45 protein-coding genes (1 of these 45 only partly in view) are annotated in these 57,671 nt (G+C 40.0%); 30 read left to right on the top strand and 15 right to left on the bottom strand.

Annotated elements, in window-relative coordinates; all coding sequences use genetic code 11:
- Nucleotides 1–359 precede the first annotated feature (359 nt).
- Nucleotides 360–1,625 (bottom strand): glutamate-5-semialdehyde dehydrogenase, encoded by a 1,266-nt coding sequence (locus tag B9T33_RS12755; protein WP_086179284.1) that lies wholly within the window; start codon nucleotides 1,623–1,625, stop codon nucleotides 360–362.
- 304 nt (nucleotides 1,626–1,929) lie between these two features.
- On the opposite strand from B9T33_RS12755, the gene B9T33_RS12750 reads away from it, so the two are divergent.
- Nucleotides 1,930–3,258, top strand: a complete 1,329-nt coding sequence (locus B9T33_RS12750; RefSeq protein ID WP_086179283.1) for an alpha/beta fold hydrolase — start codon at nucleotides 1,930–1,932, stop codon at nucleotides 3,256–3,258.
- Nucleotides 3,259–3,288: 30 nt separating this feature from the next.
- Here the strand turns inward: B9T33_RS12750 and B9T33_RS12745 are convergent, their stop codons facing one another.
- Nucleotides 3,289–4,158, bottom strand: coding sequence for a class I SAM-dependent methyltransferase (locus B9T33_RS12745; RefSeq protein ID WP_086179282.1), 870 nt, complete (start codon nucleotides 4,156–4,158; stop codon nucleotides 3,289–3,291).
- Between the two features lie 131 nt (nucleotides 4,159–4,289).
- Nucleotides 4,290–5,315, bottom strand: a complete 1,026-nt coding sequence (nagZ, locus tag B9T33_RS12740; RefSeq protein WP_086179281.1) for a beta-N-acetylhexosaminidase — start codon at nucleotides 5,313–5,315, stop codon at nucleotides 4,290–4,292.
- 201 nt (nucleotides 5,316–5,516) lie between these two features.
- Here nagZ and B9T33_RS12735 point away from each other — a divergent pair, with 201 nt between their 5' ends.
- The 7 genes from B9T33_RS12735 to B9T33_RS12705 all read left to right on the top strand — a co-directional run bounded on the left by B9T33_RS12735 (nucleotide 5,517) and on the right by B9T33_RS12705 (nucleotide 15,848).
- Nucleotides 5,517–7,724 carry a carboxy terminal-processing peptidase gene (locus B9T33_RS12735; protein ID WP_086179280.1) on the top strand — a complete coding sequence of 736 codons (2,208 nt, stop codon included), beginning with the start codon at nucleotides 5,517–5,519 and terminating at the stop codon, nucleotides 7,722–7,724.
- A 401-nt stretch (nucleotides 7,725–8,125) separates the two neighbouring features.
- The gene (locus tag B9T33_RS12730) at nucleotides 8,126–10,192 is read left to right on the top strand and encodes an EAL domain-containing protein (protein WP_086179279.1); all 2,067 of its coding nucleotides are present in this window, start codon (nucleotides 8,126–8,128) and stop codon (nucleotides 10,190–10,192) included.
- Between the two features lie 297 nt (nucleotides 10,193–10,489).
- Complete coding sequence (locus B9T33_RS12725) at nucleotides 10,490–12,082, top strand: peptide chain release factor 3 (RefSeq protein ID WP_086179278.1); 1,593 nt, start codon at nucleotides 10,490–10,492, stop codon at nucleotides 12,080–12,082.
- A 106-nt stretch (nucleotides 12,083–12,188) separates the two neighbouring features.
- Nucleotides 12,189–13,016 carry a hypothetical protein gene (locus B9T33_RS12720; protein WP_086179277.1) on the top strand — a complete coding sequence of 276 codons (828 nt, stop codon included), beginning with the start codon at nucleotides 12,189–12,191 and terminating at the stop codon, nucleotides 13,014–13,016.
- Between the two features lie 75 nt (nucleotides 13,017–13,091).
- A complete protein-coding gene (locus B9T33_RS12715; protein WP_086179276.1) occupies nucleotides 13,092–14,072 on the top strand; it encodes an RsiV family protein in 981 nt (326 codons plus the stop codon).
- 5 nt (nucleotides 14,073–14,077) lie between these two features.
- Complete coding sequence (locus tag B9T33_RS12710; protein ID WP_086179275.1) at nucleotides 14,078–14,902, top strand: TatD family hydrolase; 825 nt, start codon at nucleotides 14,078–14,080, stop codon at nucleotides 14,900–14,902.
- 139 nt (nucleotides 14,903–15,041) lie between these two features.
- Complete coding sequence (locus B9T33_RS12705; protein WP_086179274.1) at nucleotides 15,042–15,848, top strand: enoyl-ACP reductase FabI; 807 nt, start codon at nucleotides 15,042–15,044, stop codon at nucleotides 15,846–15,848.
- 161 nt (nucleotides 15,849–16,009) lie between these two features.
- Here B9T33_RS12705 and secB read toward each other — a convergent pair whose 3' ends face one another.
- The 4 genes from secB to rsgA all read right to left on the bottom strand — a co-directional run bounded on the left by secB (nucleotide 16,010) and on the right by rsgA (nucleotide 18,338).
- On the bottom strand, nucleotides 16,010–16,465 hold the full coding sequence (gene secB, locus B9T33_RS12700) for a protein-export chaperone SecB (protein WP_078189641.1): 456 nt from the start codon (nucleotides 16,463–16,465) through the stop codon (nucleotides 16,010–16,012).
- A gap of 36 nt (nucleotides 16,466–16,501) precedes the next feature.
- The gene (grxC, locus tag B9T33_RS12695; RefSeq protein ID WP_086179273.1) at nucleotides 16,502–16,756 is read right to left on the bottom strand and encodes a glutaredoxin 3; all 255 of its coding nucleotides are present in this window, start codon (nucleotides 16,754–16,756) and stop codon (nucleotides 16,502–16,504) included.
- A 22-nt stretch (nucleotides 16,757–16,778) separates the two neighbouring features.
- Complete coding sequence (locus B9T33_RS12690; protein ID WP_086179272.1) at nucleotides 16,779–17,186, bottom strand: rhodanese-like domain-containing protein; 408 nt, start codon at nucleotides 17,184–17,186, stop codon at nucleotides 16,779–16,781.
- A gap of 93 nt (nucleotides 17,187–17,279) precedes the next feature.
- Nucleotides 17,280–18,338 (bottom strand): ribosome small subunit-dependent GTPase A, encoded by a 1,059-nt coding sequence (gene rsgA / locus B9T33_RS12685; protein ID WP_086179271.1) that lies wholly within the window; start codon nucleotides 18,336–18,338, stop codon nucleotides 17,280–17,282.
- A 125-nt stretch (nucleotides 18,339–18,463) separates the two neighbouring features.
- Here rsgA and orn point away from each other — a divergent pair, with 125 nt between their 5' ends.
- From orn to B9T33_RS12660, 5 genes are all read left to right on the top strand, one after another.
- The gene (orn, locus tag B9T33_RS12680) at nucleotides 18,464–19,021 is read left to right on the top strand and encodes an oligoribonuclease (RefSeq protein ID WP_086179270.1); all 558 of its coding nucleotides are present in this window, start codon (nucleotides 18,464–18,466) and stop codon (nucleotides 19,019–19,021) included.
- A 132-nt stretch (nucleotides 19,022–19,153) separates the two neighbouring features.
- A complete protein-coding gene (locus tag B9T33_RS12675) occupies nucleotides 19,154–19,924 on the top strand; it encodes a ThiF family adenylyltransferase (protein WP_086179269.1) in 771 nt (256 codons plus the stop codon).
- A 115-nt stretch (nucleotides 19,925–20,039) separates the two neighbouring features.
- On the top strand, nucleotides 20,040–21,857 hold the full coding sequence (locus B9T33_RS12670; protein ID WP_086179268.1) for a tetratricopeptide repeat protein: 1,818 nt from the start codon (nucleotides 20,040–20,042) through the stop codon (nucleotides 21,855–21,857).
- Nucleotides 21,858–22,049: 192 nt separating this feature from the next.
- Nucleotides 22,050–24,824: a type VI secretion system Vgr family protein gene (locus tag B9T33_RS12665; RefSeq protein ID WP_086179267.1), complete on the top strand. Its 2,775-nt coding sequence runs from the start codon at nucleotides 22,050–22,052 to the stop codon at nucleotides 24,822–24,824.
- Between the two features lie 13 nt (nucleotides 24,825–24,837).
- Nucleotides 24,838–27,930 (top strand): hypothetical protein, encoded by a 3,093-nt coding sequence (locus B9T33_RS12660; protein ID WP_143224015.1) that lies wholly within the window; start codon nucleotides 24,838–24,840, stop codon nucleotides 27,928–27,930.
- A 20-nt stretch (nucleotides 27,931–27,950) separates the two neighbouring features.
- Here the strand turns inward: B9T33_RS12660 and B9T33_RS12655 are convergent, their stop codons facing one another.
- The 8 genes from B9T33_RS12655 to B9T33_RS12620 form a co-directional block, all read right to left on the bottom strand.
- Nucleotides 27,951–28,910, bottom strand: coding sequence for a formylglycine-generating enzyme family protein (locus tag B9T33_RS12655; protein ID WP_086179265.1), 960 nt, complete (start codon nucleotides 28,908–28,910; stop codon nucleotides 27,951–27,953).
- 383 nt (nucleotides 28,911–29,293) lie between these two features.
- Nucleotides 29,294–30,685: an efflux transporter outer membrane subunit gene (locus B9T33_RS12650; protein ID WP_171263641.1), complete on the bottom strand. Its 1,392-nt coding sequence runs from the start codon at nucleotides 30,683–30,685 to the stop codon at nucleotides 29,294–29,296.
- A 22-nt stretch (nucleotides 30,686–30,707) separates the two neighbouring features.
- The gene (locus B9T33_RS12645) at nucleotides 30,708–32,687 is read right to left on the bottom strand and encodes a MacB family efflux pump subunit (protein WP_086179263.1); all 1,980 of its coding nucleotides are present in this window, start codon (nucleotides 32,685–32,687) and stop codon (nucleotides 30,708–30,710) included.
- 2 nt (nucleotides 32,688–32,689) lie between these two features.
- Nucleotides 32,690–34,048, bottom strand: a complete 1,359-nt coding sequence (locus B9T33_RS12640; RefSeq protein ID WP_086179262.1) for a MacA family efflux pump subunit — start codon at nucleotides 34,046–34,048, stop codon at nucleotides 32,690–32,692.
- Between the two features lie 137 nt (nucleotides 34,049–34,185).
- Nucleotides 34,186–35,169 carry a DNA polymerase III subunit delta gene (holA, locus tag B9T33_RS12635; protein WP_086179261.1) on the bottom strand — a complete coding sequence of 328 codons (984 nt, stop codon included), beginning with the start codon at nucleotides 35,167–35,169 and terminating at the stop codon, nucleotides 34,186–34,188.
- 3 nt (nucleotides 35,170–35,172) lie between these two features.
- The gene (gene lptE / locus B9T33_RS12630) at nucleotides 35,173–35,712 is read right to left on the bottom strand and encodes an LPS assembly lipoprotein LptE (RefSeq protein ID WP_086179260.1); all 540 of its coding nucleotides are present in this window, start codon (nucleotides 35,710–35,712) and stop codon (nucleotides 35,173–35,175) included.
- Between the two features lie 251 nt (nucleotides 35,713–35,963).
- Complete coding sequence (gene leuS, locus B9T33_RS12625; RefSeq protein ID WP_086179259.1) at nucleotides 35,964–38,585, bottom strand: leucine--tRNA ligase; 2,622 nt, start codon at nucleotides 38,583–38,585, stop codon at nucleotides 35,964–35,966.
- A 126-nt stretch (nucleotides 38,586–38,711) separates the two neighbouring features.
- The gene (locus B9T33_RS12620; protein ID WP_228145825.1) at nucleotides 38,712–39,047 is read right to left on the bottom strand and encodes a DUF4124 domain-containing protein; all 336 of its coding nucleotides are present in this window, start codon (nucleotides 39,045–39,047) and stop codon (nucleotides 38,712–38,714) included.
- A gap of 702 nt (nucleotides 39,048–39,749) precedes the next feature.
- Between B9T33_RS12620 and B9T33_RS12615 the strand changes: the two genes are divergently transcribed.
- The 17 genes from B9T33_RS12615 to hisS form a co-directional block, all read left to right on the top strand.
- A complete protein-coding gene (locus B9T33_RS12615) occupies nucleotides 39,750–41,477 on the top strand; it encodes an acetolactate synthase 3 large subunit (RefSeq protein ID WP_086179258.1) in 1,728 nt (575 codons plus the stop codon).
- On the top strand, nucleotides 41,474–41,965 hold the full coding sequence (ilvN, locus tag B9T33_RS12610) for an acetolactate synthase small subunit (protein ID WP_086179257.1): 492 nt from the start codon (nucleotides 41,474–41,476) through the stop codon (nucleotides 41,963–41,965). The genes B9T33_RS12615 and ilvN overlap by 4 nt, the downstream gene beginning before the upstream one ends.
- Before the next feature lie 108 nt (nucleotides 41,966–42,073).
- Nucleotides 42,074–43,090 carry a ketol-acid reductoisomerase gene (gene ilvC, locus B9T33_RS12605; protein ID WP_086179256.1) on the top strand — a complete coding sequence of 339 codons (1,017 nt, stop codon included), beginning with the start codon at nucleotides 42,074–42,076 and terminating at the stop codon, nucleotides 43,088–43,090.
- A gap of 624 nt (nucleotides 43,091–43,714) precedes the next feature.
- Nucleotides 43,715–44,536, top strand: coding sequence for an XAC2610-related protein (locus B9T33_RS12600; RefSeq protein ID WP_086179255.1), 822 nt, complete (start codon nucleotides 43,715–43,717; stop codon nucleotides 44,534–44,536).
- A gap of 849 nt (nucleotides 44,537–45,385) precedes the next feature.
- Complete coding sequence (locus B9T33_RS12595) at nucleotides 45,386–45,913, top strand: hypothetical protein (protein ID WP_086179254.1); 528 nt, start codon at nucleotides 45,386–45,388, stop codon at nucleotides 45,911–45,913.
- Between the two features lie 68 nt (nucleotides 45,914–45,981).
- Nucleotides 45,982–46,680, top strand: a complete 699-nt coding sequence (locus B9T33_RS12590; RefSeq protein WP_171263640.1) for a molecular chaperone — start codon at nucleotides 45,982–45,984, stop codon at nucleotides 46,678–46,680.
- A gap of 26 nt (nucleotides 46,681–46,706) precedes the next feature.
- Complete coding sequence (locus B9T33_RS12585; RefSeq protein ID WP_086179252.1) at nucleotides 46,707–49,013, top strand: fimbria/pilus outer membrane usher protein; 2,307 nt, start codon at nucleotides 46,707–46,709, stop codon at nucleotides 49,011–49,013.
- Nucleotides 49,014–49,027: 14 nt separating this feature from the next.
- Complete coding sequence (locus B9T33_RS12580; RefSeq protein WP_086179251.1) at nucleotides 49,028–49,441, top strand: hypothetical protein; 414 nt, start codon at nucleotides 49,028–49,030, stop codon at nucleotides 49,439–49,441.
- 138 nt (nucleotides 49,442–49,579) lie between these two features.
- Nucleotides 49,580–50,863 (top strand): glycosyltransferase family 4 protein, encoded by a 1,284-nt coding sequence (locus tag B9T33_RS12575; protein ID WP_416202600.1) that lies wholly within the window; start codon nucleotides 49,580–49,582, stop codon nucleotides 50,861–50,863.
- Nucleotides 50,864–51,040: 177 nt separating this feature from the next.
- Nucleotides 51,041–51,592, top strand: a complete 552-nt coding sequence (locus tag B9T33_RS12570) for a phosphatase PAP2 family protein (protein WP_086179249.1) — start codon at nucleotides 51,041–51,043, stop codon at nucleotides 51,590–51,592.
- A 134-nt stretch (nucleotides 51,593–51,726) separates the two neighbouring features.
- A complete protein-coding gene (gene iscX, locus B9T33_RS12565) occupies nucleotides 51,727–51,927 on the top strand; it encodes a Fe-S cluster assembly protein IscX (RefSeq protein WP_086179248.1) in 201 nt (66 codons plus the stop codon).
- Nucleotides 51,928–52,036: 109 nt separating this feature from the next.
- On the top strand, nucleotides 52,037–52,468 hold the full coding sequence (gene ndk / locus B9T33_RS12560; RefSeq protein ID WP_086179247.1) for a nucleoside-diphosphate kinase: 432 nt from the start codon (nucleotides 52,037–52,039) through the stop codon (nucleotides 52,466–52,468).
- A gap of 123 nt (nucleotides 52,469–52,591) precedes the next feature.
- Entirely contained in the window at nucleotides 52,592–53,827 is a 1,236-nt protein-coding gene (gene rlmN, locus B9T33_RS12555) for a 23S rRNA (adenine(2503)-C(2))-methyltransferase RlmN (protein ID WP_086179246.1), read from the top strand.
- Nucleotides 53,828–53,842: 15 nt separating this feature from the next.
- Nucleotides 53,843–54,646, top strand: a complete 804-nt coding sequence (gene pilW / locus B9T33_RS12550; RefSeq protein WP_086179245.1) for a type IV pilus biogenesis/stability protein PilW — start codon at nucleotides 53,843–53,845, stop codon at nucleotides 54,644–54,646.
- Entirely contained in the window at nucleotides 54,637–55,434 is a 798-nt protein-coding gene (locus B9T33_RS12545; protein ID WP_086179244.1) for a helix-turn-helix domain-containing protein, read from the top strand. The genes pilW and B9T33_RS12545 overlap by 10 nt, the downstream gene beginning before the upstream one ends.
- Before the next feature lie 23 nt (nucleotides 55,435–55,457).
- Complete coding sequence (gene ispG / locus B9T33_RS12540; protein ID WP_086179243.1) at nucleotides 55,458–56,576, top strand: flavodoxin-dependent (E)-4-hydroxy-3-methylbut-2-enyl-diphosphate synthase; 1,119 nt, start codon at nucleotides 55,458–55,460, stop codon at nucleotides 56,574–56,576.
- 10 nt (nucleotides 56,577–56,586) lie between these two features.
- On the top strand, nucleotides 56,587–57,671 hold the 5' portion of the coding sequence (hisS, locus tag B9T33_RS12535; protein WP_086179242.1) for a histidine--tRNA ligase. It continues 211 nt past the right edge of the window; 1,085 of the gene's 1,296 nt are visible here — the first part of the coding sequence; it begins with the start codon at nucleotides 56,587–56,589; its stop codon lies beyond the right edge, outside the window.

The raw sequence follows: 57,671 nt of genomic DNA, 5'->3' as shown, positions 1-57,671 counted from the left end.
GACCATACAATCAATAATAATTAAAATTTATCAGTTCATAGTTTTCATTTATTAATGAAATAGTGCTCAATCTGAAATTATTTAAGACATTGGATAAGAACATAACATGGACGCGTTATGCTGTAGCATTTAAATTGTTTCAAAATTAAGCTTATTACGTATTTGTTTCACACATTTTTAAAGTTTATCGATGGTCTTCACAACCAAGCATTTAAAATTGGCAGTACAACTAAAAAAGTGAACTGAAGGTTTCAATTTTATTATTTTTATTCTATTTAGTTTTTTCTTAAGACCATTTTAGACGTTAAAAAAAAGCTGTGCCTTTATAGAAAAGAGCACAGCTTTTTTATTAGAACTGATTATTGGCGAATTTGACCATCACCAAATACAATCCATTTTTGTGACGTTAAACCTTCAAGACCAACAGGGCCACGCGCATGAATCTTATCGGTTGAGATGCCAATTTCTGCACCTAGACCATATTCAAAACCATCCGCAAAACGAGTAGATGCATTGATCATCACTGAGCTTGAATCTACACGTGCCAAGAATTGGCGTGCAAGACTGAAGTTTTCCGTAATGATTGAATCAGTATGATGTGAGCCATATTGATTGATATGTTCAATCGCTTCATCCAGACCCGTCACGACTTTCACAGCTAAAATTGGACCTAAATATTCGGTATACCAATCTTCTTCAGTTGCAGGAACAATCGATTCTCCCAAAATGCGTTGAGTTTCAGGGCAGCCACGAAGTTCAACTTTTTTCTCAGCGTACAGTTCTGCAATACGTGGTAAAAACTCTTCAGCTACATTTTCGTCGACCAATAAAGTTTCCATGGCATTACATACGCCATAGCGATGCGTCTTGGCATTTAAAGCAATCGGCAGTGCCTTTTGTAGGTCAGCCTGCGCCTCAACAAATACATGGCAATTACCATCTAAGTGTTTAATCACTGGCACACGTGCTTCATTACTAATACGCTCAATCAGACCTTTACCACCACGCGGAACAATCACATCGACAAATTCTGACATAGTGATGAGTTTACCAACCGCAGCACGGTCAGAAGTATTAATCACTTGAACAGCATGTTCAGGAACGCCCGCTGCTTTTAAACCATGTTGAATGGCGGCAGCAATGGCTTGGTTTGACTCAAGTGCTTCTGAACCACCACGCAAAATAATGGCATTGCCTGATTTGAGTGCAAGAGATGCTGCTTCTAAAGTCACGTTTGGACGCGACTCATAAATCATGCCGACCACACCGAGGGGCACTCGCATTTTCCCAAGTTGAATACCTGAGGGGCGATAAGCCATATCGGTAATTTCGCCAATGGGGTCCGTTAATCCGATAACATCTTTTAAGCCTTGTAACATGCCTTTAAAGCGTGCGGGAGTAAGTTCTAAGCGATCAAGCAGAGCACTGTCCAAGTTGTTATTATGCGCTTTCGTCATATCCACTTGGTTGGCAGCCAAAATAGCGGCCTCACTGTTTTGTAATGCAGTGTAAATCGCCGATAAGGCATTGTTTTTAGTCTGGGTAGAAGCACCTGCAAGCACACGTGATGCTGTGCGTGCCTGTTGTCCTACCGTTTGCATATATTGTTCCATCGACTCTTGCATAGCGGTTTGATCACTTAGAAATTTCAACTTGATATTAACAGCCTGACGCTGAACAATGAAGCACCTATATTCAGATTTAAGTCTTTGATCGAGACCAGAATTAACATTTTGAAATTGTTTTCTACTTAAAAGTAGACAAGCGGTGGGGATATAGGTTGCTTGTAAAATCAACCTCTGTATAGAATGAAACAATAGCGACATTGAAGTCGTACAAATAACGATTAAACAGCAGGATGCTGCTTCGAGCTTAGTCTCTCAATAAGTTCCTGACAATAAAAATAAGGCAGGAATGGAGGAAAGGAACATGAATTCCATTATCCAAATGGATCCAGAAGTACAGGAAAGTACCCACTACAGTTTTTTTGATCTCTACGACAAGCAAAGCTTTAAGCAGCCTGCACGAACGACGTGGATTGATGGCTGGAAAATTGAGTACATGGCAATTGCCCAACCCGAAACGATTCACCTCACGCCTATCGTGATCATTGGTGGCGCATTTCAAAATTTTAACTCTTATAAATATTGTGTTGAGCAGCTTTTTGCAGCAGGGCCCATCATTCTGATTGATATGCCATCCATGGGCTCAAACCAACAGATCACCAATGTAGATAGCGGCATATCGGCAGGGACATTAGAGCTCGATGATTTAGCCAAAATGCTCGGTGTGTGGATGGATATTGTTGGCTTAGAAAAAGTATCGGTGATGGGGATGTCACTGGGTTCGGTGGTCGCTGCCGGTTTGGCGGATCTACGTCCCGAACTGATTGACCGTATGATATTAATGGGTGTGATGCAAAAAACCCGTAAAAGTTGGCGCATGTTGCTGGAAGAGTCTTTACATTTGATGAAAGAACAGCGCATGGATGAGTTTGGTCAGGCGGTCATTTTGTATTTGGTGAATCATGCCAAATTAGATGTGACCCGTATGTCACCAACAGCCAAGCGTTTGTTCTTTAGGCAAATGGCGGAGTTCACCAATACCGAACAAGAACGCTATGACATTAACTGTAATCGCTTGTTGCGTCTGCAAAATGTCCCAATTCCCGAGTGCGATGTACTGGTGTCGTGTGGGCAATATGATAGCTTCACCTTGCCGCATGAAAATGCAGGCTTTGCTTTGCAATGTCCCAATATGCAATTTGCCATGATCGCCAATGCAGATCATTTGCCGCAATTGCAGCGCCGTAAAGAAACCATGAATTTATTTGCGACCTATTTACGTGGTGAGTCGATTCAAAATTTAGACGGCATCATTCCAATGAATCGTGAGCAAATACAGAAAATCGAACGACGTGGTGAGGAGCGTATTACGGTACAACAACCGTTTAGCCATTTATCGCACCGCCATTCTGCTTTGCAAATTGATGCTGAAATTATCGATCTGAATTATTTTGGCGTACTGATGAATGTGCCAGAAGGAATGACGGAAATTGCAGCTCAATATCCTCGTGATTTGGCTTTGCACTTGGAAGACGATGAGGGTGAATTTAAAATTGAATGTCTGATTTTTGAGACTTCAGATCAACAGCTACGCGCCTTGTTTAAACATGGCAGCTTTGAGGTTGCAGAACGCTTATTACGTTTTGTTGCACGTCAAAAAGAACAATTTATGTTTTTAGAGGCAGTTGGTTAGATAGACTCTAAAAATTAAAAAAACAGCGTATTAGCGCTGTTTTTTTATTTGTGCATGAATCATCCAGACCAGATCACCGTTATGTTCTTCGGTATTGTGGAAGGGAATCACGCTTTCGTCGCTATTTAAAGGAAAATACAGTGCAGGTTGAACGACATCAACTTCTTGAAAACCCGTATTTAACAGGAAGCTTTGTAGTTCGGTAGGTGTCTGAAAATGGAAAGTGAATGCGCTACGTGACATCACTTTGAGGAGTTTGCTGCTGGTCCAAATAAATTGGGCTAGTCGATTTTTCACAGGCTCTGGATATATGTCACTGAGGTAGTGTAATTCTTTAAATACAGCACCATATTCAGTGATGCCTTGTAATAGCTTATTGAGCAGGGTTTTATCAAAGTAATTGATCAATCCTTCACTAATCACCACCAAAGGACGTTCAGGGTCAAAGCCATGAAATATTCGTTCAAAATCGTGTGTGAAAATATCTGCGGTGAGTACTTCAGGTGATTGTTGATCAATTTGTTGTAAGGCTTGAGTTTTGATTTTCGCCATATCGGGCAAATCGAGTTCACGATAATCAATTTCAGGATGTTTTTTGCGAAAGTTCCAACCGCGCGGTGATAGTCCGCAGGCAATCTCTAAGACTTGTAAATCTGGATATTGTGCAATGAGTTGATCGAGATGCTGATCAATCATGATATGGCGTTGTTTTAGGGTCGATCGCATGCTACCGCCGACGTTTTTTTCTGCCCAACTTTCCAGTGGATGGACCAGTCGCGCTAAAAATTTGCCTTTGCGGGTTGCAAATACAGAATGAGAAATCCCCATGCTATACCAAATATAGCCCGTGTAATGGGCGGTAAATGAAATATGTCGATGTTCAGATAAAGCTTGTGTCATGTCGTCCTGACCTAATATTTTTTTAATTGTTGAGTTATTTTTTCAGTATGCGCAGCGCATTGATTTTGTTTTTATCATAATAAAAAAGGAGCACCTTGTCGTGCTCCTTTTTGGTTATTTTTAGACGTACTTTATGCGCAATATTGATTTTTAAAATCGACAATACGATTGCGAACTTGCAGCCAATCTGCACCAAGGTCTAAGCTTTGACCAATCGTAATTTGAGGGATTTTACCGCGCATGCGTTCAAGGCGTTCTTGGTTCGGTAAAGCCAAATTTTGAATACCATCGAGTGCAATACACGCGGATTCACGATTATTACATACCAGTCCCATATCACAACCTGCACTTAAAGCAGCTTGAATTCGGGCATCGGCGCCACCCGCTACACAGGCAGCCTGCATACTTAAATCATCTGAGAACAAGACGCCATCAAATTTGAGTTCTTGACGTAAGATTTTTTGAATCCAATACGGTGAAAAGCCTGCTGGGTTTGGATCGACATTTTCATAAATCACATGTGCAGGCATTAGGGCATCAAGCTGTGGTTGCAGTTGAATAAAGCTTTGCATGTCTTTTTGGTAAATTTCGTCATAGCTGCGTGAATCCACAGCAGCCGCAACATGTGAATCCGCTTTCACTGAACCATGGCCTGGAAAATGTTTACCTGTTGACGCCATACCCGCACGCTTCATGCCTTTTAGGAAAGCACTGGCAAGTGGAATGATGTCTTGCATATTTTTGGCAAAGCCACGATCGCCAATCACATCGCTCACATCATTTAAATCTAAGACTGGTGCAAAGCTAAAATCGATCCCCACTGCAAGCACTTCGGCTGCCATAAGCCAACCACATTGCTCTGCAAGTTCAACTGCTTTTTCAGGCTCGCTTAAGTAAAGTTCGCCAAACTTGCCCATAGCAGGCAGTAGGGTAAACCCTTGTTTTAAACGCTGAACACGACCACCTTCCTGATCGACTGCAATTAAAATATCTGGACGGATCTGACGCATGTGGTCGGTGAGCGCACGAACTTGTTCAGGTGATTCAATGTTTCGACCAAATAAAATCATGCCACCGACTTGCGGAGCCTTTAATAGTTCAATATCTTCTTGAGTAAGTTCTGTGCCAGCAATGTCGAGCATTAATGCGCCAATCATATTCGGGGGTCCGTGTTGGAATTTTTAAGGAAAAACAATACCTGAATTCTGCAATGATTTGCTACACTTTGTCAGCACAGAATATGATAAAACTACACGACATAAACATATTAAGTTGTTTAAGATTTTGAATACATTCAATTCAAGTCGAAAACCAACACGGTAATATTGGTCTATATACCAAGGAAGTACGAATTATTTATGAAACTTCAAACATTAGCTTGTGCCGTTGCAATTGCGACGGGTGGATTCTTTTTTACACATGTCGTGAACGATGCGATTGCAGCGAGTAATACAACTGAAGCTGTTCCAGCTGGAACCATTCAACCGACTCAAGAGCAAGCCTTGGTCTCACGTCAGCTCGCAACTTTGGTAGACCGTCAACATTATTTAAATCAGCGTTTAGATGCCAATACATCAAATCGTATTTTAGATTTTTATATTGATAGCCTTGATCCTGAGCATACCTTGTTTTTGGCATCAGACATTGAAAACTATAAAAAGCGTTATGGCGCGACTTTTGGTGCGAATTTAAAAGCTGGGAATTTAGCGGGTCCTTACGAGATTCATGCGCAATATCGTGACCGCTTAAAACAGTTCTATAGCTATATGTTGCAAGAACTGAAAAAACAGCAGAATTTGAATCAAGCAAATACTTACATCGAAACCGATCGTGAAAAAGCACCGTTCTTTAAAACGGAAGCGGAGCAACGTGCGCATTGGAACAAAATGTTGGTATCACAGTTAATTAACTTAAATATCAGCAAAGAAGAAGAAAAAGCCAAGCAAAAAGCCTTAAAAGATAATCCTGAGTTGGCCAATGGACAGGATTTGACCGGGCCTGAAGATTTGACGCCAGAGCAGACATTAAGTAAGCGCTATAACCGCCAGCTTGAACGCGTAAGTCGTTTGAAGAGCGATGATGTGTTGGATAAAACGCTGAATGCCATGATGTTGACTTATGATCCGCACAGTAATTATTTCCCACCAGTCGATGCGATGGAATTGAATCGTCAAACCACTTTGCAGTTGGAGGGAATTGGGGTATCAATTCGTCCTGAACGCGGCAATGAAGATTACACTAAAATCGAAACCATCGTTGAAGGTGGACCTGCGAGTAAGTCAGGACAAGTCAAATCTGGTGATCGCATTATTGGTGTAGCACAAGACGGCGACAAAATGGTTGACGTGATTGGCTGGCCGAGTAATGAAATCGTCGGTTTAATTCGGGGTAAACGCGGAACTAAAGTCACTTTACGTTTATTGGGTGCAGGCGCTGCCATGACTCAAGCACGTAATGTCACGATTGTCCGTGATGTCATTCAAGAAGAAGATGCTGGGGTACGCTCGCGTACTGTAGAAATTGAACGTGATGGCAAAAAGCATAAATTTGGTGTTATTGAAATTCCATCGTTTTACTTAAACTATCGCGCGCGTCGAGCTGGCACTGACTACCGTTCAGTATCAGAAGATACCAATAAAGCATTAAAAGCCCTCGATAGCCAAAACGTAGAAGGTATTATCATCGATTTACGTAACAACCCAGGTGGTTCGCTTGAGGAAGTTGCACGTATGCTGGGTCAAGTGATTAAGTCTGGACCTGTGGTACAAATTCGTGATGGTAATGGCAATGTCAGCGTATTTGAGGATGACGATGGTGGCGCGCAAACCTATGCAGGTCCTTTGGCGATTCTAATCAACTTGGCTTCCGCTTCAGCAAGTGAAATTTATTCTGCAGCCATTCAAGATTATGAACGTGGCGTAGTAATTGGCAGTACCACGACAGGTAAAGGGACTGCCCAAGTTCAATTGGATAGTCTGGCATATGGTCAAGCGACACTGACTCAACGTAAGTTCTATCGCGTAACGGGTGGAAGTACTCAAAATAAAGGTGTTGTACCAGACATTAAATTGGTCGATATTTACAACGAAGAATTTGGTGAGCGTAAAGCGAAAAATGCACTTCAGTGGGATACCATTCCGACGGCACCATTTAAGCGTGAAGGATCAATTCAAGGCTATGTACCAGACTTGATTAAATCATCACAGCAACGTGTGAGTATTGATCCACAATTTAAATATTTAGAACAACGTACTGCAATCGCGAAAAAAACTGATGAGCAAAAACGTCTCGTGCTTGATCTCGATAAGCGTAAAGCAGAATTGTTGGCGATTGAGCAAAAGTCATTAGATGCTGAAAACCAACGCCGTAAAGTGATGGGGCAAAAACCATATGCTAACTGGGAAAGCTATCAAGCTTCAATGGATGCATTGGTTGAGTCACGTGCAAAAATGAAAGCAAATCAACGACCAGCATTGCCTGAAGAAGAAGTTTTTGTTTCAGAAGCCGCCAATGTCTTGCTTGATTATGCAAAATTACAAGGTACATCAAAACTAGCAACTAAATAATGGTTTTAAAACATTGAAAAAAGCGAACTTCGGTTCGCTTTTTTTATAAGTTGAGAATAGCCATATGTGGTTGTCAAAAGTAAATATAAGCTCAGCTGACAGCAATAATTTCTAAGCAATGTGCTTTTCCAATTCGTTGCGTGAGAGCATTAACGATTCATTGATCTGAGAAAAATTTACATATTTTTAAATTTTAGTGAAATAAGTCTAATAATTTTTTTTTAATTTTTTCAGCTGTTTAAAAACTATCAATAAACACTTGACCAATATCGTAGAGTATTAGATTCTTAGAGAATAACACCAGAAAAACCAAGTTATTAAAACTTAAGATGTTGTAAGGGAAGATAATTTTTTGTACAGAATGGTTAAAAAGTAACGGGAACCTGAGCGGAACGCTTTCTATGACCCATATACACTATGATTACAGTCTGGTCGCTGGTTCAATCGTAATTGCATTACTGAGTTGTTACTTAGTTGTTTCATTGGAACAAATGTTGTTTCGCGGAACACGACCTCGATTTGAGAACATCATATTATTTGTCAGCGGTGCAATTTTAGGCGCTGCGATTTGGTGCATGCATTTTGTTGGCATGATGGCGAGTCATTTGCCTTCAAACCATCATTTTGACTCAGGTTTAACGTTTATTTCCTTTCTCATTGCATTTGTTTCTTCCACGTTTGCAGTATGGCTCACCACACGACCAACGTTACCTTTACCACGTTTGATACTCGGTTCAGTCCTTATGGGATTGGGCATTTCAGGCATGCATTATACGGGGATGTTAAGCCTCGTTGTGGACGGCTATGTCCAGCAATATGATCCACTTATCGTGATCTGTTCGATCTTGGTTTCAATGTGTGGTTCTGGACTCGCATTTTGGCTGCTACTTAAAAGCAAATATGCTGGCCGCAGACGATCTTTAATGAATTTCTTTGTGGCGGTGATGCTGACCTTTAGCATTGTTGGTATGCATTATATGGGTATGGCTGCAGCAGACTTTCATCCCTTAAATGCAGTGAATCCTATTCATTCTGCCGACATGAGTCAAAATCTACTCATTTTCACCGTCTTGTTTGTGACCTGTCTCATTTTATTTGCCGCTTTTAGTATAGCGGTATTGGAACAGCGCTTAGAACATCGTAGTTTACAGTTAATGCGTGCCAATCGTGAATTGGCGAATCAAGCAGTTCAGGATAATTTAACGCGTTTACCGAACCGATTATTTCTCGCCGAATATGCGCATTTTCTATTTACCGAACATCGTCTACGTCAAGATCATATCGCGTTCTTATTCATCGATATTGATCGTTTTAAAGCTGTAAATGATGTCTTTGGTCATCATGTCGGGGATCAGCTACTCATTCAAATGGCAACGCGGCTGCATCGTTTGCTTGATGATAAATCCAAGCTCTTACGCATTGGTGGCGATGAATTTTTAATGGTACTGGAATCTGCAAGTACGGAAACCGCAACGGCGATGTCAGAACAGATTTTGGAGCTATTGCAGGAAAGTTTCCTGATTGCAGGCAAAGAAATAAATATCTCAGCCAGTATTGGAATAGCGATGTATCCTGAGCATGGTTCAAATTTACAAGATTTACTGATCAATGCTGATGCTGCAATGTTGACCTCTAAATATCAGGGGCGAAATACACATTCTATTTTTAATTACACAGTCAATCAGTACGAAGAAAAAAGCCAGACTAAACTTATTAACGACTTGTACAAAGCTGTCGAAGAACAACAATTTATTTTGTTTTACCAACCTAAATTTAATGCTATCGATAGAGAGATCTGTGGGGTTGAGGCATTGATTCGTTGGAAGCACCCAACCTTAGGTTTACTTACGCCAAATCGTTTTATTAGTGGTGCAGAAAAAACAGGTCTGATAATCGCAATGGGCTATTGGGCACTCGAAGAAGCGTGTAAGCAAATTCAGCGTTGGGAAAAATTAGGCTTAACTTTATATCCAATTGCTGTGAATTTATCCGCGATTCAATTTGAGCATAAGCATTTATTTAGTACCTTGGAAATGCTATTCGATCGCTATGATATGAATCCTGCGAATTTGATCATTGAAATTACTGAATCGACAGCGATGCATCATATTGATGCCAGCATTATGACCTTTGAGCGTTTGCGTCACATGGGGATTAAAGTAGCGATTGATGACTTTGGTACAGGACACTCAAGTTTCTTATATTTAAAGAATTTACCTGTTGATGAACTTAAGATTGATCGTGAATTTATCAGTGATTTAACACCAGATTCAAAAGAAGAAATGATCCTCGAAAGTATCATTCAATTGGCGACTAAATTAGGACTCATCGTCACAGCCGAAGGGATTGAGACTCCGTTGCAAGCGGATATTTTGACACGCCTAGGTTGTCAGCAATTACAAGGCTATTTGCTTGGTTTACCAATGGAAGTTGAGCGTTTAGAAGAAATTATGCAATTAAAAACCTAATATTCAAATATTTAGTTTTTATGATGTTTAAATTTTTTAGCGCATTTACATTAGCTTTTAATGTTGAATTTTTGCTTTGACGGTTCACTAATTGATAAGCTATTTTCAACGTATATGCTTTCAAGGAACGTTTGGTTCCAATGTGAAATTTTAAAAATAAGAAGAGGTCTTTTTACAGGCGTGAATCAGCACGATGTGATTGATTATTTTTAATAGTCAATCTGCTACAATATCGCCAATTTTTCATATTGATCAAATTTGATCGTTTTGCTGCGCATCTGCAGTAGGTATCCCTTGATGAGTTTTAAAGAAGATTTAGCGGCTCAGGTCGCTCAGCGACGCACGTTTGCGATTATTTCGCATCCAGATGCGGGTAAAACCACCATGACAGAAAAACTGTTATTGTGGGGGCAAGCTATTCAGGTTGCAGGTATGGTGAAAAGCCGTAAATCTGATCGTGCAGCGACTTCCGACTGGATGGAAATGGAAAAAGAACGTGGTATTTCTATTACCACTTCGGTAATGCAATTTCCGTTTAAAGACAAGATGATTAACCTTCTTGACACCCCAGGGCATGAAGATTTCTCTGAGGATACCTACCGTACATTAACTGCTGTTGACTCTGCGCTCATGGTGATTGATGGTGCAAAAGGTGTCGAAGACCGAACCATTAAATTGATGGAAGTGTGTCGTATGCGTGACACACCAATTATCTCATTCGTCAACAAAATGGACCGTGAGATTCGTGAGCCACTCGAGTTGTTAGACGAAATTGAAAATGTCCTCAAAATTAAATGTGTGCCAATTACATGGCCATTGGGTACAGGTCGTGATTTTGCGGGTGTATTTAACCTAATCGAAGAAAAATTTTACGTCTATAAAGCTGGTTTTGGTTCGACGATTACCGATATTGAAGTCCGTGATGGTTATGACCATGCTGACTTACGTGAAAAAGTGGGTGATTTGGCATGGGCAGCATTTGAAGAATCTCTAGAATTGGTGCAAATGGCCAATGAACCTTTAGATCGTGAAGCCTTTTTGGCGGGTCAACAAACCCCTGTTCTTTTTGGTACAGCCTTGGGTAACTTTGGTGTTGATCATGTTTTAGATGCGTTTAGCAACTATGCGCCTGAGCCGAAAGCACATCCGACTGCGGTACGTACAGTTGAAGCGACTGAAGAAGGTTTCACAGGTTTTGTCTTTAAAATTCAGGCCAATATGGATCCTAAACACCGTGACCGTATTGCATTCATGCGTATCTGTTCAGGTAAGTATGAAAAAGGCTTGAAGATGAAGCACGTGCGTATTGGTAAAGACATCCGTATTAGTGATGCTTTAACTTTCCTTGCCGGTGACCGCCAGCATTTAGAAGAAGCATGGCCAGGCGATATTATTGGTCTGCATAACCACGGTACCATTCAAATTGGCGATACCTTTACTTCAGGTGAAGAGCTGCAATTTACGGGTATTCCGCACTTTGCACCAGAAATGTTCCGCCGTGTCCGTCTAAAAGATCCATTGAAATCGAAACAACTTCAAAAAGGTCTGAAAGAACTTTCAGAAGAAGGTGCAACTCAGGTATTTATGCCGCAAAACAGCAACGATTTGATTGTAGGTGCTGTTGGTGTGCTTCAGTTTGAAGTGGTGGCGTATCGTCTAAAAGAAGAATACAAAGTGGACTGTATTTATGAGCCAGTGAGCATTAATACCGTTCGTTGGGTTTCTTGTGATGATGAAAAGAAATTCAATGAATTTAAGAAAAAAGCTCACGACCAATTGTCAGTCGATGGTGGTGGTCATTTGACTTATCTTGCGCCTAGCCGCGTCAATTTACAGTTAATGCAAGAGCGTTATCCAGACATCGTTTTCCGTAATACACGTGAACACTAAGTCTTTCTTTTACAGAAATAAAACAGCTTCCTCGTGAAGCTGTTTTATTTTGTGGTAGAGTTTTTATCGTTAATCTTTATATACATACTTGGTCGTTTAAAACATCATGAAAATTTTCAAGGAAGCTACAGTTGTTGCGCTAATGGGGAGTGCAATTTTACTGAGCGCATGTGATGCAGGAAAAGAAAAAAAAGCGGCAGAGTCTCAAGAACAAAGTGCCTCTGAAGCACAGGTGATTAATCCAGATGTCTTACCTTATTTGAATATTCAAGAACAAGCTGCAAAAGTGGCAAAACCATTTTGTGAAAATAAAAGTTGTATTGATTTGGATATTCAAACCATTCATACCGTAGATACATGGTTGAATAGTTGGATCGAAAAAAATCAGGCGACGGTGATTCAAGATCAAATTGGCTCGAAACAAAACATGAGTTTGCAGCAAGCAGTGAATGCTTATGTCAAAAAATCCGATGCATGGCAGGCAGAACTCAACAGTAATAAACCTTATGAATTGGCACTATATACACGTGTGCCGTATCAACGTAATCAATATGTATTACTGCAAATTGGCGTTGATAATACCCAAGAAAATATCACGGTCAAAGAGCGTTATTATTTCTTTGTTGCAGACCGACGTAGTCGGAAAAATTTAACCCCATTAGATATCGTCGATGCCAAGCAACAGCAAAATATGAATGCACTGGTGCAAACGGCTTATGGCAAATGGCTAGATGAACAAAGTGTCGAAGTGAAGAAAACTGCGCCTAAAAAACTCTATTGGGGGCAGGCGGATTGGTTCTTTGATCAAGAAGGGATAGGACTGCATTACCGTACTGATGAAATTGTCAAAGAGGGGAAACAGTTAGATATCTATCTCACTAAAGTTCAAACACAACAGGTATTGAAAGCTGACGTTTATCAGCATATGTTTTAAAAAGTAGTCGGATTTTTTATCTGCGATCTGATTTTTTTAAACATAAAAACACGATGAATTTAAAGGGTTATTGCAATGTTTCAACAGAAAAAGTTATGGGTGATTTCAGTGCTTGCAGCATCTGTTGCATTAAGTGCATGTCAACCACAGAAAGCTGAACCTGAAAAAAAGCCAGAAAATACGCCCGTTGAACAGCCTGATTTAAGTGGCAAATTAATCGGTGACGCTGAAAAGTTAAAACTGAATTTACCTGATTGTGATGGTAATAGTTGTCCTGAGATTTCAGTTGATCGTTTGAGTAGTAATCAGCCTTTCATTGACCAATTTATTGACGCTGAAATTTTAAAACAACTGGCTGCAATCTTATCGGTTTCACCTGCTCAAGATAAGCAAATAGAAAAAACAGAAGCTGCGGCAAGCGAAGTTCAAGCACCGTCTGAAACAAAATCTGCATTGGCAAGTGTTGAAACACCTAAGCTCAAATTAGAAAAAGCCACACAGCCGTATATGCAGGCATTTTTAAAATTAGATCAAGAATTAAAAGCACTGAGTTCGAGTCAAAAAATCAGCTTAATGATTAAGCCGAAAATTTTAAATGCTGAATTACCTTTGGCGACTGTCGTGTTAAATACCAGTTCCTATTTGGGTGGTGCGCATGGCTCATCGTCTCAGCAATATTATAATTTTGACTTGAAGACCAAACAGCGTGTAGAACTGAAGGATATTCTATTGCCAAACCAACGTGCAGCTTTAGAGCAACGTGCTTATGCTGTATTTAAAACTTGGGTGGCTGATGCTAAGTTGGCGGAAAATATTCAAGACTATGAGCAGATTTGGAAATTTAAACTGTCTGATAATTATTACTTAAGTCAGCAAGGCTTAATTTTGCAATATGCAGAATATGAAATTGGACCTTATGTGGTGGGTTTACCACGTTTAACGATTCCTTATGATCAATTACAAACGATTTTGAAAAAGCAATATTTACCTGCACCTGTGGCTGTTGAGGCATCGGCTGCATCAGTTAACAGTGCCGCTGCCTCTGAGAGTAAATAAGCGTAATGAGCATGAAACTGTTTGATACGCATACGCATTTCGATGTGCCCGATTTTGATTCAGATCGGGAAGCATTGGCGTATGCTGCCAAACAAGCAGGGGTGGAAGCGCTGGTTTTAATTGGTTTTGTAGAGCAGCGCTTTTCAGAACTGCTAAACACTCAGCAATATTTAAATCAACTGAAAAATGCACCGAAAAGCTATTTGGCGCCGGGACTACATCCTTTTTATATTGAGCAGCATCAACCTGAACACTTAAACCATTTAGAAGCGATATTGGCCAGTGAAGATTGCATCGCTGTGGGCGAAATTGGTCTCGATACCTTTTTAAAGCAGCATAAACAAGCAGATATATTACAAAAGCAAAGTGATTATTTCTCCGCACAGATTGAATTGGCACAGCAGTTCGATAAACCCATTTTATTGCATATACGTAAGTCACACGCGGATGTCTTAGCAATATTAAAAAAGCATCAATATCGGCAAGGCGGAATTGCACATGCTTTTAGTGGTGGAGTTGAGGAAGCCAAAGCTTTTGTAAAATTAGGATTTAAAATTGGTGTGACTGGGCAAATTACCAACCCGAATGCCAAAAAATTGCATCAGGTGGTGCAGGCGTTGGGTGCTGAACATTTGGTCTTGGAAACCGATTGTCCAGATATGACGCCATTATGTTGTCAGCATTCCACTGAACAGCGTACACGTAATACGCCAGTCAATTTACCTTATGTCCTACAAGGTTTGGCGCAAAGTTTAGGTTTGGCTGAGCAGGAACTTGCAACCATTTTATGGAAGAATTCCTTACAATCACTGCATTTAACAGCGCTTTGAGCTGAGAATGAGCAGTCGAGTAGAATGGCATAATATGAAAATGCCAAATCTCGGTTTTATAAAAAAAGATGCATTATGCAATTTCTAAAATGCTTTAGACTTGGCATTATGCAGTTAAATTATTTTGAGTGAGATTCACATGGCACAAGGACTATTGGCAGGCAAACGCTTTTTAATCGCGGGTATTGCAAGTAAGTTATCTATTGCATTTGGTATTGCTCAGGCATTACACCGCGAAGGTGCAGAACTGGCCTTTACTTATCCAAACGAAAAATTAAAAAAACGTGTCGATGATTTTGCTGAACAATTTGGTTCAACTTTAGTTTTCCCATGTGATGTTGCAGTTGATGCTGACATTGAAAATGCATTTGCTGAATTGGCAAAACATTGGGATGGTCTAGATGGTGTTGTACATTCAATTGGTTTTGCACCAGCGCATACTTTAGATGGCGATTTCACTGAAATTACTGACCGTGATGGTTTTAATGTAGCACATGACATCAGTGCTTACAGCTTTATCGCGATGGCGCGTGCCGCGAAGCCATTATTGGTTGCTCGTCAAGGTTGTTTATTGACGCTGACTTACCAAGGTTCTGAGCGTGTAATGCCGAACTATAACGTAATGGGCATGGCTAAAGCATCATTGGAAGCGGGTGTACGTTATTTGGCATCTAGCTTAGGTGCTGAAGGTATTCGTGTAAATGCGATTTCTGCGGGCCCAATCCGTACATTGGCAGCTTCAGGCATTAAATCTTTCCGTAAAATGTTAGATTTAAATGAAAAAGTTGCACCACTTAAACGTAATGTAACCATTGAAGATGTGGGTAATGCTGCATTGTTCTTATGCTCACCTTGGGCAAATGGTATTACAGGCGAAATCATGTATGTAGATGCAGGCTTTAATACTGTAGGTATGAGCGCAGACTTAATGATGGATGCTGAGTAATTCTCTTTAAGTTCCCTCTCTCTTTGGGAGAGGGCTAGGGTGAGGGAATAATCATGTATTTGAAAAAAACCTCTCCCTGACCCTCTCCTAATAGGAGAGGGGATTTAAGGCAATAAAAAAGACCGCTAAAAGCGGTCTTTTTTATATCTGAGATCGCGCGATTAAGCTTGACCTTCAGCAGCTGTTTGCGCACGTTGTAAGTTCGCTTCGAATTCAGCATCGAAGTTGATTGGCGTAAGCAACAATTGTGGGAAGCTACCTTTAGTAACCATATCGTTCACCGCTTCACGAAGGAATGGGAACAGGATATTTGGGCAGTATGCACCAAGAATATATGGAAGGCGTTCTTCTTCAACGCTATCAATCAGGAAGATACCTGCTTGAGTTACGTCTACAATAAATGCTGTGTCACCTGCGTTGTTTGCTTGAACAACAACTTTGAGTGAAACTTCGAAGTGTGTTGGATCAACTTTTTCAGCAGAAGATGAAAGGTTGATGTTTAACTCAGGTTGCCATTCTTTAGTGAAAACTTGCGCCCCAGGTACTTCGAAAGAAATATCTTTAGTATAAATACGCTCTAATGCCAATTGTGGTTGAGCTTGTTGTTCTTCACTCATTGTTTATTCCTTAATATGAGGTGATGATCTATAAAATTAAGACAGCATGCCGTCGAGTTTGCCTTCACGCTCTAAAGCATAAAGTTGGTCAAAACCGCCAATAAACTGATCATTAATGAAAATTTGTGGAACAGTACGGTGGTTGGTGCGTTGCATCAATTCAACACGTACTTCAGGCGCTTCATTGGATAAATTAATTTCTTTATAAGCCACGCCTTTACGCTCTAGGAGCTGTTTTGCACGAACGCAGTAAGGACATACTGTTGTTGAATAAATCGTAACTTCAGCCATGTTAATCTCCTAAAACGCTGTTTTATTTACTTTTAACTAAAGGTAAGCCTTGAGCTTTCCAGTTACTAATACCACCATCAAGACGATATGCATCGGCATGACCGACTTGTTGAAGTGCAGAACCTGCCACTTGGCCAAGGTTGCAAATAAACACGATTGGGCGGTCAGATGTTTTTAACTCTTCAACATGTTTTGTAAGTTGGCTATATGGAATATTGCGGCTTCCGCTGATATGACCTTCACGAAAATCTTTCGCATCACGTAAGTCAACCAGTTGTGCATTTTTAGCTTTAACCAAAATACCCAATGACTGCGGTGAAATTTTGCGACCATTACGCTGGCCTTCCAGAATAAAGAACAGCACGACTAATACAGCCAGTGTTCCAAATAAGAAGGGGTGATTCCCCATAAACTCGAACCAACGTTCCACAATTCACCTAATTACAATTTAAAATTGCCCAAAGTATAGCTCATAAATATGGTGATCAAAATCACCCCTTCAAGGGCTACTGTTGAATAAAAATTAATTTTTTTGCTGCGCTTCAGTAATTTCGTCAATTAAACGTAAATAACTATCGAGACGACGCTGTAAAATTTCCCCGTTTTGAGCAGCAAGACGTAGTGCACATTGCTTTTCATGTTTATGCGTACAGTTACGGAACTGGCAATAGCCCAAATGCGCTTCTATTTCAGGAAAACCTTGTTGAACTTTTTCAAGTTCTAAATGCCACAACCCAAATTCGCGAATACCTGGAGAATCAATTAAAGCTGAACCTTCACCAAAAGCGATTAAACGAGTTGAGGTAGTGGTGTGTTGTCCTAGAGCAGAGTTTTCAGAAATGATATTGGTTTTCTGCGCCGCTTCTGGAACGATGGCATTAATCAAGGTGCTTTTACCGACACCTGACTGACCAACAAAGGCTACTGTTTCACTAGAAAGACGGCTTGATAATTCAGTTAAATCGCCATCCGACTGTGTTTGTAAAACTTCATAACCCAAATTTCGGTATTCATCTAACAAGCTAAGAATAGGATCGTTATCTTTTAATAAGTCCGATTTATTCATGACCAAGAGTGCAGGAATATCTGCATCTGCACAGGCCACCAAATAGCGGTCAATTAAGCCTGGAGCAGGCTCAGGCAGTGGTGCAAAAACAATCACAATTAAACTGACATTGGCAGCCACAGGTTTAACTTTGTGATAACGGTCAGGGCGAGTCAGTAACGATTTGCGTGGATGAATGGCGGTAATAATACCTAAACCGGTAATCGGATCGGCTTGCCATTTAACTCGATCACCTGTCACCAAAAGTTCAAGGTTGGTGCGGGTATGACAGCGCCAAACACTGCCGATTTCAATCGGTTTCCAATGCGGTTCGGGTTCGCCATCTTGAACTGTAGGCTTTTCAGGATGATGTTCAGGCGTAGACAGGGCTTGTACTTCAAGTTGTCGACCATAATGCTGTACAACTAAACCTTCTAAGTCAGCAGACGTATCAACTTCTTCTTGACGAGATTTATGTTGTTTCTGAATGCGGCGTTGCTGCTGTTCAGTCAAGCGACGCTTACGAATTAAAGCCATTCATATCCTAAAAAACCATGAAAACCAGATGGCAAAAATAGCATGAAAGCGGGGTCTATTTACAGCGCAGCGCCAATAAATTTGCTACTATGTTCATTTTTACAGCCTAATAAGATTGCACATTTATGAGCAGCACACCTGATACCCGCCTCATTTGGATTGACCTTGAAATGACTGGTCTTGATACAGATAACGACCAGATTATTGAAGTTGCTACAATTGTGACGGACGATAACCTGAATATTCTGGCAGAAGGTCCTGTGCTTGCGGTGCATCAATCTGACCGCGTGCTCAACGCTATGGACGAATGGAATACTCGTCAACATGGTCAATCTGGCCTCATTGAACGTGTGCGCCGCAGTAAATTGACGGCACAAGATGCAGAACAACAAACTTTAGAGTTTCTGAAAAAATGGGTGACGCCAAAATCATCACCGATGTGTGGTAACTCGATTTGCCAAGATCGTCGCTTTTTACATCGTTTGATGCCAGAAATGGAACAGTATTTTCATTACCGTAACCTTGACGTGTCTTCAGTGAAAGAATTAGCGAAACGCTGGCGTCCAGAAATTATGAGCGGCTTAAAGAAAAATGCCTCTCACTTGGCGATGGATGATATTCGCGACTCGATTGCAGAGTTGAAATATTATCGTGAATATTTCTTTATCATGAATAAAGACTAATTTGCTGTGTATAAAAAAGAGGCTTCGTGCCTCTTTTTTATTTCATCCATTTTCGCTAAAGGATGTGATTAAGCATCTTTCTATTAGATTTGTTAAAATGCCGCTTTGATCTCTTTGCTGAACACGAAATCCATGACTGATCTCCCGCTCGATGATGAATATGACCGCCGCTTTGCAGGTGTGGCTAAAATTTATGGTGAAGATAGCTTTAGTCATTATGAAAAAAGTCATGTGATGGTGATAGGGATTGGTGGCGTAGGTTCGTGGGCGGTTGAGGCCTTGGCGCGTACAGGTATAGGTGAGTTGACCTTGGTCGATATGGATGTGGTTGCAGCATCTAATATTAACCGTCAATTACCCGCCATGACTTCAACATTAGGTTGTGAAAAAATTGAAGTGATGGCAGAGCGTTGTCGTTCGATTAATCCACGCATCAAAATTAATTTGGTCGATGACTATTTAACGCCTGAAAATGTGAAAGATATGTTGGCAAATGTGCCGGACCTGATTTTAGATTGCATTGATGATGTTAAAGCCAAATTTGCTTTAATGTTGCATTGCCGTTTCAATAAAATTCCGCTGATCGTTTCAGGCGGTGCAGGCGGTAAACTCGATCCATTGAAAATACGTGTGGCGGATTTATCCAGGACTGAACAAGACCCGATGTTGGCGAAATTGCGTACACAATTACGCGGCAAAGGTATTTGTAAAAAACCGAAAGAAAAATTTGGCATTACCTGCGTATATTCTATCGATAATCCATTTTCCAGTGCCGATGTTTGTCCAAGTGCTGGGCTACGCTGTGGTGGTTATGGTTCTGCTGTTGTCGTGACATCAAGCTTTGCGATGGTGGCTGTCGCTGAAGTATTAAAAAAATTAGATGCTAAACGGCTAAAAGCATGACAGCTATCGCATTTTAGGAAAAATTAAAGCACCGAAAGAGGTGCTTTTTTTGTATATGCAATTAAAATCAGACACAATGAAGGAATAATTAAAAATATTGAATTTTGGGGCTAGTATGTGGTTTTTACTGATACTGATTTTGGGGATACTCGCACTTGCACTTTGGATGTGGAAACGACCAGATCCTGTCCATCGGGATCAGGCCAAGGCAGTCGGGCATGATTTGTGGTTAGAGCAATTAGACGCGCAGCTTAAATACGCTGAACGCTTAATGGCAGATGTGCCTGCCGATTATGCTCGGGCCTATGAGCTATATCAAAATATGGCGAAACAGCATGAAATTCCAGAGGCTTATTTGGCTATGGGACAAATGCATTTGCAAGGGCTTGGACGTGATGTCAGTTTTGAAAATGCACAGCGTTTATTGGAAAAAGCCTTTTCCTTGGGCAGTGATGAAGCGGCTTATGTGTTGGGGCAAATGGCGGAAGGTCAGTACGGTGCGAGTGAAAAAATAATCGAGAAAGCCCAATATTGGTATCGACATGCTGTGGCACGTGGCAACCTTGATGCACAATATCGATTGGCTGAGCTCGACCCACAAGATCAGATGCACGTAATGGAGCAACAACTCGATTTATTGAAAAAAAATGCCGAACAAGGTCATGCAAATTCGCAATATCAACTTGCACAGCATTATTTAAATCGTGCAGAGCCAAATATCAGCTTAGGTCTGGAATATCTACTTGAAGCCGCACAGCAAGATCATTTAGCTGCACTGCATCAGTTACAACAGATGTATCAGCAGGGACAATACTTCCCGCAAAATCAGCATCAGGCATTAACCTATTTAAAACGTGGTTTACTACTGGGCGATCAGCAGTATTTATATGATTATTATCAAGCGGTCTTACAAGGGCAGATCGATATTGATCAACGGCAACGTGTGTATCACGATTTATTGCAGCAAGCACGGGAGCATAAAATTGCTGTGGCCAATCGGCTGTTGGGGATTGCGCATTTTCATGGTTGGTATTTAGAAAAAAAAGAAACCTTAGGTTTTCGCTTTTTAACGGAAGCTGCAAATGAGCAAGATGTGCTGGCAATTGGGATCATTGCAGCGCTTTATTTAGAAAAATATTTGGTGAGTGATGATCCACAAAAAACCTATGAATTGATGCATACCGCACATCAAATTCGCCCCCAATTTTTAAATCAAGTCGGTCTGGCGCTGTGCTATTTTCATGGGATTGGTATTTCACAAAATATCGCCAAAGCTCAGCAATTATTAGCTCAAGCTGCATCAGAAGAATTGAATATGCAGTTGACCTGTGTCGCCGATCAAAACTATGTGATTGGTCGGATGTATGCACTTGCTGAATTCCCTTTACCGACCCGTGAAAAATGTTTGGGTTATTTAAATAAAGCCATGGAGCAAGGTTCTAAAGATGCCGCTTGGTATGTGTACCGTGTTTATGCAGAGCATCTGATCTTTGACGTTGAGGCTGATCCCGAATTGGCTTACTACGCCTTAGTCAAAGCTGTGAAATTCGGACATCGAGACGCACTGACCCAACTCGGCATCATTCACCTAGAAGGCCAATTACAGCCCCAAGATCTAGCAGAAGCATTCAGTTGCCTTTCTGATGCAGCGCATAAGGGGGATCCTGTCGCGATGTACAACATGGGGCAGATGTATGAACAAGGCTTGGGTGTAGAAAAAGATCTAATACAGGCATTAGATGCCTATCAAAATGCGGCAAAGCTGATGAATGCTGATGCCTCAAGCCGTTTAGGTTATTTTTATATTCATGGTATCTCCGTGACACGGGATCTTAAAGTTGCGCAGCAGTATTTACAAAAAGCAGCATTGCAAGGGCATGTGGAGGCGCAGGAGCAATTAGAAAATATTTATGCTTTTTTAAATGTAAATTAACAGTAAAAAATTACGTGACTCTGCGCTAAATAAATGAAGACCCATTGAGCATAATGGGTCTTTTTTAGCCAAATTATCGGTTTTTGATTACATAAAACCAAACAAAGCAACTGTAGAAGGTCTTGGAATATATGAGTTATTTTGATTAAATGCTCGGCACATTTTATAAAAAACTGATTATCGATAATAATTATGTTGAATAATATTTATGCTGCGCTTGAGCAATTGGGCATTAGTCCACAGAAACGTGCTTTGCACATTCAATTTTCCAACACAGCGCTCAATGAACAAGTCTTCATACAACGTATTGATGGGGAACATGCCTTAAGTGAAGGGCTCAATGTTCAGCTCATTTGTTTGTCTACTTCTGCCACGCTCGAACTGAAACAGTTTATTGGCGCACAGGTGGCGATCGACCAAGTTACAGACACAGGACAATTATTTCGTTTAAGCGGCATCATTACTGAGGCATTTCAGGGACAAAGTGATGGTGCGCTAACGCTGTACCGACTCACATTACAAGATGCTACCGCGTTATGGCATAAGCGTCGTAATAGTCGCGTATTTATGAATAAATCTGTGAAAGATGTGGTGCAGACTATTTTCACAGAATGGCAAAAAAAGAGCGCCTTGTTTGCGGCAAGTCTCAGTCTCGATCTGAGCGGCTTGCAACAAGACTATGATACCCGACCCTTCATTATGCAAAGTAATGAAACGGATTATGACTTTATTAGCCGTTTACTGCGCAGTGAAGGGATTCATTGGTTGGTTGATGAAGCTCAGCATTTTGTTGCATCCTCGTCTGCACCGCTACAGCCCCAAAAGCTACGTTTGATTGATGAAAATAGTCAATATCAGGCTCTAGATCGTCGCAATATTCGCTTTCACCGCAGCAGTGCAACTGAAAAGAAAGATAGCATGACCAGTTTTATTGGTCAGCGTCGTTTGCAGCCGACCTCTGTGCATGTGCAGCGTTGGCAGGCCGATATTTTAGAGCAAGATGAAGGTGGTGGTGCAGTACAAACCAAACATAGCCATAGCCAAAATCAAGACAATGCAAGTTTAAGCCTAGAACAGGCTTGGCATGTCAGTCCTGCTTGGATGCAAGACCTGAATGGTGAAGATGGGGCAACTGCAGCAAGTAGCAGCCAAGTTGAGCGCATTAATCAAAATTTAACAGATTATTATGCTGCTCAAGCCAAGCAATTTATCGCCAAATCGACAGTGCGTGATACCCATGTAGGCTATTGGTTTAAATTGGATGAACATCCTGAAATTGATCAACATCGTGGCGCTGATCAAGAGTTTCTCATCCTATCGAAATCCTTCTATAACCAAAATAATTTACCCAAAGATTTAACTGATCAAGTGACGCAGCTGATTCATCAGAGTCAGTGGCAGGTGAAGCAAAGTGATGTTGATGAGCGTCAAGCCAATACACTGGCCTTACAACGCCGTAATATTTCGACCGTTCCTGAATATAATCCCTTAGCGCATCGCCCAGCCACACATCCACAGCGCGCCAAAGTGGTTGGCCCTGCGGGTGAGGAAATCCATGTCGATGAATGGGGACGAATCAAAGTTCGATTCCTATTTACCCGTAGTGATGACCATGGACATGATGGTGGGGCAGGTGCCAATAACAACGATACCGACTCGGCTTGGGTGGATGTACTGACCTCTTGGGCCGGTGAAGGTTATGGCGCACGCTTTTTACCAAGAATCGGTGAAATTGTTGTAGTCGATTTCTTTGACGGTAATATTGATCGTCCATTTGTAGTGGGGCGTATCCATGAAGCACAGCGCAGTCCAACCAAGTTTGATAACAAAGGTAAATTACCAGATACCAAAAAGCTTGCTGGGATCCGTTCAAAAGAAGTGGCAGGTGAGGGCTTTGGTCAACTTCGCTTTGATGATACAACAGGGCAAATCAGTACACAGCTACAAAGCAGCCACGGCACGAGCCAATTGAATCTTGGTAAGCTCAGTCATCCGAAAGACAAGCCTGAAAGTGAAGATCGTGGTGAAGGTTTTGAATTACGTACCGACCAATGGGGTGCAGTACGGGCAGGACAGGGTTTATTGGTTTCGACTTATAAACAAGATGGCGCGAAAGGCGAGCATTTAGACGTAAATGAAGCTAAGAGCCAAATTGAAAGTTCCTTAAAGAACTCTAAGGCTTTAAGTGAAGTCGCCAAGAATCAGCAGACTGACCCACTGGACGTTTTGGAGGGGCTTCAAGCGTTTATCGAAGTTTTAAGTCAAAAAGATGAGAAGAAGGCAGCGGAATTTAAGTCTGCTGTCATGGTATTGGCTTCACCCAATTCGATTGCTTTAAGCAGTAATGAAGATGTACACATTTCCGCAGTTGGTTTGATGAGCCACACTGCGGGAGAGAGTATCAACATTTCCGCGCAAAAATCCTTAATTGGTCATGCCGGTAAAAAAATCAGTTTATTTGCAGCACAAGAAGGATTGAGAGCATTTGCAGGTAAGGGGAAGGTTGAGATTCAGGCACAAGGTGATGGTGCAGACTTCATTGCACGTAAAGGCATTCAAATTATTTCTACTGAAGATACGGTTTATATTACCAGTCCTAAAGAAATAAACTTAACTGCGGGCGGATCGCAAATCAAACTAAATGGTTCGGGCGTGTTTCCGACTACGGGTGGAAAGTTTGAAGCGAAAGCGGGGCAGCATAAGTTTGTGGAAGGGGAAAAGGTAGAGGTTCCACCAATTAAATTAAATTCGTCACCTTGTTATTTAACATTTGAAATTGTCGATGAATTTGGCAAGCCAGGACAAGGTATTGAATATGTAGTTTTCAAATCTGATGGTACGCAAAAAATTGGTAAGACGGATGCTAATGGTAGAACGGAAAGATTTGAAACTGATGGTCCAGAGCAAATAGGTGTGCATATTTCAGATAAAGACGCTTCAAAATATAAAATTATGCAAAATAACTAAATTGGATAAGAAAATGGATAAATATTACGTTGTTGATAATAAAATTCAGCTTAGTAAGCAGGGCGGCGGTTCGCTCTCTAAAGTAAAATACAAAGTACAAATAATACAAAATAACAAAGTAGTTAAAGAGATACAGGATGTAACTGATGAAAATGGGCAAACAAAAAATGTAATAGTAGAAAGTATTTGCCAACTAAGATTTTTTGTTGATGGATTTAAGAGTCCTTATTCAGCTAAAAGTGAATGGATGATCCCATTATTTTCTAAAAGTGATGTAAGTAATATTATTGTCATTGATGAAGATAAGTTACTTGAAAACTCTAAATTTCCAAGTGAACAGAAATATGAATTAAAAAAGAAAGAATTAAGAAATACAATAAAAGTAATGAAAGAGAATTCTACAAAGGGAATTTTTTCAAACAATGGTATCGGAAAAATTAACATTCAAAAATCAGTTTTTGAATTATCGGGTAGTAAGCCAATAGACCCAAAATTTGCAGAAATATTGAAAAATAAAAACTTAAATAATAGTAATGGTTTGATTGAACCATTTGAGCGGTCATTTAAAGATTTAGGCAATAGTTATACTGAGTATAAAAAAAAATGCACAAAAAAAATTTCTAAACCTAAGCAGTTTTATTTGAAGACGTATTCTGTTTTTCAGTTTATGAATTCACAGTCAAAACCTATATCTAATATTCAATATCAAGTATTTGAGAAAAATAATAACAAGCCAATTTTAAATAATTTTCCAAAGAGTGCTGAAAAAAATGGGGTAACAGGAATCGCACTCACTACCAAAAGTAGTCAGGTTAAATATAAAATAGGAAATCAAGATAAAGAGAGTGAATTTTTTGCCCCGATCACTTGTATTGATAAAAATCAAATTAATCAAATTCGTATAGGTATAGCAATGGGTGGGAGCAGCCCGAATGAAAATACTACTGTAGGCTTAGGTAAAGCTAAAAAAATACCAATTGTAGTCAATCCCCATACTGATGAATTGTTAATATTACCTCAGGATGCTTTCGATACATTTGAAAAAATAACGCGTGACTTAGAAGATTCTATAAAAAATATACATCGTGCAAAATATGAATTAGACGAAAAAATGAACTATTTGTCTAGCTCTACTGCTAGGTCTACTGCTGAAATTGAAGAAATTGAAAAAAGATTAAATATTAATCAGCAAAAAGCGATAGAAAAAATAAATGAAAAATTTGGAAATAAAGCAGATTTGCGAGAAGTTTTGGTTTTAGAAACCAAAGGAGATACTAAAACAGGGGAAAAACAACTATTAAGAAAATATTTAACGGCGAAGGAATATGATCAATTAAAGTCAAAGCGACTAAATGGTGAAGCAAAAATAAAAATAAAAACTGCAGCGATTAAATCTAGGAACTATGAAGAAGATGGTGATATAGAAATTGACTTACTAGATATGAAGAAAAGCTTCGATGATTTAAAAGAGCAACTAAGCGTAGAAATTTATAAAAAGAAATTTGGTGATGATGAAAAAGTTATCTACGATATGATAGGTGGGATTGGTGGAGAAATTGCAGAACAATATAAAAATAGTAATGGGGTCAATGTTAGTGTTGAGTCGCAATGGATGCGCTTAGTTGCTGGAAATGGAGGTGAAGCTTCAATACATGCGACTAATAAAGGAACCTCAATTAGAGCAAAAGGCGATCTCTCTGCAAAATTTGTATTATTTGAAAAGCAAAAAGAATGGAGAAGCTTTTATCCAAGTGAAAATGGTTGGAATCTAGAGCTAGAAGATATGGCACTAGGCACTATTCGCTTTATTCGCGGTTGCAGTCTACATGGTTTTGCTGGTGCAAATATTGGATTGGCGGGTAATTTATCGGTTGATTTGCCAATGACTGTTGGAGCACCTCAAGTCGTTTATCCTACTACACGGACACCGAGGCGTACTAATGCTACTTCCCGCGGAATTTTAGAACCTACTGATACAGATTTTGACAAAACAACAGAAAATCAAGTGACAGCCGAAGTAAAAGCATTTGGTGGAGCTCAAATTGGTGTTACTGTTTTGGGCTCTTTAGAGTGGTATAACGATAAAACAGAAAGTCCGGCTAAGTTTGTTAATTTAGCCTCTGCTGCACCGACGCTGGGTGGAAGCATTGGCGGTGGGTTTGAGGGGAAATTTCAAATATTTCTTGAAGGTGGAAAATTTAAATTTCGTGTGGCTATGCATGTATGTTGGGGGATTGGGGCAAAGGGAGCTTTAGACTTTGAAGTTGATTTTAAGCAAATGTGGCATTTTGCGCTGTTTGTAAAAAGTCAATTATTACAAGCGTCATTTAAACAACTTTTATATATTAATGAATTAGCTTTCACTGCTTTAGCGCAAATATTGGCTTATTGTATTGGAGATAATCATCCTTTGACACAAAATGTCAATAAATTAGTCATCGGCTACGGTATTTGGATTAAGGGTATATCTTCCGACCAACAACGTTATAGAGCCGCTATGAATATCAACTCACCCAGCGGTTTAGAAGGTTTAGTCATTGCTTCACCTGAAGCCAAGGGAATATTGATCTATGGGGTAACACACTGGACAACTCGTACAGCTTCTTTGTTTGATATGACGGTTAGCATGAGTGGTTTAGATGTAGAGATTAACCGTTTTGTAACACGTAAAAATGCCATTATTAATATATTTAAAACCTGTATCTCCACTCAGGAATGGATGAATGTCATTCAACATGTGCATCCTCGTGCTGAAACCCAGTCCAAAAGTAATATGCAAAAAATTGAAGGGGATATTATTCGCTTTTTAAACTATGGTGAAGATGCCAGTATTGCTGAAGATATTATTATTGCGCTCAATTCGCGGCAAGACTACGCAGGTGGTCGAGAGAACCAATGGTTAAAAGATTTCCTCAAATACCGTAAGCAGGCAAAACCGATACGAGGCTACCCTTTGAATCATTTAATTGTAAATAATCAAGATGATATGCAATTTAAACAGTTAGATTATATGGGTGGTTATGCAGACAATACTGCTATTTTAGCATCAAATTTAGATATTCTAGCGCCATTTGAAGATCAGGAAATACAACTCTATCAAACTTGATAGAGTTGTATTGGGTGAGACTACATAATTTTTTTAGTTTGGTTTACTACACAGCGTACAGAGTTGTCAAAGTTTGGATTGATAACACCTTTGAATTCGTCATAGAAATCGATTGGTTGTACTGGGTGAGCATGACTACGTCGTACAGTTAAACCTTCCCCCATCTGCAAGGTTTGGCCATCTAGAGGTTTAGCACTACGTAGGACTTTCTCAGTTCCTGCTTTAGGGCCTTGCGGGTTTTTTTCTGGGGAGTGTTGATAGTAATCTGCTGCATACCAGTCGAGCATCCATTCATAGTTGTCTGTAATTAAATCATAAAAACCTAGTGCTGAAGCTGGGTATCTGCCTATTACAGAAATTTCAGCGCCAATAGACTTAAATTCACGAAATAATGCTTGTCGCTGTTTAAAACTCCATACATTTACGCCATTTTCGATTTTTCCTGTATTAGTTGGAAAATGAATTTTTTGACCTCTATTACGAGCAGCAAATTCCCACTGAGCTTCGGTCGGGAGGTCTATGTCAAGTTTTAGTTGTGTGCCTAACCACTGGCAATAATTTCGTCCCTCTTGCCAAGAAACACCTGCAGAGGAAACTGGATATCTAAATTGTGATGAGTGAGACTCAGTTGAACCGACTTGAGGGGTATTGGTTGCAGCACTGTAGATGTCCAAGTCTGCATAAGTGGCTTTATAAGCAGACATGCTAAAGCTATCCAAAGTTACTTTGTGAACAGGTTTACTATCAATCTTGCTGTCATAATGATCAAAATCCCCCATCATAAAAGAGCCACCTTCCACAAAAATCATGTTCTTTTTAGTTTTTTCTAGTAAATGATTAATCTGCTGTTGTAATTCTGGAGAGACTTCAGTGTGAGCTTGTTGACCATTATTCTTTTGAAGGTTATCAGGTGAGCTCTTAGCACATGCAGTCAAGGCTAGGCTAGAAAAGAGAAAAGCAATTATTTTTTGTTTCATCATTCTTAATATCGCGGAAAAAATATAAAACAGATACTAATATGTCAGGAGTAATTGATAAATATCAATTTTGTTAATAACTAAATCTAATTGCTGAGTTATTTGTATTAGAAGCTCATTGAATTATTTTCGTTTGGTTGACAGTTCAGTGTGCATAATTTCCAAAATCAGGATTGATTATATCTTTATATTTATAAAAAAAATCAATTTTTTATCTAGGATTTGCGTGATTGCAGCTAAGCCTTCGCCTACTATGCAAAAATTCTAATGATGTTGATATTTTGGAAATATACCTTGAAATATTCTATTTTTTTAGTGGTCTAAACTATACTTTTAATGAAAATGACTAGATGAAAAGCCCCTCAGGGCTTTTTTACATATAGGAATTAAGGCAACTGCTTAATCGGACTCCCACCTAAAGCTTGCATCAAGGTCACATAAGCATTGTATTGACTTTGCTTGGTTTGAACCAAAGACAGTCGTGCATTACGCGTGGTCTCCTGTGCATCAAGTAAGTTTTTCAATGCAATCGCACCATTACGATAACGAACTTCAGTCAAACGCTCAGTCTTTTCTGCCAATTGCACATTACGTTCTTGTAAAGCAACTTGTTGGCTTAACTCCGTACGGTTGGAAAGAGCATTTTCCACATCGGCAAAAGCCTGATACAAGGTCTGACGATACTGAACAATGGCCTTTTCATAGTCCAAGTCACTAATCGCCAAATCTTTCTTCATATCGTTATATTGCAAGAAGGGTAGGCTTAAGCTTGCGCCCAAAGCGAGTGCAGGATTCTGCAATAAATTACTCAAAGACGTACTGCTCGAACCTAAACTACCTGTCAGACTAATCGACGGATAATAACTGGCTTTAGTTGCATCTTTATTTGCCAGAGTTTCACGCAAACGTAATTCACTGGCTTTTAAATCAGGACGACGCGATAACAAATCCGCAGGCAATCCTGCTGCAATGGTCGGTAGTGCAATACGAGGTAATTTTTGCTGTTCAGAAATATTTAATTGCTGCACAGGCTCATGTAATAACACGGCTAAAGCAGTACGTGTCTCAACCTTTTGCTGAGAAATTTGGCTTAAAGTGGCTTTTTGACTTTGAACCGATTGTTCAGCTTGCGTCAAATCTAAACCTGAAACAGCACCCGCTTTGTACTGAACTTTGACCAGATCATAAGTCTTTTGCGTGCTGGCTAAGTTCTGCTGTGCAATGCTATAGCGCTCATTTAAATAACCGAGCTGCCAATACAGATTAGCAGTCGTGGCAATTAAACTTTGCGCAGTCGCTTGTAAATCTTGCTCAGTTGCCAAAGCTTCCCATTTGGCCGCTTCGGTTTGACTTGCCAAACGTCCAAATAAATCCAGTTCATAGCTTACGCCTGCACTGGTAGATAAACCTTTAGATGAATCATCCCCAGAGTTCAAATCAATATTGTGCCCAGTCGATACACTTGAGCTAACACGAGGACCTTGCTTATTTTCAGCTAGCCCTGCTTGTAAGCGTGCACGTTGCAAGTTAATCCCAGCCACGGCTAAATCGCTATTGGCTGCCAAAACTTGATTGACCAATTGATTTAACTGCGCATCATTAAACAGTGTCCACCATTGATCTGCATAAGCATCAGCATGAATTTGCTGGCTCACTGCCTTGCCATATTTAAAGTTCGATGGAATATTTGTTGCAGGTGCTTCGTATGGTGTTTTAACCACAGCCGCACAGCCCACCAAGGTACTGCTTAGAGCTAAGGCTACTGCAATTTTAGTCAAATTCATTTGCATCATGTTTTCCTTATTCTCTCGACAATGCATCGACAGGGTTAAGTTGTGCGGCATTACGCGCAGGGATAAAGCCGAAGACAATACCAATCATACTTGAGCAGACAAAGGCTGCCACTATAGAGGTGGTTGAATAGGCCATTTGGAAAGTACCGCCTGCAAAATGACTGATCAACTGTCCAATCCCGAGAGAGAGCATCACACCCAATACACCGCCTAAAATACACACCAGTACGGCTTCAATCAGGAATTGCTGCAAAATATCACTTTGACGTGCCCCGACGGCCATACGCACACCAATTTCTTGCGTACGTTCTGTCACAGACACCAACATAATATTCATTACACCAATACCACCCACGACTAACGAAATCACCGCAATTGCAGAGACTAATAACGTCATAGTTTGTGTGGTTTGTTGAATGGTTTCACGAATACTGTCGGAGTTTTGGGTAAATACATCCTGTGCACCATGACGTTGAACCAATAAATTTAAAATGGCATTTTCGGCAGCAGCACTTGGATATTCATCTTTAACTCGAACAATAATACTTCGAACATTAGATTGACCGAGCATACGGCTCATGACTGTTGAATAGGGTAGATACACATTCAGGCTATCTGAGTTGCCCATCATGCTCTTTTGTTCTTCAATGACACCAATGACGCGACTCGGTACACTTCCTAATAGAATCACTTGCCCAACAGGATTTGTACCATCAGCAAAAAATGTCTTTTTGGTGTTGTTATCAATCACCACATCTTGCGCTTGTTCTGTCACGCTGTCTTTATCAAATGGTTGACCTGAAGCGAAGTTCATGCCTTTGACATAGAAGTAATCCTCACTCACACCATTCACCGTTGCAGATGCTTCGGTATCTTTAAAGCGGGCAGTCACGCTAGAGGATACAGTCGGACTTACACCATCAACATAGGGTTGCTCTGATAGGGCAGTGGCATCGGCAGGAATTAAGGTTTTGGATTGCGATGATCTGGAATTATCACCAAAACCTCGACCTTGATACACTGTGATGGTGTTGGTGCCCAAGCTACTAATATTCTGTAAAATTTGCTGTTGCGAACCATTACCCAGTGCAACGACAGAAACTACCGAGGCGATACCAATGATGATCCCCAGCATGGTCAAAAAAGTACGCATACGGTGAGCGTTCATGGCAAGAACAGCCATGCGGAAAGCCTCACCTAAACGATCGATGACAGAGCGCCAACTTGAGGTTTTCTTTTGATTCGACGCTGCGAGCGCTTGCTTTTCTAGGGGTTCACCATCAGTTTCAGGAACATTCGGTAAATCTGAAATGATATTACCGTCACTAATCTCGATAATACGTGTCGCATTTTTTGCGACATTATGATCATGTGTGACTAAAATAATCGTGTGACCCTTGGCATTCAGCTCACGCAAAATACGCATCACTTCAATACCACTATTCTTGTCGAGTGCACCCGTAGGCTCATCAGCAAGAATCACATCACCACCATTCATGAGGGCGCGGGCAATCGAAACACGTTGCTGTTGACCACCAGACAATTGATTCGGACGGTTTTGGGTTTTATCGCCCAAACCTAAATCTGTGAGCAATTGTTTGGCGCGATCATTTCGTTCCGATGCATCTGCGCCTGCATAAATCGCAGGAACTTCGACGTTGCCCGCAGCATTTAAATCACCCAATAGGTGATAGCGTTGGAAAATGAAGCCGAAATATTCACGGCGTAATTGCGCCAGTTCATCTGGTTCAAGTTCGCGGGTTTCACGGCCTTTAACTTTGTAGCTGCCATTTGTGGGTTTGTCTAGGCAACCCAAAATGTTCATTAGGGTTGATTTACCCGAACCCGACTGGCCGACAATCGCGACAAGTTCACCGGGGTAAATCTCAAGATTAACCCCTTTTAGAATCTGGACTGTGCTTTCACCAGCAGGGAATTCACGAGTCAGATTCTTAACCTCAAGTAGAGGTGTTTGATTTTGACTCATAATTACATTCTCATTGGGCCGGCGCCGCCACCACTACGGTTGCTGCGTTTTGCTGAATCATTTGAGGTATCTGAACCATCGGCAATAACCACTTTATCGCCTTGATTTAAACCACGAATCACTTGGGCAGTCACACGGTTATTTAAACCAATTAAAACCGGATGAGGCTGTGCATTACCGTCGGCTTGCACCACTCGCACCATTGCAATAGAGGCCTTGCCTTGTTTAACTAAAGCTTTTTCTGCTTCAGTTAATTCTAAACGTTTAGGACGGTTGGCATTGTCACCACGATCTTTTTGATCACCACGTGCTTCACTTGCAGCAGGGCTAGATGAATCACCAGCGGCATTGGCATTTCTACGTTGTGGACGATTTGAGGTTTGCACCGCAGCCGCAGGAATTGTTAGAGCATTTTTTGCTTCATCTAAAATGATATAAACCTGAGCGGTCATATCAATACGTAATTTGCCATCTTCATTTGGAACGTCAAATAAAGCATTGTAGTAAACCGCTGTACTTGAAGATGAAGTTGTATTGCTGTTGCTGTCAGAATTAATCGAATTTGGTGCAGGCTCAACTTGACGCAGTGTTGCATAATGCTTGGTTTCGCTATCACCCAAAGTGGTGAAGTAAACACGTTGACCTTCTTGAACTTTCATCACGTCTGCTTCAGAAATTTCAGCTTTAATGGTCATGGTGTCCAATTTTGCCAATTTAACAATGGTCGGTGCACTTTGGTTAGCGTTAACGGTTTGACCTTCTTCTGTCACAATCGCCACAATCGTGCCATCCATAGGTGCAATAATTTGCGTATAGCCTAAGTCTTCTTTAGCCGTCGCTAGAGTTAAACGTGATTGTTCGATTTGGGCATTAATTGCCGCAATATCTGCCTGTGCTGTTTTAAAACTTGCTAATGCAGATTCAAGCTCTGCACGGCTTGTTGCATCTTGAGCATACATCGCTTGTTGACGCTTATATTCTGCATCGACCTTGGCTAAGTTTGCATTCTTCACTGCCAACTGAGCTTGTTGATTTTTAATGCTGGCTTCTGCTGTTTTTAAGTCATTTTCCTGACGTACAGAGTCAATGCGCGCAATCAGTTGGCCTTGTTTAACCTCATCACCCAATTGTACATACATCTTTTTCACCTGGCCCGATACCTGTGCACCGACACTCACCATTTTGGTCGCTTCGAGTACACCTGTTGCAAGCACAGAGTTTTCAATGTCCCCACGGCTCACTTCTGCAGTGATGTATTGTGGTTGGGTTTGTTTGGGTTTTAAGAAATACCATGCTGTAACAGCGATCGCCAGAGCAGCGATGATGGCAACGATCAATTTTGCTGGTTTTATTTTAGGCATGAGTGGTCGAAATTAAATGGAGTAAGATGTTTGAATTATATGATTTAAATACGGATAAATTGTGAACTTTTTGAACAAATAGAAATGATAATTATTCTTTTATATAAAATATGCTGCATTGACATCTTTTCGCTTATTTAAAACAATCGACGGCCACATAAACTCGCAATCGCCTGTTGTACGAGGTGCTCTGGGTTTTCGTGACCTAGGCCTTTAATTGAAGCATCTAAGCGTAACAGCAGGGCAGGCCATGTCAAAAACTCGTTGGCATTTAAACGACGTAAGGCTTGTTGGTATAAACCAATTTTTGTTTTCCAAATACCAATTTGTAGCGCATTTTGTGGTTGTTCAAACAGCTGCATCAGTAGACGCATTTCTTTGCTAATACTCCACAATATCAGCGACATTGGCTCGCCAGAAGCTATTAAATACTGAAAAATTTTAATCGATTGTGCGAGATTTCCTTGCAGCATCGCATCATTTAAATCATAGGTGGTATAGCGTGATTGATCTTGTAAACACGAATACAAATGATCAATTTGAATGACATCGACTTCTGGAAAGGTGTCAGCAACACGCATCAAACTATTTTTTGCTGCAAGCAAGTTGTGTTCATGGTGTTGTTCGAGCCATTGCCATGCATCATTCGCGAGTTGAATACCCAGTTTTTGCGCTTCGACGCCCAATATTTGCTGACGGTCTTTCGGGTAGTTTGCCGTCAGTGCCACATTGACACCATTGGCATCAATGGTTTGAAAGAAACTGGTTTTTAGACTAGCACTGTCTTGTTTTGGCATGACCACCAAAAGCAAATTACTTTCATTGTTTTGTAAGTAGCTTTTGAGGAGCTTTAAGCCATTGGCATCAGGTTTAATGCTGCCATGTGCTTCTATCGCCAGTTGACTAGAAAATAATGACAGGCTGTTTAGGGCATTAAAGACATTTTTCCAATCAGCGACTGAACTAATATCATAACGCTGACGCTCAATTTCACGTGCATTCCAACTTTTACGAAAAGCATCAAGCAGGTTTTGTTCAAGCAGCGGTTCTTGACCATGCAGCACCCAGGCACCTTGAGCTTCATCAACACGTTTTAATGCCTGGAGATAGTCAAGTTTCATAAATCAGTCTTGCTCAGCTTTGCTTGGTGCAGTCAGTGGATTGGCTTTTGGTAAGCGGTTTGAAGAAATTTGACGCACGATTTGCTGTGCAATATCGTCAATAATCACTTGTTTTAGATATTTTTCTTCTTGGTCATCGGTGTTCACGGTGGCCACATCATATTGATAGCTACGCGTTGCCATTAAGGTACGAGGCTCTGTTACTGGGTTGCCTTGTGCATCTTCAATACGGAAAGTCACGTTTAAGCGAAGTAGGGTTTCAACCAATTTACCATTTAGTTCTAAACGACGTGGTGTGTAATCAAGGATGTGTAATACATAAGCATCTTGATTATTACTGAGTTGTACACCAGCAGAACCCAAATAAATCGCTAATTTTTCGTGTAGATCATCCGTATCTTGCGGAAGTACCAAACGCATTTTTGAATATGCTACAGGTACAGAGGTTGGATTGGTGCCTTTTAAATGAAAACCACAACCGACCATACCTGCACTTAGGCCCATAGTTAATACAATTGCAGCAACACGTTGAACCAAATGCATAGAGTGTCCTCTGTTTCCCGAAGGAATAATTTTGAAATCCTGTGTGGATTGTAAAGTCAAAGCCCTTTGACTGGCAACGGGCTTTGTGTTTTTTCAGCCTCCCTTTAGCAAAGGGAGGTTGGAGGGATTGCTCCTTAAAGTTCCCTCTCCTTTTAGGATATGAGAAACATTGTTTCGCAAGGGGAGAGGTCTATTTTTTTTACTACCCCTCATCCCAACCTTCTCCCAGAGGGAGAAGGAGCTATAAGGAATTAAACCACCAAGTTCACGAGTTTATTTGGCACCACAATTTCTTTCTTGGTTGGGCCAGTCAAGAATTGTTGAACTTCAGGCAATGCTTTTGCTTGCGCCAAGATGTCATCTTTAGACGCATCTACAGACACTTCTAACTTTCCACGAAGTTTACCGTTTACTTGAACCACAATTGTTTGCGTATTACGAGTCAATGCAGACTCATCAACAGCAGGGAATGTCGCAGAAGTTAAGTCGATACCAAACTCAGCCAATAAAGTTTGGCTTAAGTGCGGTGCAAACGGTGCAAGTAAAGTGAGAAGGGTAATGATCGATTCACGTGCAACAGCAATGTCGTTATCATCTTTTGCTTCAAACTTGTTGTTTGCATTTAACAATTCCATCATCGCTGCAATTGCAGTGTTAAAGGCATGGCGACGTGAAATGTCATCACCCACTTTTTGGATGGTTTCGTGCGTTTTACGGCGTAAGTCTTGTGCTTCTGTAGAAAGCTTAGAGGTATCGATGGTCGCAGCAGAGTTTGCTTTTTCAAGGAAACCTGTAGTCAAACGCCAAACACGTTTCAAGAAACGGTTTGAACCTTCAACACCAGCATCTGACCATTCAAGAGATTGGTCTGGTGGTGCAGCAAACATCATGAATACACGTGCAGTATCTGCGCCGTATTGGTCAATAATCGCTTGCGGGTCGATACCGTTATTTTTCGATTTCGACATTTTCTCTTGACCGCCAACAATCACTTCTTGACCATCACCTTGGTATTTGGCAGAAGTGATACGGCCTTTCTCATCACGTTCAAGATCGATGTCAGCAGGGTTAAACCAAGTTTTCTTACCTGTTTCAGACTCGCGGTAGTAAGTATCTGCAAGCACCATGCCTTGTGTTAACAAGTTGGTAAATGGTTCATTGCCTTGTACTACGCCTTCATCACGCATCAATTTGTGGAAGAAGCGCGCATATAACAAGTGCAGAATCGCGTGTTCTACACCACCGATGTATTGGTTGACTGGAAGCCAAGTTTGACCCGCTTCAGGTTTTACCATGCCGCCAGTGAAGTCAGGAGATGCATAACGTGCGTAGTACCAAGATGATTCTACGAATGTATCCAGCGTATCTGTTTCACGACGTGCTTCGCCACCACAGCATGGGCACGTAGTTTGATAAAATTCTGGCATTTTGTTTAGTGGGTTACCAGAACCATCTGGAACCACGTCAGTCGGAAGCACAACTGGAAGTTGTTCTTCAGGTACAGGCACCTGACCACATTTGTCACAGTTGATCATTGGAATCGGACAACCCCAGTAACGCTGACGAGAAACACCCCAGTCACGTAAACGGAATTGAACTTTAGAATTTGCAAGCTCAGTTGGCTCTAATTTCGCAAGGAAAGCATCATAAGCACCTTGGAAATCTAGGCCGTCAAACTCGCCTGAATTTACTAGTTTGCCTTCTTTCGAACCGTACCATTCCTGCCAAGTTGTTGCATCAAAGTCTGCATCGTCTGCACCTTTCGCATCAATCACTTGCTTGATGGTCAAGCCGTATTTATTGGCAAATTCAAAGTCACGTTCATCATGTGAAGGTACTGCCATCACCGCGCCTGAACCGTAAGACATCAACACGTAGTTTGCGATCCAAACAGGAACTTCTTCACCTGTTACAGGGTGTTTTACAGAAAGACCTGTTGCCATGCCTTTCTTCTCAGCAGTGGCAAGATCGGCTTCTGCCACAGAACCCATACGGCATTCTTCAATAAATGCAGATAACTCAGGGTTTGTTTCAGCCGCTTTTAGCGCCATTGGGTGTTCTGCTGCAACGGCAACATAAGTCACACCCATTAAAGTGTCGGCACGTGTGGTAAATACAGTTAAACCATCTGCATAGATTTCAGGATTTGCTGAAGGGAAGGTGATGTCCATCCCTTGTGAGCGACCAATCCAGTTGCGCTGCATGGTTAAAACTTGTTGTGGCCAACCGTCTTTCAGTGTTTCTAAATCGTCTAATAACTCTTGCGCATAATCGGTAATGCGGAAGTAGTACATTGGAATATCACGTTTTTCAACCAATGCACCTGAACGCCAACCACGACCATTTTCAACTTGCTCGTTTGCAAGAACAGTTTGATCCACTGGATCCCAGTTCACAGTTGAAAGTTTACGGTAGATCAGACCTTTTTTATAAAGCTGAACGAATAACCATTGTTCCCAGCGGTAGTATTCTGGTGTGCAAGTGGCAAACTCACGATCCCAATCAACAGACAGACCCAATTTTTTTAATTGGTCACGCATGTAAGCGATGTTTTCAAATGTCCATTTTGCAGGTGCAACTTGGTGGGCAATGGCTGCATTTTCAGCAGGTAGACCGAACGCATCCCAACCCATCGGTTGAAGAACCGTTTCACCTTGCAAACGGTGGAAACGGCTGATCACGTCACCAATTGTATAGTTACGCACATGACCCATATGCAGTTTGCCGCTTGGATACGGGAACATTGAGAGGATATAACGACGCGGGCCCTCTACTTGGTCGGCAACTTTAAAGGCTTTGCGAGTTTCCCAGTCCTGCTGGACTGTAGGTTCAATCGCACTGGCTTGATATTCAGGGTCAATGTGAGTAGTCATAAACGTATATTAAAATAACGGTTGAAAAAGTTTGTGCTACAGCATAGCGCAAAATACATCTAGAGTGAATTTTGCGATGCTATTGGAAATAAAAAATTAGCTGAATACGTCAGTAGTTCGTAGTTGTTATTGTGCTGCCGATGCTGCTACAGCTTGCCCTTGACGTAAAGCTTCATTTGCTTCGCGTTGTTGGTCGGCTTGTTGTTGCTCACGATTCTCGACTTCACGTGAAACCTGTTCATCATTTTTCGCTGCGCTGGCCTGTGTCGATACGCTAGAACTATAGGTGTTCACTTTACCTTTACGCTGCACATTTTTGGGTGGCGGGGTAGTGGTGTAGTGGGTTGAACCTTTAGCATCGACCCATTTATAAAATTCTTTAGCAGAAACTTGCGTCGCACAGAGAAAAGTCGCAACAGAAAATAGTAAGCAAATGGACTGAGCAAAAGAGGTGTTCATCATGAATAAATCCCGATCAATTGTTCTAAAAATTAAGCTAATAAATAGCCTAAAATTTTGCGCTTTTTTTTGCCTAGAATCTATGTTTTTTTAATAAGATTTGATCAGTGGTGATAAGCAAAAAATTAAAATTATGACTTTGTGTAAGTGTTTAAAGTTTAAACATTAAATTGTGTTCATTTGCCCTGATCTGTTTTATATGAATTGAGTTAAAAGCCTTGTGTACTTGAGCTGAACCTTTGGATATTTAATTTATTTATTAGATTTATAAAAGTATTTTATGAAATTGAAAATAAATAGTTATGGGTGAATAAAGCTTTAAGAATGAGAAGTGATGCACAATGCTTAAAAAACAAACGGTCTGTAATTAATCAGAAAAAAGCCGATTTTTAAACTTGACTTTAGTGTGTGAAACTACAAAAATGCTGTCTTTAGTTTTATATGCCTTAGATCGATCACCCTTCGAATGAGTGCATTTTAGCAATGGACTTCTTCTCTAGCCGAGAAGTTGAACAAAGCCAACAAAATATGTTTATCCCAACATGTTTTAGACCCCATATTGCTCAAACAGCAAGCAGGTCAGATTTTTTTCTTATTGCTATGAAAACTATGAAATTTGTGTGCTATAACAGAGCACGCAGTTAATGAATTAACCACGACAAATGCCCTCCATTTGTGCGTGAAAAAAGATTAGGGTGAATCACGTTGGAACTTTTATCTGGTGGTGAAATGCTTGTTCGCGCTTTAGCGGACGAAGGCGTTGAACATGTTTTTGGATACCCAGGCGGCGCAGTACTCCATATTTACGATGCGTTATTTCAACAAGAAAAAATCAATCATTACCTAGTACGCCACGAGCAAGCTGCGGGTCATATGGCTGATGCTTACTCACGTGTTACAGGTAAAACTGGTGTCGTTCTTGTGACATCAGGTCCTGGTGCGACAAATACCGTAACTCCAATTGCAACAGCTTATATGGACTCAATCCCAATGGTGATTTTGTCTGGTCAGGTTGCAAGCCATCTTATCGGTGAGGATGCGTTCCAAGAAACTGATATGGTAGGTATTTCTCGTCCAATCGTTAAGCACAGTTTCCAAGTGCGTCATGCAAGTGAAATTCCTGCGATCATTAAAAAAGCATTTTATATTGCTTCATCTGGTCGTCCAGGTCCTGTTGTTGTTGATATTCCAAAAGATGCAACAAATCCTGCAGAAAAATTTGCCTACGAATATCCTGAAAAAGTGAAGATGCGTTCGTATCAACCACCGCATCGTGGTCACTCAGGTCAAATTCGTAAAGCGATTGATGAACTTATCCATGCCAAACGTCCAGTGATCTACTCGGGTGGTGGTGTTGTTCAAGGTAATGCTTCTGAACAATTGACTGAATTGGCTCATTTGTTGGGCTATCCAGTGACCAGTACATTGATGGGTCTTGGTGCTTATCCGGGTAATGATGAACAATTCATCGGTATGTTGGGTATGCATGGTACTTATGAAGCAAACATGACCATGCACAATGCAGATGTGATTCTGTGTGTAGGTGCGCGCTTCGATGACCGTGTAACCAATAACCCAGCGAAATTCTGTCCGAATGCCAAAGTCATTCATATTGACATTGACCCTGCGACAATTTCAAAAACGATTATGGCGCACATTCCAATTGTCGGTGCGGTTGAACCTGTATTAACAGAGATGTTAGCGCAGTTGAAACAGCTTAATGTATCTAAGCCAAATCCTGAAGAAATTGCTGCTTGGTGGAAACAAATCAATGAATGGCGTCAAGTTCATGGTTTGAATTATGACAAACCAAGCGATGGCAGCATGAAACCACAGCAAGTGGTTGAAGTGTTGGATAAAATTACCAATAGCCAAGCGATCATTACTTCTGATGTTGGTCAACACCAAATGTTTGGTGCACTTTACTACAAATATACGCGTCCACGTCAATGGATTAACTCTGGTGGTCTAGGGACTATGGGTGTTGGCTTGCCATATGCAATGGCAGCAAAACTTGCATTCCCAGATCAGCAAGTAGTGTGTATTACGGGTGAAGCATCGATTCAGATGTGTATCCAAGAACTTTCTACATGTAAGCAATATGGCTTAAATGTAAAAATTCTATGCTTGAATAACCGTGCCCTCGGTATGGTTAAGCAATGGCAAGACATGAACTACGAAGGTCGTCATTCAAGTTCTTATGTTGAATCACTTCCAGACTTCCCTAAATTAATGGAAGCGTATGGTCATGTTGGTATCGAAATTAACCATGCGGATGAGCTTGAGTCTAAGCTTGCAGAAGCAATGGCGATTAACGATAAGTGCGTATTCATCAATGTAATGGTTGATCGCACGGAACACGTATATCCAATGTTGATTGCTGGTCAGTCAATGAAAGATATGTGGTTAGGCAAAGGGGAGCGTACACAATGAGACACATTATTTCTGTACTCATGGAAAACGAAGCAGGTGCGCTTTCACGTTTAGTTGGTCTGTTTTCTCAACGTAATTATAACATTGAGACTTTAAATGTAGCACCAACTGAAGATCCGACATTATCTCGTCTGACCCTGACAACATATGGCGATGACCACAAAATTGAACAAATTACTAAGCAGCTGAATAAGCTGGTAGAAGTTGTAAAAGTTGTGGACTTGTCTGAAGGTGCGCACATTGAACGTGAACTGATGCTGATTAAAGTAAAAGCATTGGGTTCGGCACGTGCTGAAATTAAGCGTACTGCGGATATTTTCCGTGGACAAGTGGTTGATGTAACGCCAACGACATATACCATTCAAATCGCAGGTACCACTGAAAAGATTGATGGTTTTATTGATGCATTGGCTGAAAATACAATTCTTGAAGTTGTACGTTCAGGTGTATCAGGCATCGCACGTGGCGAAAAAGTTTTAACCATCTAATTTAAATTTATGTACCTCATCTTAGGATGAGGGCTTAACACTGTGAAAAAACACACAAGATCACAATGTTAAGTGAAAGGAAACAAAAGCATTTTAGCGGAGACAGCAATGCAAATTTTTTACGATAAAGACACAGACTTATCTATCATCCAAGGCAAAAAAGTAGCGATCATTGGTTACGGTTCACAAGGCCACGCGCATGCGCTTAACCTGAAAGATTCAGGTGTAGACGTAACTGTAGGTCTACGTGCTGGTTCTACTTCTTGGAAAAAAGCTGAAAATGCTGGTCTTAAAGTTTCAGAAGTACCTGCTGCTGTAGCTCAAGCTGACCTTGTAATGATTCTGACTCCAGATGAATTCCAATCTCAACTTTACCGTGACGTAATCGAGCCAAACATCAAAGAAGGCGCGACTTTAGCATTTGCTCATGGTTTCTCTGTTCTTTACAACCAAGTTGTTCCACGTAAAGATCTTGACGTAATCATGGTTGCTCCAAAAGCGCCAGGTCACACTGTACGTTCAGAATTCCAACGTGGTTCAGGTGTTCCAGATCTTATCGCGATTCACCAAGATGCTTCTGGTAATGCACGTAACGTAGCGCTTTCTTATGCTTCTGGCGTAGGTGGTGGTCGTACAGGTATTATCGAAACTTCATTCCGTGAAGAAACTGAAACTGACTTATTCGGTGAGCAAGCAGTTCTTTGTGGTGGTGCTGTTGAATTGGTTAAAATGGGCTACGAAACTCTTGTTGAAGCTGGTTATGCTCCAGAAATGGCTTACTTTGAATGTCTACACGAACTTAAATTGATCGTTGACTTGATGTTCGAAGGCGGTATTGCGGACATGAACTACTCAGTATCTAACAATGCTGAATACGGCGAATACGTAACTGGCGTTGAAGTAATCAACGAACAGTCTCGTGAAGCGATGCGTAATGCGCTTAAACGTATCCAATCTGGTGAATATGCGAAGATGTTCATCCAAGAAGGCGCGTTGAACTACCCATCTATGACAGCCCGTCGCCGTCAAAACGCAGCTCACGGTATTGAAGTGACTGGCGGTAAATTACGTGCGATGATGCCTTGGATTCAAGCGAACAAAATCGTTGATAAAGAAAAGAACTAAGTTCTAATTTCTGAGTCAAAAAGCCCTTGTGAAAGCAGGGGCTTTTTTTTATGTCATGTAAAACAATGTTTTATTTATTAAGTTAAATTTTGCGCCCCCAAAGATAGGAAAGTAGTGCTTTGTCTTCCTTGCGCTTCACTCAAAACAGTGTTTTGAGTTTCTTGCGCTTCATTCAAAGCAGTGCTTTATTTTTCTTTCGTACCTTGGATTCAAGCAAACAACATCGTTGATAAAGATAAAAACTCATTTCTTGGAACAGTTGATTTGAATGCGAAAACCCATTCATTTTGATTGGTTTTTTTGTATATGGTGTTTCATACCGAATAGGGAATATTAATATGACCTACAGTTATTCCAAATACGGACATGCACGATAATCAAGTTGTCGTTTGAATTCTGCACTTTGAAAAATTAAAAGCACTATATATTTTTAATCCATTTTGCATGGTTTGGCTATGCTGCTGCCTCGTAAGTTGTCTGTGGAAATAAGATAAAACATTAAAAATATATTTGAATAAAATCTGAATTAGTTATTGCAAAAACCCTAAACTCTCCCGAGATATGTATGATTTAAGTTGTGATAGAGTAGGCATAATATGTGCTAAACGGGTTTGGGTTATAAAAATGAACAGACTAAAAATTTCCATATGTGTTTCTTTGTTCATACCGCTACTTAGTTTTGCAGCAACGCCGCAGATTGAGCAAGAGCAGCTTAAGCCCTTATCTGATGTGCGTATATCTATGCAACGGATGCTAAAGTCTACTGATGGGCATTATTTTCTAGACTTATATGCGGGTATTTGGAATCCGCACGGCACATTAATTGATTTGCAAAATCCGAAGCGCATAAGCTTGAAAGGAACGCAAAAGGGAGATCAATTGAATCTTCAGTCTATTGCTGTTCAAGCAGATCCATCTGTAAATAGCAGCTATCAACTTACAGGTCTTTTAAATGCGAATACAGGCGCATTCAAAGCAACTTTGGCAGAGCAGGACGCATCTGGCACTAACTTGCAATTTGAGCCTGCATTTAAAGCTGCTGATAAACCCGTTTTGATGTTTAAATTTTATGGACTACAAGGTCCGGATCAGCCTTATGGGAGATCTCTAAAGCGTGTTGATGTCATTAATAAAAATAATGGGCAAGTCATGCAGTCACTCGAAGGCTTTAGTGCTTTTGGCAATAGTATTGGCTTTTTAGATGTCAATTTTGATGGTTACTATGATGTGGTGTTATCAGATACATCTGATGGTTTAAAAATAGAAGATAAGCGCTTTGTTTATTGGATGTATAATCCAAAAACTCAAAAGTTCCAAAGAGCACCACAGTTGGAGAAAATAGCAGGTTTTCCTACATTGAAGGGTGAATTGCAACAGATTGATTTTGGTCAAGGGCAAATATACAAAGTCGATCAAGGGTTACTATATCTAGTTAAGCAAGAATAAAAAATTTTATGGTTGGAAAAGCCTCTGGAATCAGAGGCTTTTTTATTTATGGAGATTGCTTAATGATGAAATTGTAATGGTGGTTTTTAAATCATAAGTTTGAACAAAAAAATAGTTTAAAACATGAGGTAAAAAGACTAAATAAAATCCCATATACTTGAAAGGTCACGTAATAAATGATTTCATTGAAAATGCCGCAATAAAATAAATATAGTATTCCGTTCAAGAAAATGATTTACATAAGCTTAACATTGAGCATTGGTTGAAACTTTTCGACCAGTCAAAAAGTATAATTTAATACAAATAGATAATATTTTGTGACGCAATCTTTATGTTTTTAGGCAAAAGGACATACCCAGAATTGGTGATTCTATATTTGTTATTTAATTTAATAATGATGTATTGATCGGTTATATGAAAGATAATAGATGATATTTCCACTAACAATTTATCGTTAAAAAAATATTTTGAACTATTTCACAAATTAATTCTGAAATATGTAACATGTTGTTATTGGTGTGAAAAGAAAAAAATATTAATATTCATATACATGACTTATACCAAGAAATAGTGATTATAAAAAAATCCCAAGAATTTGGGATAAAATAGAAAATTGATTTAAAATTAAATAATAATAAATATATTAAAAAAAACATATATTTAATTTGAATAGTTAGAAAAATGTAAACATCTTTAATATTCATGTGAATTATCACTATTAGGTTTTTTTTATTTTTAGTTGGTTAAGAATAAATCAGCACCTAGGGAAAATAATATTAAGTAGTTTATCTTAATAAAAAACCTTGATGCACATACTAATAAATCTCAATTGAGAATGGAGTAATTGTTATGAATAAATTAATCAAAGTTGCGGTTTCAGCATTAGTTCTTGGTTTAGGTACAGCAGCATATGCTGATGGTGGTGTAGCAGATCGTGGTGGACCAGGTGGAGGTAATTCAGGACATAACCCAGGAAACAGTGGTTGTGGAACAAAATGTGACGGTGAAATTCCAATTGAATTGAATGTACCTAAACATTGTGATTTAGATATACTAGGTAAAGAGAAAAAAATTACAATGGCAGCCGGTGCACAAAATAAATGGAGCGGCACTGCTCAATTTGAAGTTCGTGCAAACGCACCTTATAAACTTAATATTACTAAACCTTCAGAATTAACTAACGAAATTAATGGTACACAAAAGATCGGTGTGAATGTAGATACTAAACTTGGCGGCCAACTATATGCTGGTGGAAATTTACCATATAGTTCAACTGCACGTACATTTGATGTGGTAGCTACAACAGTAAACGCTGTTTCTGAGATGGCCCACTATGGTACATACAAAGGTACATATAAAGTAGCAGTTGATTTCTAAATAAGAATAAACAATAGTGGTGTATATTCAAGATATGCACCACTATACTATTATTATAAGGAATAAATATGCAAAAAATAATTTTGGCCATAATCATTAGTTGTATTAGTGGTACTATCTTTGCAGGTATTAAATTTACACCTATACAATTATATTTAGGCGATAAAGGTAGGCAGCGTAGTACTACTGTCGTGGTTGAAAGTACAGGATTCACAAAATCTAAAATCTTTGAAATCTCTGCATTAAACTGGTCGCAAAATGAAAAGGGAGAAGATGTCTTAGTTGAAGATAAAACTTTGATGTTTAATCCAAAAGTTTTTGAGTTGAAGCCTGAAAGTAAGCAAATTGTTCGAGTGGGTTTTGCACAACAATTTGCACCGAGTGAGCTGGAAAAAGAAAAAACATGGCGTGTTATTTTTAATGAAGTTACGCCAGTTGCAGACGATGAATCAATCAATTTTCAATTCAAATTTTCATTGCCGTTGTTCGTGGGAAAACAATATAAAACAGATCTCGGTGTTCAGTTAAAAACAGATAATAATGTTGCAAAAGTTGATGTTATAAACAAAGCAAACTCACATGTTCAAATTACAGATATTAAACTTGTTGATAAGAAAGACAATGAGATATTAAGTAAAAGTTTTAATAGTTATTTGCTTGCTGGTCATGAATATTCTTTCGATTTAGGAGCTGTAAATATTAAAGATAAAAGTAATGTGAAAGTTAAAATTAAAACTGATAAAGATGGAAGTTTGTTGGAATATTGATTTTAGGGATATATGAGGGTAATTCTATGAATAATTTTAGAGTTGTTCTGCTTTTTTTTAGTACTGTTGGTGCTACATATGTCCATGCTGTACCGGCAATATTATCTAATAATGAAGAGTCAAACATTGTGAATGTTTGGCTTAATGGTGTTGATCGCAATGTTGAAACAGTCTTACTTACTAGTGAAAATGGGGATTACATCGAGTGCAGAACTTTAGATGAGTTGGGGGTAAGTTCAGTAAAATTTATTAAATATAATAATAAAGAAGAATTTTGTCTTTTGAAAAACACTGATATTAGTTTTGAAAAAGATGATGGCCTACAAGCTATAAAGATAAATCTATCACCGGTATATTTTTCTGAAAAATTTTATGGAAATGTTGTTACAAAGCCACAAAAAGCAAATTTTGGTGGCTTTATAAACTATGACTTTTTTTATAGTAAAGATGATTACTCAGATGATTTTAACACTCTTGCTGAAATCGGTTTTTTTAAAGATTATTGGCTATTCGACAATTCATTCATATATCGAAGTTCTCCTGATGAGGGTGAAAAAAATGTATTACGCCTAAGTTCCTATTTTGAAATGGATATGCCTGAAAAATATTTAAAATTTAGGGCTGGGGATAATACAACTAACTACAATGCTCTAACAAACTCCTTTCGATTTGGTGGCTTGAGTTTTGGTACAAACTATACAGAACGTCCAGATTTTGTATATTGGAATATGCCAACTTTAAATGGTAGTGCGGCATTACCTTCAACTGTTGATTTGATGTTGAACGGTGTTAGTTTATATAAACAAGCAATTACTCCTGGAAAATACTCTCTACAAACAGGTGCGAGTATTGATCAGGGAGGGGAAGCGACAATAGTTGTAGAAGATGTGTTAGGGAATAGGTCGGTACAAAGTTTTCCAATTTATATCAGTAATAAGCTACTAAGTGTTGGCTTGAATGAATATGATATTTCATTGGGGAAATTAAGATATAACTATGATGAAGATGATACTGACTATCGCGAATTTTTTTCTAAACTGTATTATCGTCGAGGTTTGAGTCGTAGCACAACAATGGGTTTTGATGCAACGTATTCAGATGATATTAAAATTTTAAATTTAATGTGGACACAAGGTGTTAGTAAGTATTTTATTTTAGATACTGAATATGCAGTTAGTGATTATAATGGTGACGTGGGATATGGTGTTTCAGGTAGTATTAGCAGGAGTTTTAAGGATTGGTCGTTTGGTTTAAATAGTCGTTATTACACAGAAGAATTTAAGCAGCTAGGTTTTGAAGAGTATTCTATAAATACTAAATATTCAAATTTAGCTTATTTGAATTTTTCAAATTTAAAATTTATTGATAGTTTAAGTTTGAGTTATGTTGATAATGTTAATTATAATAAAGATGGATTTGAACAAGAAGATAGTCAAATTGTCAATGTGGGTGTGCAAAAACGATTAACCAATAATTTGTATACGACAGTAAATTATTATAAAGATTTTAAACAACATGATAATAGCTTTAATATTATGTTGAGCTATAGTTGGGGGAATGTAAATAGAGTAAATTTAGAGCATGATACGGATAGTAATGAAAGTTTGCTCAGTTATACACGCAATAGCATTAATCAGACAGGTCTAGATTATTCGCTTGCAGTTGGACGTTCGGATGGTGAAATGAATTATCATGCCTTTGGTTTGTATAAAACGAATGTAGGTGATTTAAGTGCTTCATATGATGAGTATGATAATCGTAGATTTGTGCAAGCACAGTATAATGGTGCATTAGTTTGGCTAGGGAATAAAGCCGCATTTACAAAATATGTTGATAATGCATTTGCATTAGTTAGCTTGAGCGGAATGGAAGATGTTGATGTTATGAAGTCTTTATCTGTTGTGGGTAAAACAAATAAGGATGGTTATGCATTTGTGCATAATGTTATTCCATATATTAATTATGATATTTCTTTTGATCAAGATCAGCTTCCATTGGATTATTCATTTGATCAAACCACTAAGAAAATTAATGCTCTAGATAAGCGAGGCTATATTGTAGATTTTAATGTAGCACCAACTAAGAAGTTTATTGTGCGTCTTAAGAACATAAATAATCAAAATTTCCCTCTGGGAACAGTGGTTAATGTCAATAATGATGAAGGTTATTTCGTTGATAGCGATGGATTGTTTTATATCTATTTATCGCAAAAAACAAATTATAATCTTCATGTGTTAACTAAAGAAGGAAAAACTTGCAGTGCGAGTTTAAGTGTTACTCAAAATCAAATTAATACCGCCGAATCCTCAATTATTGAATTGGTTTGTAGGTAATATGGGAGGTTTCTATGAGATTTTTACTCATATGCTGTTTGTCTGCAATATCTAGCACAGCAGTTTATGCTGCTGGCTGTTCTGTTGGTGGGTTATCTGCACCAGAAATGCGATTATCCAATTATGTTTATAGTGAGACAGCTACGTCATTTCATATATCTTGTGATCGGAGTTATTCAATCACATTTCGTAGTCAAAATTTAAAAAATAATAATGGATTAAGTTCTGTTTCGAATGGACCGTATCAATTAAGAACGCAACTTAAAGTCATAGGAGGATCTGATAATCTTTGGGGGGCAATCATGAACCAACGTGCTGGACAGGATAGAAAATATACGATTTCTGCGCGTTTAATGGATAACCCGCTTTCCTATAATGTTCCAGCAGGAGTATATCGGGATAAGATTTATGTTAATGTCGATTTTTAAAAATAATCATCTAATCTTACATTGTAAAAAAGGAGATGAATAATTCTCCTTTTTTCACGATTGTGTCATTAAATAATCATCAAAATGCAAAAAACTGCTGCTTAAACTGTGAATATACATTTATAAGAAGCATGTAAGATCATGACAGAATTGTCTATTAATTTAAAAAGTATGCAGGATGAACCTGCACGCTTTCAATTCCAATTTAAGCATATGCAATCCCGAATGGATGTGCAAACGGTCTCAACCTTAATCCGACCACCTTTGAAAATCGCCATCGTTACTGATACATGGGCACCTGAAATAAATGGTGTAGCTCATAGTTTATTGCAGCTATGTAGAGGCTTACAGCAGCAGGGAAATTCAATTTTTCTGATCCGTCCAGAGCAGTCAGAAGCTTGTATCGATTTTAAACCTGATCATGAATGCTTGGTGCGTGCGCAGTCGATCCCCAAATATTCAGGCTTACAATTTGGTTGGCCGCAGCTGATTAAACTGACAAAAGCTTTAAAGCAAAATCAAGTAGATATAGTGCATATCGTCACTGAGGGGCCGTTGGGTTTTGCGATGTTGCAATTGGCTCGCTCATTGCACATTCCAGTGTCCAGTGGATTTCACTCGGCCTTTCATGATTTTAGTCGTTACTTTGATTTGGCTTTTTTAATGAAGCCTGTGCAGCATTATCTACGTTGGTTTCATAACAATACCCATCTGACCTGTGTGCCCAGTCAAGATACTGCAAATGCTTTGCGGAAATTAGGATTCACCTGTCCATTAGTTGTTGTAGGGCGGGGCGTTGATCAACAGCGTTTTTCTAGCAAATATTACAGCACGGAACTTCGGCAGCAATGGTCTGCGGGTGAACATACACGAGTCATGCTTTATGTTGGGCGGCTATCTCCAGAAAAAGAAGTCGATGTTTTAATTTCAGCATATCGAAGCATGCAAGCTGCTCAAAGGACATTGCCGAATAAGCTGGTGATTGTGGGTGATGGTCCAGATCGCTTGCGTTTGGAGCAATTAGCAACGGGACTGGATGTCATTTTTATGGGGAGTTTGAGTGGACAAGCATTATCACAAGCCTACGCGAGTGCTGATGTATTTGTCTTTGCAAGTCAGGTTGAAACCTTTGGAAATGTCGTTTTAGAAGCGATGGCAAGTGGCTTGCCTGTTATTGCATATAATGCAGCTTGCGCACAATTATATATTCGTTCTGAGCAAACGGGATGGTTATGCTCATTATCTCATACCGATGAATTTATTCGCTTAATGCAGCAGTTGCCGGAGCGTCAAAAACTTAAAACTATGGGTGTTGAGGCTGCAAATGATGCGGCTAAAATAGGCTGGCAACATCCTGTACAACAATTTGAACAAGCCCTATATAAAGTGGTTGATCAAGTTGTACATGCAAGTTTTTATTGAGGTATAGAGCTCGTTACAATTCCGTTCATGAAATTGTCATTAAAACATCATAGGACTGTCAGAAAGAAAGCATAAGCTATGTGAAACACAAGGCGAAAAGATTTTAAAAATAAAAAAATCAAATCTAGCTCAACCTCAGCACAGTCTAAATATAGGACTGTAGACAGGAGATCAGCGATGAATTTTAAAAATGCAAAAACAAGAATGCTTCATTTAGATTTAAAAGGCTGTATTTATCTCAATCATTTTTCCCATCAACAAGTCGTAGCAGATTTTTTTAAAATGATCAGTCGGTTGGGGGATGGTATTTTTTGGTATGTAATGTTGGCTACAGTGTGGATCGTGCAAGGTATATCCTACAGTGTGCAAATTATTTACGTACTACTTGGTGGTTCAGTCGGTACAACCCTATATAAAGTACTTAAAAAGAAAACGGTAAGACCGAGACCTTATCAAGTGCATCAAGTGATTCGACTCGGTGAACGTCCGCTGGATCATTTTAGTTTCCCATCAGGGCATACCTTACATGCAGTCATGGCGACCACGGTATTGGGTTTTATCCAGCCTTTATTATTGATATTAATGTTGCCCTTTACTTTGCTCGTTGCGCTATCACGGATGATTTTAGGATTGCATTATCCGAGTGATGTTGCTGTGGGTGCGGCCATTGGTGCGAGTGTAGGCTGTGGCATTATTGCCTGCGCGCCGTTCTTGAATGTGGTGTTATAAATATTTAAATAGAACAAACCCGAAAATATCACTGAGATAAATCTGGTAATAAAAATATAAAAACAGTTTTAACGACGAAATGCATAAATTTGTTAAAGTAAGACATCATTCTTTAAACGATGTTAGGAAGACCCATGGGTTTACGCTGGACAGATACGATTGATATCGCAATTGAGTTGTATGAAGCTCATCCTGATGTTGATCCGCAATGGATTCGATTTACCGATCTACATACATGGGTTTGTGCATTGCCAAATTTTACAGATGATCCTGAAAAGTCGACTGAAGGCTTGCTTGAAGGAATCCAGATGGCTTGGATTGATGAAGCAAGTTAATCCCTACATCGAAAAAAACCATTTTTTTACATTGCAAAAGCAGAAAATAGCGCATTATTCGGTATAATGCGGCAAAATTTTCACGTCAAATTGACTTAAGGAGCCAATCATGGCTATTGAACGTACTTTATCTATCGTTAAACCAGATGCAGTTGCTAAAAACCACATCGGCGACATCTTTGCTCGTTTCGAAAAAGCGGGTCTTAAAATTGTTGCAACTAAAATGAAACATTTGACTCAAGCTGAAGCTGAAGGCTTCTACGCTGAGCATAAAGAACGTGGTTTCTTTGGTGACCTAGTTGCATTCATGACTTCTGGTCCAGTTGTTGTTTCAGTTCTTGAAGGCGAAAACGCAGTTCTTGCTCACCGTGACATCCTTGGCGCAACTAACCCGAAAGAAGCTGCTCCTGGTACTATCCGTGCAGACTTCGCTGTAAGCATCGACGAAAATGCTGCTCACGGTTCTGACTCTGTAGCATCTGCTGATCGTGAAGTTAACTACTTCTTCGCTCAAACTGAGATCGCTCCACGTACTCGTTAATTCGAAGTATTCAAACCAGATAAGTGGTATACTGCTTGTCTGGTTTTTTTATTCTCTGAATAATTCTTCGCTCAAATACTGAGCATCTCCTTTTATCTTTAGACATGGTTTAGGTAATTACACATGAGTACTGAAGTAGTCGCTACATCAGCTGTTTCTGATGCACAGCAACAATCTCCATCCGCTCCGACGCAGCATAATACTGTGGAGAAAGTGAATTTACTGGGCATGTCACGTCCACAAATGGAAAAATTCTTCGAAGATATGGGGGAGAAGAAATTCCGTGCAGGACAGGTGATGAAATGGATTCACCAATTTTTTGTGACAGATTTTGCTGAGATGACCAATATCTCAGGCAAACTCCGTGAAAAATTGGAAAAAATTTGTGAAATTAAAGCGCCAGAAGTGGTGCATAAAAATTATTCGAAAGACGGTACTCGTAAATGGGTGTTCCGTGTCGGTGATGGTGTAGGTTCATTGGTTGAAACTGTACTTATTCCTGCCGAAGACAAAACTGGTGCGCGTAAGACCTTGTGTATTTCTTCACAAGTGGGCTGTGCACTGGATTGTTCGTTCTGTTCTACAGGTAAACAAGGCTTCCAACGTGACTTGAGTCAAGCTGAAATTATCGGTCAGTTGTGGATGGCAAACTTCTCCTATATGGAAGAAGTTCCTGTGCTTGAGCGTGAGCGTTCTGTGACCAACGTCGTAATGATGGGCATGGGCGAACCGCTGCTAAACTATGATGCAGTATTGAATTCAATGCGTATCATGCTCGATGACTTTGCATATGGTATGTCCAAACGCCGTGTGACCTTGTCGACTTCAGGCGTGGTGCCAAAAATTGATCAATTGGCACAAGATATTGATGTGGCTTTAGCAATTTCATTGCATGCGCCAAATGATGAACTGCGTAACGAACTTGTACCAATCAATAAAAAGTATCCGTTGGAACAATTGATCGCAGCTTGTCAGCGTTATATCGCCAAAGATGGTAATGAGAGTTCACGTAAACACGTGACCATTGAATATGTCATGCTCGATGGTGTGAATGATCATCCTGAACATGCACAACAAATGATTAAATTGCTGAAAAATCTTCCGAGCAAAATTAATTTAATTCCATTTAACCCGTTCCCGCATGCGCCATACGGACGTTCTAGTCGTAACCGTATTATTTCTTTCCAAAAAACTTTGTCTGATGCTGGATTTGTGTGTACGATTCGTCAGACACGTGGCGATGATATTGATGCTGCGTGCGGACAACTCGTGGGGCAAGTTGCTGACCGTACTCGTCGTGCGGAGCAATGGAAAAAGAAAGTTGCGCAGCAAAATGAGATTCTGCGCTCACAAGGATAATAAAGAGGCAGCCAATTGAAAAAGTTAACGTTAAAGTTCACTTTCGTTTCAGCTTTATGTGCATCGGTTTTGGCATTAACTGCATGTCAAACACCAGATGTGGGGAAGAAAGACCCAGAAAAAGCCGTAAAGATTCGGACACAATTGGCTGTTGAACATTTAAAAGCAGGGGATTTAGACGCTGCCAAGCGCGCATTAGATCAGGCCTTAGAGGTGAATTCGCGTGATTCACAAGCCAATATGATGATGGGCGTTTTACTACAACAAGAAGGCAGTAAGGAAAATCTGGAAAAAGCTGATAGTTATTTTAGACGAGCTATTTCAGCAGATTCTAAAAATTCTCAAGCTCGTAACAACTACGGTACGTATTTATATCAAGTTGAGCGTTATAATGACGCGATTGAACAGTTGAGCATTGCAGGGTCAACCTTAGGTTATGATCAACGTTCAAGAGCATTGGAAAATTTAGGTCGAATTTACTTGAAACTGGGTGATGTTGCGAATGCTGAAAAATCATTCAAACAAGCCCTTCAGGCCAATCGTGATTCCTATGTTTCAATGTTAGAGTTGTCTGAAATATTTTATTTGAATCAGCAATTCCCTGCTGCAACGCAAATGTATGAACAATTTGTTCGTGCAGTAGGTCAAAAAAATCAGGGTGCGCGCGCACTCTGGATTGGCATTCGAACAGCTCGTGCCAATGGCGACAATTTGGGTATGCAGGTACTGGTGAACCAGATGCGTGCGTTGTTCCCAGAAAGTCCTGAATACCAACGCTATTTGCAATTACAGTACAGTACTGAGGCCGTATGGAAGTAAATCCTAATTCACCGCAATCGAATGGTTCGAGCGTAGCTCCAAATGCATTAGGAAATGTACAACGCCCAGGTGAGTATTTACGTCAAGTGCGTATTACTCAAAAACTGGAACTTGAAGCTGTCGCAGCTGAACTGAATATTCCGGTCAAAACACTCACCGCACTTGAGCAAGATGACTATAAGTCTTTGCCTGAAGCGACCTTTATTAAAGGTTATTATCGGACCTATGCGAAATACTTAAAGGTCGACGCCACCAATATAATCCAGCGTTTTGATGATATTTATGCCAATGATACGGGGCTATTACCAAATCATGCACTGAATAATTCGCCCATCAAAATTATGGGTAAATTGCCGGGTTCAAATCGTGACCGCAATCGTAAGTGGTTAAAGCGTGGTCTTATCGCTTTGGCAGTTATTATTGTTGTCGGACTCATTGTTGCGGCAGTACAAGGCATGATGTCGTCAAGCAGTAGCAATGAAGAACCAGTAAGCAATGATGCTACATCTGAAGTTCAAGTTCTGGATATGAATGGCGGTAACGCTGCAATCAGTGGCGATCAGCTGACTTTAAGCTTTAATCGTCCAACTTCAGTACATATTGTAGATTCAACTGGTAAAGTGTTGGCTACAGGTCGTCAAGCATCGACCTTAAACTTAAATGGCGAGACACCTTTCCAAATTCGTTTAGATGATGCTGAAGCTGTGTCATTAAGCTTAAATAATGAAAATATTTCATTGTCTCCATATACCGTAAACGGCAAAGCAGATTTCCGTTTATCACGTTAAGGGACAACAGAGCAGACTGAACAATGATTGAAAATCCAATTAAGCGCCGTCCAACTCGTAAAATTAAAGTAGGTTCGGTCTATGTCGGTGGTGATGCGCCGATCAGCATCCAAAGTATGACCAATACTGAAACATGCGATGTAGACGCAACCGTTGCACAGATTCAACGCTGTGTGGATGTTGGTGCAGATATCATGCGTGTTTCTGTACCAAGTATGGAAGCCGCTGAAGCTTTTGGTGAAATTCGTAAGCGTGTACAAGTGCCATTAGTGGCGGATATTCACTTCGATTATAAAATTGCATTACGTGTAGCCGACTTGGGTGCAGATTGTTTACGTATTAACCCAGGGAATATTGGTTCTGAAGCCAAAATTCGTGAAGTGGTTGCCGCAGCGAAACACAATGACATTTCAATGCGTATCGGTGTCAATGCGGGTTCACTCGAAAAAGACATTCAAAAGAAATATGGTGAGCCGACAGGTCAAGCCTTGCTTGAATCGGCAATGCGTCATATTGATATTTTAGATCGTTTAAATTTTCATGAATTTAAAGTATCGGTTAAAGCATCGAATGTATTTTTAACCATGGATGCTTATCGTTTACTGTCTGCTCAAATTGATAATCCACTACATTTGGGTGTAACTGAAGCAGGCGTTTATCGCACTGGATCGGTGAAATCAGCAATTGCTTTAGGTGGTTTGTTAATGGAAGGCATTGGTGACACTATGCGTATTTCATTGGCTGCTGAACCTGAAGAAGAAGTGAAAATTGGTTTTGATATTTTAAAATCACTCGGTCTTCGTTCAAACGGTATTAATTTTATTGCTTGCCCAAGCTGTTCACGTCAAGAATTTAACGTGATTAAAGTCATGCAAACTTTGGAAGAACGCTTGGAAGATGTGCGTGTTCCAATGGATGTTTCAGTGATCGGCTGTAAAGTGAATGGTCCAGGTGAAGCTAAGGAAGCGGATATTGGTGTAGTAGGTGCAAGTCCACGCTCACTGGTGTATCGTAATGGCGAGAAAAGTCATTTAATTGACACAAATCAGTTGGTTGATGAGATCGAATCAATGGTTCGTGATCGTGTTAAAGCCATTGAAGAAGCTAAAGCTAAAGAGATTATTCGTACAAGTTTTGAGTAAGTTATAAGTCATGAGTTCAATCGTCGCAATCAAAGGTTTTAATGACATTCTTCCTACGCAGACCCCTGCATGGAGACGTCTAGAACAGCATCTATCGAGTTTGATGGATGCGTATGGTTATCAGCAAATTCGCCTGCCGATTGTGGAACAGACTCATCTGTTCAAACGTTCTATTGGTGATGCAACCGACATCGTTGAAAAGGAAATGTATACCTTCCTTGACAAAGGTAATCCACCTGAGTCTTTGACTTTACGTCCTGAAGGTACAGCAGGCTGTGTACGTGCCATGCTTGAGCATAACTTGCTACGTGGTGCAACTCCGCGTGTTTGGTATGTGGGACCGATGTTCCGTTATGAAAAGCCGCAAAAAGGCCGTTACCGTCAATTCCACCAATTTGGTGTGGAAACCTTTGGCGTGGCAACCCCCGATCAAGATGCTGAACTGATTCTCATGACTGCGCGTTTATGGAAACGTATGGGCGTTGCAGATAAAGTTCAACTTGAATTGAACACATTAGGTGAGTCTGATGAGCGTGCTGCTTACCGTGCGGCATTGGTTGATTTTCTGGAATCACATAAAGCCGATTTGGATGAAGATTCACAGCGTCGTTTAACGACCAATCCACTTCGTATTTTGGATTCTAAAGATGCGAAGACCCAAGCGATTTTGGAAAATGCTCCAAAACTTCACGACTTCATGGGTGAGGAAACCTTGGCGCATTTTGCTCAATTACAGCAATACCTGACAGAAGCGGGTATTGGTTTTGTGATTAACCAAAAATTGGTTCGTGGTTTGGACTATTACAACAAAACTGTATTTGAATGGACGACCACGCATTTAGGTTCACAAGGTACAGTGTGTGCAGGCGGTCGTTATGACGGTCTAGTGGGCCAGCTTAAAGGTAAGGCGGATCAATCTGTACCGGCGGTTGGTTTTGCAATGGGTATGGAACGTTTACTGCTTCTTCTTGAACAAGTGGAAGACAATACCCCTGTACGTGATTGTGAGTTGTTCTTGGTATCTGATCCAGCAACTCAAGGTAAAGCGTTAGTACTTGCAGAACAAATCCGTGACCAACTTGAAGCTGCGGGTAG

The sequence above is a fragment of the Acinetobacter sp. ANC 5054 genome (assembly GCF_002135295.1).
GTDB lineage: Bacteria > Pseudomonadota > Gammaproteobacteria > Pseudomonadales > Moraxellaceae > Acinetobacter.
This window is presented reverse-complemented; position numbering and strand designations above follow the sequence as displayed.

Coding starts and splice junctions, on each gene's coding strand:
- B9T33_RS12755 (WP_086179284.1), bottom strand. CDS start 1,625: ATGCAAGAGTCGATGGAACAATATATGCAAACGGTAGGACAACAGGCA.
- B9T33_RS12750 (WP_086179283.1), top strand. CDS start 1,930: ATGAATTCCATTATCCAAATGGATCCAGAAGTACAGGAAAGTACCCAC.
- B9T33_RS12745 (WP_086179282.1), bottom strand. CDS start 4,158: ATGACACAAGCTTTATCTGAACATCGACATATTTCATTTACCGCCCAT.
- nagZ (WP_086179281.1), bottom strand. CDS start 5,315: ATGATTGGCGCATTAATGCTCGACATTGCTGGCACAGAACTTACTCAA.
- B9T33_RS12735 (WP_086179280.1), top strand. CDS start 5,517: ATGAAACTTCAAACATTAGCTTGTGCCGTTGCAATTGCGACGGGTGGA.
- B9T33_RS12730 (WP_086179279.1), top strand. CDS start 8,126: ATGACCCATATACACTATGATTACAGTCTGGTCGCTGGTTCAATCGTA.
- B9T33_RS12725 (WP_086179278.1), top strand. CDS start 10,490: ATGAGTTTTAAAGAAGATTTAGCGGCTCAGGTCGCTCAGCGACGCACG.
- B9T33_RS12720 (WP_086179277.1), top strand. CDS start 12,189: ATGAAAATTTTCAAGGAAGCTACAGTTGTTGCGCTAATGGGGAGTGCA.
- B9T33_RS12715 (WP_086179276.1), top strand. CDS start 13,092: ATGTTTCAACAGAAAAAGTTATGGGTGATTTCAGTGCTTGCAGCATCT.
- B9T33_RS12710 (WP_086179275.1), top strand. CDS start 14,078: ATGAGCATGAAACTGTTTGATACGCATACGCATTTCGATGTGCCCGAT.
- B9T33_RS12705 (WP_086179274.1), top strand. CDS start 15,042: ATGGCACAAGGACTATTGGCAGGCAAACGCTTTTTAATCGCGGGTATT.
- secB (WP_078189641.1), bottom strand. CDS start 16,465: ATGAGTGAAGAACAACAAGCTCAACCACAATTGGCATTAGAGCGTATT.
- grxC (WP_086179273.1), bottom strand. CDS start 16,756: ATGGCTGAAGTTACGATTTATTCAACAACAGTATGTCCTTACTGCGTT.
- rsgA (WP_086179271.1), bottom strand. CDS start 18,338: ATGGCTTTAATTCGTAAGCGTCGCTTGACTGAACAGCAGCAACGCCGC.
- orn (WP_086179270.1), top strand. CDS start 18,464: ATGAGCAGCACACCTGATACCCGCCTCATTTGGATTGACCTTGAAATG.
- B9T33_RS12675 (WP_086179269.1), top strand. CDS start 19,154: ATGACTGATCTCCCGCTCGATGATGAATATGACCGCCGCTTTGCAGGT.
- B9T33_RS12670 (WP_086179268.1), top strand. CDS start 20,040: ATGTGGTTTTTACTGATACTGATTTTGGGGATACTCGCACTTGCACTT.
- B9T33_RS12665 (WP_086179267.1), top strand. CDS start 22,050: ATGTTGAATAATATTTATGCTGCGCTTGAGCAATTGGGCATTAGTCCA.
- B9T33_RS12660 (WP_143224015.1), top strand. CDS start 24,838: ATGGATAAATATTACGTTGTTGATAATAAAATTCAGCTTAGTAAGCAG.
- B9T33_RS12655 (WP_086179265.1), bottom strand. CDS start 28,910: ATGATGAAACAAAAAATAATTGCTTTTCTCTTTTCTAGCCTAGCCTTG.
- B9T33_RS12645 (WP_086179263.1), bottom strand. CDS start 32,687: ATGAGTCAAAATCAAACACCTCTACTTGAGGTTAAGAATCTGACTCGT.
- B9T33_RS12640 (WP_086179262.1), bottom strand. CDS start 34,048: ATGCCTAAAATAAAACCAGCAAAATTGATCGTTGCCATCATCGCTGCT.
- holA (WP_086179261.1), bottom strand. CDS start 35,169: ATGAAACTTGACTATCTCCAGGCATTAAAACGTGTTGATGAAGCTCAA.
- lptE (WP_086179260.1), bottom strand. CDS start 35,712: ATGCATTTGGTTCAACGTGTTGCTGCAATTGTATTAACTATGGGCCTA.
- leuS (WP_086179259.1), bottom strand. CDS start 38,585: ATGACTACTCACATTGACCCTGAATATCAAGCCAGTGCGATTGAACCT.
- B9T33_RS12620 (WP_228145825.1), bottom strand. CDS start 39,047: ATGATGAACACCTCTTTTGCTCAGTCCATTTGCTTACTATTTTCTGTT.
- ilvN (WP_086179257.1), top strand. CDS start 41,474: ATGAGACACATTATTTCTGTACTCATGGAAAACGAAGCAGGTGCGCTT.
- ilvC (WP_086179256.1), top strand. CDS start 42,074: ATGCAAATTTTTTACGATAAAGACACAGACTTATCTATCATCCAAGGC.
- B9T33_RS12600 (WP_086179255.1), top strand. CDS start 43,715: ATGAACAGACTAAAAATTTCCATATGTGTTTCTTTGTTCATACCGCTA.
- B9T33_RS12595 (WP_086179254.1), top strand. CDS start 45,386: ATGAATAAATTAATCAAAGTTGCGGTTTCAGCATTAGTTCTTGGTTTA.
- B9T33_RS12590 (WP_171263640.1), top strand. CDS start 45,982: ATGCAAAAAATAATTTTGGCCATAATCATTAGTTGTATTAGTGGTACT.
- B9T33_RS12585 (WP_086179252.1), top strand. CDS start 46,707: ATGAATAATTTTAGAGTTGTTCTGCTTTTTTTTAGTACTGTTGGTGCT.
- B9T33_RS12580 (WP_086179251.1), top strand. CDS start 49,028: ATGAGATTTTTACTCATATGCTGTTTGTCTGCAATATCTAGCACAGCA.
- B9T33_RS12570 (WP_086179249.1), top strand. CDS start 51,041: ATGAATTTTAAAAATGCAAAAACAAGAATGCTTCATTTAGATTTAAAA.
- iscX (WP_086179248.1), top strand. CDS start 51,727: ATGGGTTTACGCTGGACAGATACGATTGATATCGCAATTGAGTTGTAT.
- ndk (WP_086179247.1), top strand. CDS start 52,037: ATGGCTATTGAACGTACTTTATCTATCGTTAAACCAGATGCAGTTGCT.
- rlmN (WP_086179246.1), top strand. CDS start 52,592: ATGAGTACTGAAGTAGTCGCTACATCAGCTGTTTCTGATGCACAGCAA.
- B9T33_RS12545 (WP_086179244.1), top strand. CDS start 54,637: ATGGAAGTAAATCCTAATTCACCGCAATCGAATGGTTCGAGCGTAGCT.
- ispG (WP_086179243.1), top strand. CDS start 55,458: ATGATTGAAAATCCAATTAAGCGCCGTCCAACTCGTAAAATTAAAGTA.